The organism is Streptomyces thermoalcalitolerans, from assembly GCF_039525155.1.
Taxonomy (GTDB): Bacteria; Actinomycetota; Actinomycetes; order Streptomycetales; family Streptomycetaceae; genus Streptomyces; species Streptomyces thermovulgaris.
On the sequence record NZ_BAAAHG010000037.1, the window covers coordinates 1 to 57,671 of the forward strand.

The following is a 57,671-nucleotide window of genomic DNA, read 5'->3' on the forward strand; positions in this document are numbered from 1 at the left end:
CCGAAGCCCGGTGGTGCCCGGCCCGCGCCGGGCGGTACCGCCGGGGCCGCCGGGATCGGCGGGGGCGGCGCGACGGGCGGGGATGAGACCGGGGGACCCGGCCGGGAGGCCCGCCGCCCGTCGCGTCCGCGTTCGCCTCTGCGCCGGGAGCTGGCCGTCGGGGTGCTCTGCGGCCTGGGTGCCGTCGCCGTCGCGCTCCCCCTCGCGATCACCGGTGCCTTTGGAGCCCGCCACCGGCAGGCGGCCGACCCGCCCACGGTGTCCGCCGCGGTGGCCCCGGCGTCGCCGGGCTGCCAGGGCGACGGCTGCACGGGCAAGGACCCCGAGAGCTACGGATGCGGCGCCGTGCCCCCGCCGACCACACTGGACCGCCGGACCTTCCCCGGACGGACCGTGATCAAGATCAGGTACGGGGCCGCGTGCCGCGCGGTGTGGGCCCGTATCGACCTGGGGCGGATCGGGGACCGGGTCGAGATCCACGCACCGCACCACGCTCCGCTGAGGGCCGAGGTCAAGGACGAGTACGACGCGGAGGGCTCCCTGTCCACGCCCATGGTCGCCGTCGGCCGTTCCGGCACCGACGAGGTCCGGGCCTGTCTGGTGCGGCAGGAGGAACGCCACTGTTTCGGCCCGGACGGTGACGGCACCGGCGAGCGCTGATCAAGAAGGCGCGCGGAGCGGTTCCGCCGAACGGCCGCCGCCCGCTGTGCGCATTGTTACAGCGGGATGAAAACCGCTGCTGTCCGTGTTGGTGCCTTGCGGAAGATCAGGCCGTCGAGAACGGGTCGTCGAGACCGGGTCGTCAGGGAGGCACCGACGTGGCAGCGCAGCCGGGATGGGCGCGGAGACTGGCCGGGTACGCCTGGCGTCATCCGAAGGACGTGGTTCTCGCCCTCGGCGCGTCCCTGGCCGGTATGGCGGTCATGGCCTTCGTCCCGCTGATCACCAAGGTGATCATCGACGATGTGATCGGCGACCGGAGCCGCGGCATGGCCCCCTGGGCCGGCGCCCTGGTCGGTGCCGCACTCGTCGTCTACGCCCTCACCTACATCCGCCGCTACTACGGCGGCCGGCTCGCCCTCGACGTCCAGCACGACCTGCGGACGGAGATGTACGAGGCGATCACCCGGCTCGACGGCCGCCGGCAGGACGAGCTGTCCACCGGCCAGGTGGTCGGCCGCGCCACCAGCGACCTGCAACTGATCCAGGGCCTGCTCTTCATGCTGCCGATGACCATCGGCAACATCCTGCTCTTCGTGATCTCCCTGGCGGTCATGGCCTGGCTGTCGCTGCCGCTGACCCTGGTGGCCCTGGCCGTCGCCCCGGCCCTCGGCTGGATCGCCCGGCGCAGCCGGACGAGACTGCACCCCGCCACCTGGTACGCCCAGGCCCAGGCCGCGGCCGTCGCGGGCGTGGTCGACGGCGCGGTGAGCGGCGTGCGCGTGGTGAAGGGCTTCGGACAGGAGGAACAGGAGACCGCCAGGCTGCGGGAGGTCGGCCGGCGGCTGTTCGCCGGGCGGCTGCGCACGATCCGGCTGAACTCCGTGTACACCCCGGCCCTCCAGGCGGTGCCGGCGCTCGGCCAGGTCGCCATGCTGGCCCTCGGCGGCTGGCTGGCGGTGCGCGGACACATCACGCTCGGTACGTTCGTCGCCTTCTCCACCTATCTCGCCCAGCTCGTCGGCCCGGTCCGGATGCTCGCCATGGTCCTCACGGTCGGGCAGCAGGCCCGGGCGGGCACCGAGCGCGTCCTGGAGCTGATCGACACCAGGCCCACGATCGCCGACGGCACCAAGGAGCTGCCCGCCGACGCCCTCCCGGTGTCTCCCCCTCGCGTGCGCGAGGGCGACGGACACGCCGGCGACAAGGGCGCCGTCAAGGCCGCCGTGGAGTTCGACGACGTGTGGTTCGGGTACACCGAGGACCGGCCCGTCCTGAAGGGCCTGTCCTTCGAGATCCGCCCCGGCGAGACACTGGCCGTCGTCGGCTCCTCCGGCTCCGGGAAGTCCACGATCTCCCTGCTGCTGCCGCGCTTCTACGACGTCACCCGCGGCGCCGTCCTGGTCGGCGGCCACGATGTGCGCGAGCTGACCCTGGACTCGCTCAGGGCCGCGATCGGGCTGGTGCCCGAGGACCCCTTCCTGTTCTCCGACACGGTCCGCAACAACATCGCCTACGGCCGCCCCGACGCCACCCAGGAGCAGATCGAGGCAGCCGCCCGCGCCGCCCGGGCCGACCGCTTCATCGCCGAGCTGCCCGAGGGGTACGACACCAAGGTCGGCGAGCACGGCCTGACGCTCTCCGGGGGCCAGCGCCAGCGCATCGCGCTCGCCCGCGCGATCCTCACCGACCCGCGTCTGCTCGTGCTGGACGACGCCACCTCCGCCGTGGACGCCCGCGTCGAACACGAGATCCACGAGGCTCTGCGGCAGGTCATGGAGGGCCGCACCACCCTGCTGATCGCCCATCGCCGCTCCACCCTGAACCTCGCCGACCGCATCGCCGTCCTCGACCACGGCCGCCTCGTCGACATCGGCACCCACGACGAGCTCCAGCAGCGCTGCGCCCTGTACCGGCGTCTGCTCACCGACCCCGGCGAACTCGGCGGGGTCTCCCCGGGCCACGTCCAGCCCGCCGCCCCTCAGGAAGACGACTCGGTACGGGAAGGACTGCGGGAGGAATGGGACGCCGAGTTCGACGCGGAGCGCGGGGTGACCCCGCGGCTGTGGACCGGCGACCGGGAGCCGAAGGACACCGCCCTGTCGGGCAGCCCGGCCACCCCCGAGCTCCTCGCCCAGGTGGAGGCCCTGCCGCCCGCGACCGACACCCCCGACATCGACGAGCAGCAGGCGGTCCGTCCGGAGGACTCCTACGGTCTGCGCCGCCTTCTGCGCGGCTTCGGCCCGCCGCTTCTGCTCAGTCTGGTCCTCGTCGCCGTGGACGCCGGCATGGGCCTGCTGCTGCCCGTCCTGATCCGGCACGGCATCGACCAGGGCGTCACCCGGCTGGCTCTCGGCGCGGTCTGGGCGGCCTCCCTGCTCGCCCTGCTCACCGTCCTGCTGCAGTGGGCGGCGCAGGCCGGCGAGATCCGGATGACCGGCCGCACCGGTGAGCGCGTGCTGTACGCGCTGCGTCTGAAGATCTTCGCCCATCTCCAGCGGCTCGGCCTGGACTACTACGAGCGCGAGCTGACCGGGCGGATCATGACCCGGATGACGACCGACGTGGACGCGTTGTCGACATTCCTGCAGACCGGCCTGGTCACGGCGTTCGTCTCGGTGGTCACCTTCCTCGGCATCATGGTCGCCCTGCTGGTGATCGACGTACAGCTGGCGCTGGTCGTCTTCGCGACCCTGCCGCCGCTGATCGTCGCCACCTACTTCTTCCGCCGGGCGAGCGTGAAGGCGTACGAACTGGCCCGTGAACGGGTGTCGGTGGTCAACGCCGATCTGCAGGAGTCGGTGGCCGGGCTGCGGATCGTGCAGGCGTTCCGGCGCGAGCGGGACGGCCGGCGGCGGTTCACCGAGCGCAGCGACGGCTACCGCGGGGCCCGTGTCCGGGGGCAGTGGCTGATCTCGGTCTACTTCCCGTTCGTGCAGTTCCTGTCCTCCATCGCGGCGGCCTCGGTGCTGATCGTGGGGGCGGGCCGGGTGGAGGCGGCGACGCTGACCACGGGCGCCCTGGTGGCGTACCTGCTCTACATCGACCTGTTCTTCGCGCCCGTCCAGCAGCTCTCCCAGGTCTTCGACGGCTATCAGCAGGCGACCGTCTCCCTCGGCCGCATCCAGGAGCTGCTGCGGGAGCCCACGTCCACGAAGCCCGCCGCCGAACCCCTCGAGGTGTCCGCCCTGCGCGGGGAGATCGCCTTCGAGAACGTGCACTTTGCGTACGGCGACGGCGAGGAGGCGCTGCGGGGCATCGATCTGCGCATCCCCGCCGGACAGACCGTCGCGTTCGTGGGCGAGACCGGCGCGGGCAAGTCGACCCTGGTCAAGCTGGTGGCCCGGTTCTACGACCCGACCAGCGGCCGGGTGACGGTGGACGGCAAGGACCTCAGGGAGCTGGACCTCACGGCCTACCGGCGCCGGCTCGGGGTCGTCCCGCAGGAGGCGTACCTCTTTCCGGGCACCATCCGCGACGCCATCGCCTACGGCCGCCCCGACGCCACCGACGCCGAGGTCGAGGCCGCCGCGCGGGCCGTCGGCGCACACGAGATGATCGCCACGCTGGAGGGCGGCTATCTGCACGAGGTCGCCGAGCGCGGACGCAATCTGTCGGCCGGCCAGCGCCAGCTCATCGCACTGGCCCGCGCCGAGCTCGTCGACCCCGACATCCTGCTGCTCGACGAGGCGACCGCCGCACTCGACCTGGCCACCGAGGCCCAGGTCAACCAGGCCACCGACCGGCTCGCGGGCCGTCGTACGACCCTGGTGGTCGCCCATCGGCTGACGACGGCCGCCCGTGCGGACCGGGTGGTGGTGATGGACCACGGCCGGATCGCCGAGGACGGCACGCACGACGAACTCCTGGCCCGCGGCGGGCGGTACGCCGAGCTGTGGCGGACCTTCATCGGCGCACCCGAGCCGGAGGAGCCGGTCGGCGCCTCCCGCTGACCGCGGCACCGTAACCGAGCGGCACCTGCGCCGCGCCCGTACGTCCGCATGCATGACGGCGTGTCACATATCTGAGTGGGCGTCATGTCATGTGCCTGAGTGGACATCACCTGAGTGCATGTCACCCTGAGTCACTGTCATGAACGGCCGGACGCAGCGGCGATGCGTGTGTACCACGAATCGGTGAAGCCCGCCGGCCACAGTGGCCGAATCCTGTGCTGAACGCGTGACACATCCCGGACAACGTACGGGGTTTTCCCCTCCTTCCCTGGTGTGTGCCGGAGTTGCTCCGCTACCTTCCGGCGCACATCTGTCTGAGAGGGAGGGTGCATGCGCACAGCGCTCAGATGGCTGCTCGCGCTCACGGTGCTCATCGGCACACTGAGCACGGCGGGAGCGGCCACCGCGGCCCAGCCGGAAGCCACGGGCAGCACCACGAGCAGCACAGACACCGACATCAAGGAACGGCTCCTGGCCATACCGGGCATGAGCCTGATCGAGGAGAAGCCCTATCCCGGCTACCGCTTCTTCGTCCTCGGCTACACCCAGCCGGTCGACCACCGGTACCCGTCGAAGGGCACCTTCGAGCAGCGGATCACCGTGCTGCACAGGGGAGTCGACCGGCCGACGGTCTTCTACACCAGCGGCTACCACGTCTCCACGACACCGGGCCGCAGCGAGCCGACCCGGATCGTGGACGGCAACCAGGTCTCCATGGAGTACCGGTTCTTCACCCCGTCCCGGCCCGCCCCGGCCGACTGGTCCAAGCTGGACATCTGGCAGGCCGCCAGCGACCAGCACCGCATCTTCCAGGCCCTGAAGCCGGTCTACCCCCGCAACTGGATCGCCACCGGCGGCTCCAAGGGCGGTATGACGGCCACCTACTACAAGCGCTTCTACCCCGGCGACATGGACGGTGTGGTCGCCTACGTCGCCCCCAACGACGTGGTCGACAAGGAGGACTCCGCCTACGACCGCTTCCTCGCCACCGTCGGCACCAAGGAGTGCCGCGACCGGCTGAACGCCGTGCAGCGGGAGGCGCTGGTGCGCCGGGACGCGCTGGAGAAGAAGTACGCCCGGTACGCCGCCGGCAACGGCTACACCTTCACCACCATCGGCAGCCTCGACAAGGCGTACGAATCCGTCGTCCTCGACTATGTGTGGGCCTTCTGGCAGTACAGCGAACTGAAGGACTGCGACAGGATCCCGGACGCCAAGAACGCCACCGACGAGCAGATCTGGGAGTCCCTCGACTCCATCTCCGGGTTCTCCTTCTACACCGACCAGGGTCTGGAGCCCTACACGCCGTACTTCTACCAGGCGGGCACGCAGCTGGGCTCGCCGACCATCCGCCTGCCGCACATCGAGAAGAAGCTGCTGCACTACGGCTATCTGCCGCCGCGGCACTTCGTACCGCGTTCCATCCCGATGACGTTCCAGCCGTGGGTGATGCGGGACATCGACACCTGGGTACGTCACCACGCCCACCGGATGCTCTTCGTCTACGGACAGAACGACCCGTGGAGGGCGGAACCGTTCCGTCTCGGCCGCGGGGCACGCGACTCCTACGTCCTCACCGCGCCGGGCATGAACCACGGCGCGAACATCGCCGGTCTCGTCCCCGAGGAGAAGGAGTTCGCCACGGCCAGGGTCCTCGAGTGGGCCGGAGTCGCCACCCCGGCGGTCCGGAAGGACCCGTCGGCGGCCGAGCCGCTGGCTCGCTACGACGCCGGGCTGGACGTGCGCGACCTGGAGCGCGAGCCGGTGCTCAGGCCCTGACACACCGCGGCTGCGCCCGGGCGCACGGCGTCACAGCCGCCGGGCGCAGCCCACCGGATCCTCCCCGTCCAGCTGCACGTACAGGGCGGTCGACGCCGGGCACTGAGCACGGCTGCGCACCGCCCGCGTCACCTGGTACTCCGGTTTCCTCCTCCCCGAGCCGTCGCACGCGGTCTCCCGCACCTGGCCGCGGCCCGCGCTGTGGACGCAGTCGCCGACGATGGTGCGCGGCCCGCCCCCGCCGCCCGGGTCGCCCGGATGCGGCGGCTGCAGATTGCGCATGCAGGCGTAGCCCTGCGGGATCGTGCCCTTCCCGTCGGCCGCGGGCTGGGTGCCGATGTGCAGGACGAAGTCGGTGGTCGGCGGACACGGCGGCCCGTCGTCCGGCCGGCCGTCGTGACGGGCGATCACCCGGGCCGCCGCCCGTTCACTGGAGCAGGGCGCCTCGGTGAAGCTCGTCGTACCGAAGGAACTGCACTCGTTCACCGCGAGGAACACCGTGTCCTGCCCGGAGGGCTGCGTCGGGGCTCCGCCGGACAGCGTCCCGTGCCCGGCGGAGCCGGACGTCTGCTGGCACCCCGTCACCAGAACGGTGAGCAGCGCCGCCAGGGCGCATCCCACCCCCGCCGGCCGTTTCCTGCGCATTGCCTCCCCCGGTCCCTCCCCGACCAGCGTGGCCCGTGGCGGCGAGAACACGCCAGACGTGCGGAGGTGCTTTGGGGCCAGTCGGGGGGTGGTGCGCCGGGCGCACGGCGTAGGTGCCGTACGACCGATGCGCAAGCCGGCTGGTACCCGGCTGGTACGACAAGCCCTGTCCGGCTGGTACGACAGGCCGTACCCGGCTAGTACGACAGACCGTGTCCGATCGGGTACAGGACCTTCGCCGGATCGTCGGCCCGCTGCACCGGGACCGGCAGCCGTCCGCGCGGCTTCACCCGGCCGGCGATCACCCGTGCGGCGGCGCGCAGTTCCACGTCGGTCCAGGAGTAGGTCGCCAGGCAGGCCGGTACGGAGGGAAGCCAGGCGATGTCGTAGGGGTTGCGGAGGGCGACCGCGATCACCGGGCGGCCGGTGGCGAGGAGCCGTTCCACCAGGGTCCTCTGGGGGCTGTCGGCCGTGACGTTGTACGTCCCGACCACCACCGCGTCCGCCGTCCGTGCCGCGGCGACCGCCTGGTCGACGACCGCTGCCGAGGGGGCGGTGCCGGTCGACAGGGCCGTGGCCGAGAAGCCCAGGCCGGTGAAGGCGGCGGCGAGAACGCCGGTGGGCGGGCCTGTGGTGCCCGACGGGGAGGCGGGGTCGGCGCCGACGACGAGAAGCTTGCGGTGGGTGCGGCGGGACAGCGGCAGCAGGCGGCCCTCGTTGACCAGCAGGGTCGTGGTCCGTTCGGCGATGCGGTCGGCCGTCTCCAGGTGGGCGCGGACGCCCACGGTGCGGTCGACGCCTGCCCGGGTGACATACGGGTCGTCGAACAGGCCCAGCTTCGCCTTCAGCCGCAGAATGCGCAGCAGCGAGGCGTCGAGCCGGGCCTCGGTGAGCTCGCCGTCGCGCACGGCCTTCAGCACCGCGTTCCAGGCGACCTCCAGGGAGGGCGGGTTGAGCAGCTGGTCCACGCCCGCCTTGAGCGCCAGCACCGGAACCCGGTCGTCGCCGTACTTGGTGCGCACGCCCTCCATGCCGAGCGAGTCGGTCACCACGACCCCGTCGTAGCCGAGCTCGCCGCGCAGGATGCCGGTGAGGACCGGGTGGGAGAGGGTGGCCGGGTCGCCGGAGTCGTCCAGGGCCGGGAACTGGAGATGGGCGGTCATGATCGAGTCGATGCCGGCCCTGATCGCGGCCCGGAAGGGCACCGCGTCCAGCGTCTCCCACAGCTCGCGGCTGTGGGTGATGACCGGGAAGCCGTAGTGGCTGTCGACATCGGTGTCGCCGTGCCCGGGGAAGTGCTTGGCGGTCGCCGCCACCCGGGACTCCTGATAGCCCTTCACCTCCGCGGCCACCAGTCTCGCCACGGCGTCCGGGTCGGCACCGAAGGAGCGTACGCCGATGACCGGGTTGGCCGGGTTGACGTTCACGTCGGCGACGGGGGAGTAGTTCTGGTTGATGCCGAGGGCGCGCAGTTCGGCGCCCGCGATACGGCCCAGGGTGCGGGCGTCGGCGGTCGAGTCGCCCGCCCGTCCTTTCCCGCCCTTCCGGGGAAGCGCCGCCTGCCCCTTTTCTCCCGCGCCGATCGCCATGGCGCCGGGGAAGAGGGTCGCGGGCCTGCCCACGCGGCAGACGGCGCCGTGCTCCTGGTCGGTGGCGATGAGCAGGGGCAGGCCGCGCGGCTGCGCGAGGGACGCCCTCTGGAGGCCGTTGGACAGGTCGGCGACCTGATGGGGGTCGCGGATGTTGTGGGCCCAGGAGAAGTAGATGATCCCGCCGACGCGGTACCGGGCGATCAGCTCGGCGGCCGTGCGGACGCCGATCTCCTTGAGGTTGGCGTCGATGTCGGCCTGGTCGGGGGCGGTGGCGGAGTGGCCGTAGACCCGCATCACGAAGAGCTGGCCGACCTTCTCCTCGAGCGTCATCCGGGAGATGAGGGCGCGCAGCTCCCTGTCGTCGGGGACGACGGTGCGGGCGGAGGCCCGGGAGACGGCGGAGGCGGCGCCGGGGGAGTCGGTGGGGGAGCCGGTGCGGGCGGCACTGGAGCCCTGGACCGTCAGGGCGGCGGTGAGCCCGGCGCCGGCGGTCAGGACGGCGCGTCTGGAGGGACGGGGGAGGCGGTGGGGGAAGGGACGGGGGAGGTCGGGCACAGGCGCTCCTTCCGGAGGCGTTCCATGAAGGAAACTTCCGAGAAGTCACCCATTATCCGGGAAGTTTCCGTCGGTCAAGGGAGCGCGCAGCGACCGCCGAGGGGCCGTCACCGGCGCTGTCGGAGGGGACGCGCCGATGACGGCGGGCCGCCGCCCGCGGTGCGCAGGGGGGGTGGTCGGCGTTCGCACCCGGCGGCGAGGGCCGACACCGCACCGCGGGGACTCACGCGGCGGCTTGCCGGTTGGACGAGGGGAACCGGGACCGGGTTCCCCGACGGGCGCGGGCCGCCGGAGTTCCCGGACGGACGCGGGGGCGGGGCCGGAGGACGGCCGTTTCTCCCCTTGCCGCCGGGGCACCGCTCATCGCCGGGGCACCGCCGTGGAGCCCCGGACCATCAGCTCTCCTCGCAGGGTCGTGATTCCTCCGGGAGGCGGCTCCTCGCGGCCCGTCGCGATACGGCCCGCCCGGGCGCCCGCCTCGGCGAGCGGAAGCCGTACGGTCGTCAACGGCGGCACCGCGTCGATGCCGAAGGGCAGGTCGTCGAAGCCCGCCACCGAGACGTCCTCCGGTATGCGCAGCCCGGACTCGCGCAGGGCCGCGCAGGCGCCCAGGGCGACGGTGTCGTTCGCGGCGACGATCGCCGTCAGGTCCGGGGCGCGGCGCAGCAGTTCCACAGTGGCCTCGTAGCCGGACCGGCGGTCGTAGTGGCCGTGCACCGTCAGATGCGGGTCGTCCTCGAGGCCCGCCGCCGCCAGGGCCTCCCGGTGTCCTTCCAGACGGTGGCGGGTGGTCGTCCGCTCCCGGGGGCCGGCGATGCAGCCGAGCCGCCGGTGGCCGAGGGCGATCAGATGACCGGTCAGCTGCCGTGCGCCCCCGCGGTTGTCGAAGTCCAGCGCGATCGCCCCGGTGCCGGGTGCCGGCGGGCGTCCGCACAGCACCACGCGCGTTCCCGCGTCCGTCAGCTTGCGCAGCTTCGTGGAGACCGCCGCCGCGTGCGGCGCGTCCTCCACGGCCCCGCCGGTCAGCACCACCGCGGCCGCCCGCTGCCGTTGCAGCAGGGTCAGATGGGTCAGCTCGCGCTCCGGCGAGCCGCCCGTGTTGCAGACCACCGCCAGCCGTTCCCCGCCCGCCCGGCCGCCCGAGCCGCCGATCTCCGACTGGATCGCGCTCGCCAGGATCCCGAAGAAGGGGTCGGCGATGTCGTGGACCAGGATGCCGACCAGGTCGGAGGTGGCGGCGGCGAGCGCGCTCGCGGGGCCGTTGAGGACGTAGTCCAGCTCGTCGACCGCCTTCAGCACTCGCTCCCGGGTGGAGGCGGCGACCGGGTATTTCCCGTTCAGCACGCGCGACACCGTCGCGGGCGAGACCTGTGCACGGGCCGCCACGTCCGCCAGGGTCACCGTCATCTCGTCGTCCTCCGGTCACGCATGTCGTCGTCGTACGTGCCGTACGCCTTGCCGTCCTCGTGCGCCTCTGTCCGCAGCCCGCGGGACCGCCGCCGGGCAGGACGTGTCGTGCCGACCCTACGACCCCTCGGCCCCTCTTGTTCGTCCCCTCGAACAAGACGTCCGAGGACGCGCTCTTGCCCGGCCCATTGCCCGGAGACCGGCTTCTCTCCCCGTGGAAACCGCTCGCCGCACGGCTCACCAGCACCACTGCCGAGGTGCATATGACGCGTGAAAGCGCATGCTCCCGCGATGAAGGGGGACCGGTGTGACACGCAGGACGGTGCGGATCGCCGTGAACGGCGTGATCGGGCGCATGGGATGCCGCCGGCACCTCGTCCGCTCGGTCCACGCCCTGCGCGAGCAGGGCGGACTCGACCTCGGCGACGGCACCGTGCTGTGGCCGGAACCCGCCCTGGACGGCCGCGGTCGGGGCGGCGACGGCGCGATCGGTCTGCGGCAGCGGAGGAGCCGCGTGGAGGCGGCCGGATACCGCGGGGCGATCGAGGTGGAGCCGTTCAACGAGGAGCTGTGGGCGAGGGACGGGCGGGGGTGCCGGCCGAGACCGCCGCCAGGTCCATGGAGCACGTGATCCGGTGAGCGCAGGACACCGAAAAAATCTTGCGGAGCCCTGCAACCTTTTCCGCACCCCGGGTGTCATAGCTCACGTCAGAACTCTTCGAGGGGGGATCTGGGGGGATCACGGGGGTTCTGATGCGTGAAGGGGGGAAGCCGAGGGGGCCGGTCCGTCGATCCGGCCCCCTCGAAGCGTTCACCGAGCCGTCACCCGGCGGAGGGCGAAGACGCGGGCCGCCGAAGTGGATTTCCTGGTCACCTGGTTGTGGCAGGGCTGTGACGCAGGGCGGTTGCGGGTGCGATTGCCTGTTGTGAACATGGTGGTGCGGAAACGTTCGAAGCGAGAAGAAGCAACTCACTTCAGGGGGAGGCGAGTTCGGCGTGAAGTTCGACATGGGCGCGCAGACGCTGTCGACGCTGATGCGCGAGTCGCGGGGGTCGAGTGACGACCTGGGGGCGCTGATCCGGCAGTTGGTGCGGGCCGCGGAGCCGTTGGAGGGGAAGTTCAACGGTGCGGGCCGGCAGATGTTCGATCAGTTCAAGGCGCGGGCCGATGCGATCACGGCGGACCTGAACGCGTCGCTGTCGGCGATTCTGGGCGGTCAGGCGGGGATGGAGTCGGCGTTCTCCTCGGGTGACCAGGAGCAGGGGGAGAACGCGCGGCGGCAGATGGGCGCGGCGAACTTCGACGCGGCGCGCTTCCGCTGAGCTGCTTTCGCTGAAGGGCGCACTTTCGCCGAGTGGTGCGCTTTCGCCGGCCGGTGGGGCCGGAAGCCGCGGCTCAAGAGCCGTGGAGTCCGGTCGGCCGCGGGACGGCATGACGGCTCGTTCGTCCTTTTCGGTGTTCTCAGTGTTTTCGGTGTTCTCGGGGAGTGGTGTGTGATGGCGGCTTCGGCGGATCGTCGGTCGTACGACACGGGTGCGTCGGCGGACGCGCAGGCGAGTCTGCAGGCGGTGGTGGCCCGGCTGGAGGAAGTGATCGGGCAGCGGGACCGTCAGGTGAAGGCCGCGATGGCGGACTTCATGGCCGACGGGGTGGCCGATGAGTACCACGGCAAGGAGCAGCGGTGGAACCGTGCCTCGCAGGAGGTGCGGAACATCATCCAGCTGGTGAAGTCGACGCTGGAGATGAACGACGCGACGGCGCAGACGACGCTGGCGCGGGCGAAGGCGGCGGTGGACGGCATCGGCTGAGCCCGACCGGCCCCGGTGCCGGGGCGGATGCCGGTGCCGACATGTGCGCCGGCATCAATGCTTTTCGGTTCCGGTGTGATGATGTTGGTGTGTTGGTGCGTGCCTGTACTGACGGGGGTGTGGTGACGGGGTGTCCGGTTGGGATCTGCGGCCGCAGGGCATTTCGCAGGTGTTGAAGTCGACGGGTGAGTCGGCGTCGAAGCTGGAGAAGTACGCCAAGGCGTATGGGGAGCATTTGACGTCGGCGGCGTCGAGTGCGGGGACGATCTCCGCCGAGGGCGGCTCGGGTGGCTCGGGTGAGCAGGTGGGCGGTCTGGTGGCGTTGGCGTTGTCGCAGTATGCCGAGCGGGCGGCGAAGGATCTGCAGTTCATCGCGGCGCGGGCGGGCAAGTCGTTGCAGGGTGCGGTGGATGCGACGAAGGCCTATCTGGAGGGCGATGAGCAGATGGCGGCCGAGGCGCAGCGCAAGGCGCTGGCCGCGCCGAAGGTGGATCTGCCGGGGGTGGGCAAGGCGTGATCAAGCCGGAGCAGATTCCGCAGTTCACCGGGGATCTGGAGCAGCTGGAGCGGGACTGCGCGGCGCTGCGCAAGGACGCCGGGCAGGTGCGGGGTGCCGGTCAGGCGGTGCACACCAGGTTCCAGGGGCTTTCCGCCTACTATCGGGCGCCGGAGGCGGAGCAGCTGTTTGCCACCACCGAGCCGGTCAAGCGGCGGGCGGACGATTTCGCCGGGGATCTGGAGAAGGTGGCCGCCGCCCTGTCCTCCTATGCCAGTGAGGTCCGGCCGTTGGTGAAGAAGCTCAAGGAGCTCAAGGCGCGGGCGGTGACCTTCGTCGAGTCGGTCAGGGGCGACGACGAGTGGCAGTACGACGGGGACAAGGTCGAGGAGCACAACGCGCTGCGTGATGAGATCACGCGGACGGTGGCGGCGTTCTGGGCGGCGGAGCGGACCTGTCACAACAAGATCACTGCGTTGTGGGGCGGGACGCAGATGGTGGCCGGGGACGGTTCGGGCAAGTCGAACCATTACGGGTTCACCGCTGCGGACATGGCGCAGGCCAAGTTGCCCTGGGGCGACCCGGTGGAGGAGAAGCACCACTGGTACGAGGTGGGCCACTGGGTGAAGTCGTTCGTGTGGGACGGCCTGATCGTCGATGGGGTGTGGGGCACCATCCGGGGTCTGGGCACCTTGATCGGGGTGGACGGCTGGGAGGCGGCCGGGCAGGCGTGGAAGGGGCTGGCCCAGCTGGCCACCGGCCTGGTTTTGACGGCGGTGCCGGTGGTGGGGGCGGCGTTCTGGACCCTGCCGGACGACAAGCTGCCGTCGTGGATCCGGGATTCGCGTACGGCGATGAAGGAGACCGGCAAGGCGCTGGTGGCCTGGGACGAGTGGGGCAAGAACCCCGCCCGGGCCGCCGGGGCGGTCACCTTCAACGTGCTCACCACCGTCTTCACCGGTGGCGCCGGCGGTGCGGCCGCGGGTGCGGGCAAGGCCGGCGCGGTGGCCAAGGCGCTGTCGGTGGCGGGCAAGGCGGGCCGGGCCATCGACCCGATGACCTACATCGCCAAGGGCGCCGGCGCGGGCCTGTCGAAGATCGGCGACATCGCCAAAGGCCTCAAGAACATCGGCAACATCACCATCCCCAAGCTGCCGGACACCGCCTTCGCCCTGCCCGAAGGGGCGCTCGCTCTTCCCAACGGCACCATCCGCCTGCCCGAGGGCGCCACCCTTCCCGCGGGGGCGGCGAAACTGCCCGACGGCACCGTCAAACTGCCCGACACCACCACGGTGCTGCCAGCGGGCACCGTCAAGCTCCCAACCGCGGAGGGTGCCCCGGCCCGGTACTTCGACCCGGACGGCAACATCCTCGACGAGCACGGCAAGGTCGTCAGCGACGTCCTGGACGGCCCCGGCGACATCGTCGACCAGCCCAAGCTGGACACTCCGTCCGCCGGCGCGGACGTGCCGCGGGTGGAGTCCCCGGTGAAGGAACCGGCCCTGGCCGGCGCCGGTACCCACACCGCCGAGCAGGCCGGCCGGCACATCCGCCTGGGCGACGGCCTGGACGCCGACCTCGGCGACACCGGCCGCCTCGGCAACGACCTGAACAACCCCGTCAGCCACGTCGAGAACCCGAGCGGCATCGCCGACAACACCGTGGGCGGCATGGCCGACAACCTGCCGACCAACAGCGTGGACAACGCCACCCCCGTCACCAGCACGGGCGACAACCTGCCGGGCAACTCGGGCAACCAGGTCCCGTCCAACAACACGAACAACGTGAGCAACGTGGACAACGCGGTCTCCAACACCTCGGACACCGTGTTGCGCTCCGACGGCCTCAACCGTGGCCCGACAGGCGGCCACGACCTGCCCAGCACCAGCACCGACACACTGTCCCGTACCGACGGCCCGACCGGCAGCGGACTGGACGACCTCGGGCGTACCGGCGACGAGGCTGCCGGGGCCGGTGACGAGGTCATCCAGACCGGGGACGAGGTCGTCAAGACCGGGGACGAGGTCGTCAAGACCGGGGACGAGGTCGTCAAGGCCGAGGACAAAACCCCGCCGAAGTCCCCGGAGGACGATGAGCCTCTGCTGATTCGGCAGGACGACGACTTCAGTGCTACGCACAACAAGTTCGGGCTGCGCAAATCGCACTTCGATCCGGACGTCGGCATCATTCCCGCGAATCCTGAAGGGAAGATTACGCCGCTTGAACACGTGCTCGGGGGAGCGAACCCCGCAGCCAAGGAGTCGAGTCAATTCACCTCTTTCGCACCGAAGGACGGGACCGGGAAGGTCTATGGTGCGCAGGAGATCAGCATCGATTACAAGCGGCTGCAGGCAGACATCGAATCCGGCAAGGTCCAGGGCGTGGAAATCCTGCGTCCGGAACAGATTCAGCGGAGCATCTCGGAAGAGATCAACAAGGTCGCGGGCAAGGAAGTGGAGGTGCCGGCGAGCCTCAAGGCGTCGGACACCGATGCTGTGACCCAGTTCGTGAAAAGTCTCGAACTGAGCAAGAGCAAGACGAACAAGGTGCACCGCAGGGTCATGGCACTGCTCAACACCCGGCGTGACGGAGAATGGTTGATCAGTGGGATCGTCCCGAAGGAGTACGTGACGGGACCGTACCCGACGACCAAGAAGCCGTAACGCACCGGACAGCACGTTCGGACGTGCAGACCCGTAGGACAGGAGAGCCGATTGTCGTCCGACAGCAAGGGTCCGTGGAAGCCCAGTGACCGGGTCGCCGGCCTGCTCTTTGTGGACTTCGACGGAATGGCCGCCGACCCCGACGACGTCATCAGCGACGGCCTCGACGGAGGCTACCGGGACCGTACCGAGGCGCTGCGAGAGGTACTGCGGGATCCGCACGAGGATCCGGCAGGCCGTTTCCTGGCCTGTGTCGCGCTCACGCGCTGGGGAGACAAGAGCGGTTACGACGCCGTGGTCCGAGCGGCAGGAGATCCGGAGTCCGTTCCCTGGCGAGGTGCCTCGTACGATCGCCTGCACGGCCAGGACGACACCTTCGGCGTACTGGCCGACGCGGTGGGGGACAGCGTCGACATGGTGGAGGAGCGCGGCACGGCCGCGGACCGCCTGCGGGCCGTCGAGGCCCTGCTGAGCACTGCCGATCGTGTTCAGTTCGACCGGCACATCGGCTCACTGCTCCGGCGGGACGACGTCGCTGCCTGTCTGCCCGCCCTGCAGGCGGCCGTGACACGCGGCGTGACGCGGTTGACCGAGCAGCCCCCGTCCTACGACCTCGGTCTTCAACTGGCCCTGATGGTCAGTGCTGCCCATCGCGTCGATCCGGCCTGGGCCCAGGGCATGGCCCGCGACCTCATGGCTGCACAACCGGGCGAGCGCGCCCTGAGGGAGCTCGGCGAAGGCATGGGGGACGCCTGAACCTCGGCTTGTCCATCCTCGACGATGCGGTGAAGGCTGCCGTCAGCAGCTGCGGCAGAAGGGGATGGATCTTGCAGTGAACGGCGAGCCGCCGCGGGCCGTGCCGGGGCGCCGTGCGCTGGGTGGCTCCGTGCCCGGCGCTCGCGGACGGCCGCCTGCCGGAGCTCCCGGACCCGTACGAGCCCCTGCCGCTGATGTTCGAGCGGGGCGGCGGCTGCTCGATCGAGGAGTTCATCGACCTGTACGGGGTGATGATTCCTCGCGGCAGCTTCGAGTCCAGCCTTGCTGCCGAACCCTTCCTCACGCCGGTCTCCATCACGCTCGACGCCCTCGATCAGGATGCGGAGGGGCGCATCACCTGCTACGCGAGAATCAGCGATGATCACTCCCGCAGCAGCCCGCGCGGCATCGTGAGGCGGCGTGTCGTCGGCAGGGACGGTGGGACGCACGACGAGGCCTTCGCCCGGAACCTGCGCTGGAAGCCCACGGAACACCTGCGCCTTCGCTCAGAGGGACACAACGACGTGGACCATGTGAGGATCTCCGGACGGGAAGCGGCCGCATTCATCGAGTCCGTGACCGAACGGCTCGCGGGTACACCCTGATCGATGCCTGAGAAGCTCTGAGGAATCCGGTGACGTTCCCCGACTGAACCGGCGGGAGGCCGGGGCAGCCGTCTCGCCCATGGCTCCACCCGCCCTTGAGAGAAACATGTCCGTTCTTATGCGTGCGCCACAGGAGTGCGCGTCCTGGTTCTGGGACCTGGAGGACTGTGCACCGCCGGGTCTGCGGTCGGCGCTCAGCACCGCTGCTCGGATGTCCGACGTCCTGAAGAAGCACGAGTTGTTGACGCCGGACGCGCTGGAATGGTTCTGGATGGTCCCCGAGGCGGGAGGCGCGGTCGCCAAGACGCGTCTACGGCTCACGGCGCCTCTCGATGACGAGAGGACGGCGCGAAGGGTCGAGGAGTCGCGCCCCGTCGGCTTCCCGAATGCCGAGTTCAGCAGCTTCCTTGTGGCGGGGGCTGGGATGTGGTTCGACGAGCACGGCGTTCGGCGCCATGAGGACCGCCTGGTCGAGCTGACTGTTTCCTCCGAACCCCTGGGGCTTTCCGCCGACGTCTCCGTCCACCACGACATCTGGGGCCCGTTCGACTTCCGCGGCACGCCGCACCCCGACGTCCAGCGGCAGAACGCCCCACGTCTCGCGGCGGCCTTGAAGGAGCTCGACGAGCTGCTGGGCGTCGCCGCGGAGCCGGGGGGAGCCGACGTACTTCGGAAGGGCGGAAGGACACGGCGTCGCGGAGCCGGAGGTGACCGACGGACGCGGTCCCGACCTGACCGATCGGCTATGACCAACGAAGGGACGAAGGGCGGAACGCCTGCATGGCTTCGGAGCAGCCGGCACAGGAAGTGCGCGACTGGTTGATCGAGAACGGCTGGTCACCCGGCCGCGACATCGGCGAGAAAGCCGAGAAGATGGTCAGGGCCCGGATGGAGGACTCTGCACGGCAGGGCTTTGCACTGGTGCCGGTGCCGCCTGCCCTTCAGGTCATTCACGCCTACGGCGGGTTGAGGCTGCCGCATCCGAAGGCGCCGGATGTCGCGTGGGTCATGGAGCCGACCGTGGGGTACGACGGCGATGCCGCCGCCATTGCCGAGCTGGCCACGGGCCTCGGAGTGGGTCTGTTCCCCGTCGGGTACGAGGCCTCGGAGCATGGAATCCTCCTGGTGGACGAAAAAGGGCGTTTCTTCCACTTGCATCACACCGGGGGGTACTACCTGGGAAACGATGAATTCGACGCGTTCTCCCGGTTCTTGACGCTGTCGTCGGATCCCGACGCGGAGGACTATTTTGTCTGACCCGCTCACTGCGGTTCGCCGGGCTTCGCAAGGAACGCTGTGATCGCTTCTACGCCTGTCGCCCGATGGAGCTGGGCCCGTGACGACGAGACGTCCGACCCGTTGACCTGCTGTCTGCGCGATGTGCTGGCCGCGTACGCCGTACTGGCGGAACACCGGTTTGCGACGGTGAACCGGTGGTGCGTGTGTCCGTCACCGAGGCGGGCAGGGCGAACAGTTTTCTGTTCCAAGGACGGCTCACGGCGGGTTCGCCGGGGCCGAAGGCCGCTGTGCCGATGGCCGGCCGGGTCAGGGCGGCGCTGCGGGCAGGCGAGATCGGGGCCGTGGACGGGTTCGTGGAGTGCCCGGGCACGGTGGTGGTGAACGCCGAGGGTGAAGAGGCGCGGCTGGAAGGCCTCTTCCAGCTGAGCGCCTCGTCGTTCGCCGGTTTTGCCGGTGTCGAGTTGGCGACGCACACCGACGTGTGGCTGGCCCACGACCTGATGGGGCGTCCCCAGCCGGAGATCCATGCCGCGAACGCGCCTCGTCTGTCGGCGCTGCTGCGGGAGCTCTCGGAGGTGCTCGGTTCGGAGACGGATCCGGATGACCCGACCTGCTTCGCGAGGCCGACCGGGACCGGGGCCGAGAACTTCTTCGACGAGGACGGCAGGGCCGCGGATGTGTGGGGGAGTTTCGAGGTGCCCACCCGGTACGACGTGTTCGTGCACGCTCCGGGGTTCGGGCGGATCGGGTATCGGCGCACGGTCCGGGGCGAGGTGCGGTGTGTGCCGGTCCGGGACGGCCGGGGCGGGCTGCTCGGCCATCTGTGGGCCTCGGATGCGGAGGGGGCGGCGAGTTTCGAGCCGCGGGATGTCGGTGACGATGCCGTGTACCGTGCCGGGCTGGTGTGGCTGGAGCGGTTGAGGGCCGCACACGACCGGGGTCTGTCCCCCTCGGCTGCCCTGGCCGAGCTCGCCGCGCTGCCGGACGAGGACGGCGCGGGCCGTGCCGGTCCTTCCGCCGAAGCGCGGACGATCCCTCTGGCCGTCCTCCGCGAGCAGGCGAAGGCGACGCAGCGGTGACCGCGCCCGCCCGACGGGGCCTTCACCGTCCTCGTGGGAGCCCTGGTGGGGCTTCTGAAGGCGCACTCCGCCCCCTCCGGCATCGGTAGCCCCGCCTCCCGCACCGGCATCCCCACCCCCTGGATCCCCTGGGCTTCTCCACTTCTGTCACACCCCGGCGGTACCGTCGCAGCATGAGCACGGAGGTGAATCGGGTGGGGCAGGCCGGGGAGCGGCGGCTGGTCGTACTCGAGGGCGTCCTGGAGCGGATCACGTATGCCAACGAGGAGAACGGCTACACGGTCGCCCGGGTCGACACCGGCCGGGGCTCGGGCGAGCTGCTCACGGTGGTGGGCGCACTGCTCGGGGCCCAGGTGGGGGAGTCGCTGCGGATGGAGGGGCGCTGGGGCTCCCATCCGCAGTACGGCAGGCAGTTCCACGTCGAGAACTACACGACCGTCCTGCCGGCCACCGTCCAGGGCATCCGCCGGTACCTCGGCTCCGGGCTCGTCAAGGGCATCGGGCCGGTCTTCGCCGACCGCATCACCCAGCACTTCGGGCTGGACACCCTGAGGATCATCGAGGAGGAGCCCGAGCGGCTCATCGAGGTCCCCGGTCTCGGGCCCAAGCGGACCAGGAGGATCGCCGAGGCCTGGGAGGAGCAGAAGGCGATCAAGGAGGTGATGCTGTTCCTCCAGACCGTCGAGGTGTCCACCTCCATCGCGGTCCGCATCTACAAGCAGTACGGCGACGCCTCCATCTCCGTGGTGAAGAACCAGCCCTACCGGCTCGCCGCCGACGTCTGGGGCATCGGCTTCCTGACCGCCGACAAGATCGCCCGGTCCGTCGGCATCCCGCACGACAGCCCGGAGCGCGTCAAGGCGGGACTGCAGTACGCGCTGTCGCAGTCCGCCGACCAGGGCCACTGCTTCCTGCCCGAGGAGCGGCTGATCGCGGACACGGTCAAGCTCCTCCAGGTCGACACCGGGCTCGTCATCGAGTGTCTCGCCGAGCTCGCCCAGCCGCCGGAGGACGGCGGTGACCCCGGGGTCATACGGGAGAAGGTGCCGGGGCACGACGGAGGCGACCCGGTCACCGCCATCTATCTCGTGCCCTTCCACCGCGCCGAGATCTCCCTGTCCTCCCGGCTGCTGCGCCTGCTGCGCACCGAGGCCGACCGGCTGCCGTCCTTCCGGAACGTGGACTGGGACAAGGCGCTGGGCTGGCTCAAGAGCCGTACGGGGGCCGAGCTCGCCCCCGAGCAGGAGGCGGCCGTGAAGCTGGCGCTGACCGAGAAGGTGGCCGTGCTGACCGGTGGACCCGGGTGCGGCAAGTCCTTCACCGTGCGCTCGATCGTGGAGCTCGCCCGGGCGAAGAAGGCGAAGGTCGTGCTGGCCGCGCCCACCGGCCGCGCCGCCAAGCGGCTGTCCGAGCTCACCGGTGCGGAGGCCTCCACCGTCCACCGTCTGCTGGAGCTCAAGCCCGGCGGGGACGCCGCGTACGACAGGGACCGGCCGCTCGACGCCGACCTCGTGGTCGTCGACGAGGCGTCCATGCTGGACCTGCTGCTGGCGAACAAGCTGGTCAAGGCCGTGCCCCCGGGCGCCCACCTGCTGTTCGTCGGGGACGTCGACCAACTGCCCAGCGTCGGTGCCGGGGAGGTCCTCCGGGACCTGCTGTCCGACTCCAGTCCCATCCCCGCCGTCCGCCTCACCCGTGTGTTCCGCCAGGCCCAGCAGTCCGGCGTGGTGACCAACGCGCACCGGATCAACGCCGGAAAGCATCCGATCACCGACGGCATGAAGGACTTCTTCCTCTTCGTCGAGGAGGACACGGAGGAGGCCGGACGGCTCACCGTGGACGTGGCCGCGCGCCGCATCCCGGCCCGGTTCGGGCTCGACCCGCGCCGGGACGTGCAGGTGCTCGCGCCCATGCACCGCGGCCCGGCGGGCGCCGGCACACTGAACGGCCTGCTGCAGCAGGCCATCACCCCGGGGCGGCCGGATCTGCCGGAAAAGCGGTTCGGCGGACGGGTTTTCCGGGTCGGGGACAAGGTCACTCAGATTCGCAACAACTACGAGAAGGGGAGCAACGGCGTCTTCAACGGCACCGTGGGCGTGGTCACCTCGCTCGACCCGGTCGAGCAGCGTCTGACGGTGCTGACGGACGAGGACGAGGAGGTTCCGTACGAATTCGACGAACTGGACGAGCTGGCGCACGCGTACGCGGTGACCATCCACCGTTCCCAGGGCAGTGAGTATCCCGCCGTGGTGATCCCCGTCACCACCGGTGCATGGATGATGCTCCAGCGCAATCTGCTCTACACGGCGGTCACCCGGGCCAAGAAGCTGGTCGTCCTCGTCGGTTCGCGCAAGGCGATCGGTCAGGCGGTGCGCACGGTGTCGGCGGGGCGGCGCTGCACGGCGCTGGACTTCCGGCTCGCCGGCCGGCTGGCCGGCCCGGGGGCTCCCGGCCGGCTCCTCGACGGCCGGGAGCCGCTGCTCATGGAGTCGGAAGCCGCTTTCTGACGCCGCGTCACAAAAAATGATCGATCAAATGCGTCGCAAAGGTCACACAGGGCTTCCCGTGGCCGGAGCGAGCGGGCAAGATGAGCGGATTGGCGGCACTGAGTGCCGCCAACAAGCCCAATGGTCGACCCCGAGTGCACTCTCCTGAGCCAAATGGGGGATGGTAGAGACAGTCAGGGCACCTCAAAGATGAGGCACAACGTCGGTGAGGGAAGACGTGAGCGACAACTCTGTAGTACTGCGGTACGACGGTAACGAGTACACCTACCCGGTGGTCGACAGTACCGTCGGCGACAAGGGCTTCGACATCGGGAAGCTGCGCGCCCAGACGGGTCTGGTGACCCTGGACAGCGGATACGGCAACACGGCCGCCTACAAATCCGCCATCACCTACCTCGACGGTGAGAAGGGCATCCTCCGGTACCGCGGTTACCCGATCGAGCAGCTGGCCGAGCGCTCCACCTTCCTGGAGGTGGCTTACCTGCTGATCAACGGTGAGCTGCCGACCGCCGACGAGCTCGCCGCCTTCAAGTACAACATCACGCAGCACACCCTCCTGCACGAGGACGTCAAGAACTTCTACAAGGGCTTCCCTCGCGACGCCCACCCGATGGCGATGCTGTCGTCGGTGGTCTCGGCGCTGTCGACGTTCTACCAGGACAGCCACAACCCGTTCGACGAGACGCAGCGCAACCTCTCCACCATCCGCCTGCTCGCCAAGCTCCCGACGATCGCGGCGTACGCGTACAAGAAGTCGATCGGCCACCCCTTCGTCTACCCGCGCAACGACCTCGGTTACGTCGAGAACTTCCTGCGCATGACCTTCTCGGTCCCCGCCCAGGAGTACGAGCTGGACCCGGTCGTCGTCTCCGCGCTGGACAAGCTGCTGATTCTGCACGCGGACCACGAGCAGAACTGTTCGACCTCCACGGTCCGTCTGGTCGGCTCCTCGCAGGCCAACATGTTCGCCTCGATCTCGGCCGGCATCAACGCGCTGTGGGGCCCTCTGCACGGCGGCGCCAACCAGTCGGTGCTGGAGATGCTCGAGGGCATCCGTGACTCCGGCATCAGCGTCGACTCCTTCATCCGCAAGGTGAAGAACAAGGAGGACGGCGTCCGTCTGATGGGCTTCGGCCACCGGGTCTACAAGAACTTCGACCCGCGCGCCAAGATCATCAAGGCTGCCGCGCACGAAGTGCTCTCCGCGCTGGGCAAGAAGGACGAGCTTCTCGACATCGCCCTGAAGCTGGAGGAGCACGCGCTGTCCGACGACTACTTCGTCGAGCGCAAGCTCTACCCGAACGTCGACTTCTACACCGGTCTGATCTACCGGGCCATGGGCTTCCCGACCGAGATGTTCACGGTGCTGTTCGCCATCGGCCGGCTGCCGGGCTGGATCGCCCAGTGGCAGGAGATGATCAAGGAGCCGGGCTCCCGCATCGGCCGCCCGCGCCAGATCTACACGGGTGTGGTCCAGCGCGACTTCGTCCCCGTCGAGGAGCGCTGAGACGGACATCCGGTCTCATCGGGCCCCGTGTCCACGCGGTCGGCGGGCGCGGGGCCTCGCATCGGGCCCATCGAGCCCCTCATGGGCTGTGCCGAGCCCGAAGAGGCTGTGAGGAAAGCGGAAGGCGCCCCGGTACGCCGGTCCCCCCACGGGCCGACGACCAGGGCGCCTTCCCATGTCCCGGTACGGATTCCCCCCACGGGATCCGGCCGGGCGTCTGTGAGGTCCAGCGCCTGAATCGCTGCGAGCACGGCGAGCGAACTCGCCGTACCCCGCACCGCAGCCGTACTGCCGGTGCGGTCTGCCGGGACAGCGCACGCACGGGAGGGCCGCTCAAAGCTTCCCGCTGTACCTGCCCCGGCAACGCATCTCCGAGGAAGTCCCCCAAGACATCCCCGGTTGCCGGTCAGCGCCCCCCAAGACGCTGCCCGACAATGACAATCGCCAACTTAGACCTTCGAACCCCTTCGATGGTTACATTCACATCACTGTGATCTGTGTCTCTCGCGCATCTCCGCTCCGTACACAGGAGCCCACGTACGGTGAACGGGACTCCAGCGTAAGGATGATGCGTGAGCCTTGTGAAGAGCTTATGTGAGGCGCGCGTTGGACTTCTAGAGGGTCTCTGACTTCCGTCAGAAGTCGTGATCTCAACGGAATGTTCGCAGCCGCAGACTGTTGGTGACCACGAACACCGAGGAGAACGCCATCGCCGCCCCCGCGATCATCGGGTTGAGCAGCCCGGCGGCGGCCAGGGGCAGCGCGGCCACGTTGTAGCCGAAGGCCCACACCAGGTTGCCCTTGATGGTGGCCAGGGTCCGCCGGGACAGCCGGATGGCGTCCGCGACCACCCGCAGATCGCCGCGCACCAGGGTCAGATCGCCGGCCTCGATGGCGGCGTCCGTGCCGGTGCCCATCGCCAGACCCAGATCGGCGGTGGCGAGCGCGGCCGCGTCGTTGACGCCGTCGCCGACCATGGCCACGCTCCGCCCCTCGGCCTGGAGCCGCCGGACGACGTCGACCTTGTCCTGCGGCAGCACCTCGGCGATCACGTCCTGGGGGTCGATCCCGACCGCCCGTGCCACGGTCTCGGCGACCGTGCGGTTGTCCCCGGTCAGCAGCATGGGGCGCAGTCCCAGCGCGCGCAGCTCCCGTACGGCCTCGGCGCTGGTCTCCTTGACCGCGTCGGCCACGGTGACGACACCCCGGGGCACCCCGTCCCAGCCGACGACGACCGCCGTACGGCCCTCGCTCTCGGCCTCGTGGCGGGCGCGGGCCACCTCCTGCGGCAGCCGGGCGGCGAGGTCCGCGAACCGGCCCACGGTCACCTCGTGGCCCTCCACGCGCCCGCGTACGCCCTGCCCGGGGACGTTCTCGAAGTGCTCGACCGGGGGCAGCGGTCCCACCCGCTCCTCGGCGCCGGCGGCGACGGCCCGGGCGACCGGGTGCTCGGAGGCGTGCTCCAGGGCGCCCGCGAGGCGCAGCAGCTGCTTCTCGTCGGTGCTCTCGGCGGCGTACACCTCCTGGAGGGTCATACGGCCCGTGGTGACCGTTCCGGTCTTGTCCAGGACGACGGTGTCGACACGGCGGGTGGACTCCAGCACCTCGGGACCCTTGATCAGGATGCCGAGCTGCGCGCCCCGGCCGGTGCCGACCATCAGCGCGGTCGGTGTGGCCAGACCCAGGGCGCACGGGCAGGCGATGATCAGCACCGCGACGGCCGCGGTGAAGGCCGCGGTCGCGTCACCGGTGACGAACAGCCAGGTGAGCAGAGTGCCCAGGGCGATGACCAGGACGACCGGCACGAAGACCGCCGAGATCCGGTCGGCCAGCCGCTGCACCTCGGCCTTGCCGTTCTGCGCGTCCTCGACCAGCTGCGCCATGCGCGCGAGCTGGGTGTCCGCGCCGACCCGGGTGGCCTCGACCACCAGACGGCCGCCCGCGTTGACCGTGGCACCCGTGACGGTGTCGCCGACACCGACGTCCACCGGCACCGACTCGCCGGTCAGCATGGAGGCGTCGATCGCCGAGGTGCCCTCGACGACCGTGCCGTCGGTGGCGACCTTCTCCCCGGGCCGTACGACGAACCGGTCGCCGACGGCCAGCGCGGACACCGGGATCCGTACCTCCGTGCCGTTGCGCAGGACCGCGACGTCCTTCGCGCCCAGCTCCATCAGCGCCCGCAGCGCCGCCCCCGCCCGCCGCTTGGAGCGGGCCTCCAGGAAACGGCCGAGCAGGATGAACGCCACGACTCCGGCGGCGACCTCCAGATAGATCGTGGAGGACGCGTCCGTCCGGGAGACGGCGAGGCTGAACTCGTGGCGCATGCCGGGCATGCCCGCATGGCCGAGGAACAGGGCCCACAGCGACCAGCCGAACGCGGCCAGGGTGCCGATCGAGACCAGCGTGTCCATGGTGGCGGCGCCGTGCCGGGCGTTGGTCAGGGCCGCCCGGTGGAACGGCAGACCGCCCCAGACGACGACCGGCGCGGCGAGGGTCAGCGAGAGCCACTGCCAGTGGTCGAACTGCAGGGCCGGGACCATGGCGAGCAGGACGACGGGGGCGGCGAGGACCGCGGAAACGATCAGGCGCCGGCGCAGGGAGGCCGGCTCGGGATCCTGGGGTGCCTGCCGCTCGGCCGGCTCCGCTCCGGCCTCCGGTTCCGGCTCCGGCCGCGGGGGCTCCTCGGCCGTGTAACCCGTCTTCACCACGGTGGCGATCAGGTCGTCGACGGACACCTCGGGAGGGTGGGCGATCCTGGCCTTTCCCGTGGCGAAGTTGACCGTCGCGGTGACGCCGTCCATGCGGTTGAGCTTCTTCTCGACGCGGGCCGCACAGGAAGCGCAGGTCATCCCACCGATGAGCAGCTCGACCTCGGGGAGGTCCGGCCGGTGGGCCGGGGATGTCTGCGGGGCGGTGGAGGTATTCATCCGGAACTCCAGACGGCGGACGGGAGGGAGGGGGAGCGGCGTTGCGGGCTCCGTCAGGCCGTGCCGACGAGCTCGAAGCCGGCCTCGTCCACGGCGGCGCGCACCGCCTCCTCGTCGAGCGGGGCCGCGGAGACGACGGTGACCTCGCCGGTGGAGGCGACGGCCTTCACCGAGCTGACACCGGGCAGCTCGGAGATCTCGGCGGAGACGGCGCCCTCGCAGTGCCCGCAGCTCATCCCGCTCACCTTGTAGACGGTGGTGACGGCGGCGGTGTCCGGGGTGTCGGTCCGGTCGGTCATGGCGTACTCCTCGGTCGTGCTGTGTCGTGTGTCGTGAGGGATGGGATGCGCGAGGCCCACGGGCCGCGCTTGCACACAACACTATACCCCTAGGGGGTATTCCCCAAAGGGTGGCGGTTCCGGCGCGCCGCCTCCGCGTCCGCCGCGGGCCGGGCAGAGGGGAAGGGAGTCCGCCGGCAGTGGCGGCCGGCGGGGAGGCCGGGGATTTCTTCCGGGTGCCGGGCGGGGGAGGGCGGGGACGGGAGCGGGGGCAGGGACAGGCTTGGGCGCGTCTCGAGGCCGTGAGAGCCCCGTACTACCGTTCCGCCGGAAGCGGTGGGCCGCGGGGAAGACCCGGACGGAAGGCGAGGCGGCGGATGCGGGCTGTGGTGTTCGAGCGGTACGGGGAGCCGGCCGAGGTGCGGGAGGTGGCCGATCCGCGGCCCGCGGAGCACGGGGTCGTGGTGCGGGTCGAGGCGACCGGCCTGTGCCGCAGCGACTGGCACGGCTGGCAGGGCCACGACCCCGGCATCGCACTGCCGCACGTGCCGGGGCACGAACTCGCCGGGACCGTGGAGGAGGTGGGTCCGCGGGTGACCCGCTGGCGGCCCGGCGACCGGGTCACCGTGCCCTTCGTCTGCGCCTGCGGCACCTGCCCCGCCTGTGCGGCCGGCGACCAGCAGGTGTGCGAGCGGCAGACCCAGCCGGGCTTCACGCACTGGGGCTCCTTCGCCCAGTACACGGCGCTCGACCACGCCGATGTGAACCTGGTCGCCGTACCCGACGGGATGTCCTTCGCGACGGCGGCCTCGCTCGGCTGCCGGTTCGCCACGGCGTTCCGCGCCGTGGTCCAGCAGGGCCGGGTCGCCGCCGGCGAGTGGGTCGCCGTGCACGGCTGCGGCGGTGTGGGGCTGTCGGCGGTGATGATCGCGGCGGCGTCGGGGGCCAGGGTGGTGGCGGTGGACGTGTCCGCCCAGGCCCTGGAGCTGGCCCGGGCGTTCGGTGCCGAGCACTGCGTGGACGCGACCGGCGTACGGGACACGGCGGAGCGGGTGCGCGAGGTGACCGGCGGTGGCGCCCACCTCTCGCTCGACGCGCTCGGCTCGCCCGCCACCTGCGCGGCCTCGGTGAACGGGCTGCGCCGCCGGGGCCGCCATGTCCAGGTCGGCCTGCTGCCCTCCCCGGAGGGCACCACCCCGGTGCCCATGGCGCGTGCGATCGCCCTGGAGCTGGAGCTCCTGGGCAGCCACGGCATGGCCGCGCACGCCTATCCGCAGATGCTTCGGCTGGTGGAGGCCGGTGTGCTGCGGCCGGACCTGCTGGTGACCTCGACCATCCCCCTGGAGGCCGCCCCGGAGGCGCTCGCGGCGATGGGGACGGCACCGGGCGCCGGGGTCACGGTCATCGAGCCGTGGAGCTGACCTGACCCGAAGGCCGAGGCGCCGAAGGACAAGAAGTCAAAAGGCAAGAAGTCAAAAGGCAAGGGGGACAAGGGCTTCGGCCGGCCCCGCGGCCGCGGTTGCCGGGCCGTGCGGCCGGTCGGACGCGTACCTCCCCTGTGCGCCCCGGCGGCTGAGGGGGCCGCCGGGGGAGCCGGGTGCTGCCGGTGCCCGTCAAGCCTGTGCCCGGTCGATCGGCCGGCGGCGTTCCGTACGCACCGGCAAGCGCCTGTCGCCGGATGCGGCCGACCGCGGACCCGCACGCGTGCGGCACGCGCGACACGGCGGAGGTCCTTGCGGCGCGTCCAAGACGTCCCCTCACTCTCGTCCGAATGTCCGGACAAACCATTGACAGGGCTGCGTGCCGGCATTACAACCGGTAGAGGCCGCCGATGGACGGTGTGGACATACGGCGCCACGACGGACGAAGAGTTCATATCCCTGGTGGTGAGGGCACTTTGGGTGAGGACCCCACGTGCCCTCGCGGCACCCGGGCACCGATCGCCTCCGGCGCGGAAGGCCGCTTCGCCCTGGCAGGAGCGAAGGCGAGCGCAGACTCCCCGCCCGCTACGGCCCCGCGCCGGAGGTCCCCGGCAGATCCCGGTATCCGCGCCGGAAGCGGTGTGCGGCGGACGGCCGTATGCCGCCTGCCCGTGACCTTTGCGCCACTTCCTCGGCGCGGCGCGCACGGCGGCACGTCCACATGTGTCTACGTGGGGACGGAAACCGCAGACACAGTGTCGGGGGCGCCCGACGCGCAACGCTGCTGGGATGGACGTGCGACCCAGGCCGCGACCCGACCGTCGGCGGCCGGAGCACATGAGCTGTACGAACGGCAGGTCTCGACCCGACGCCGCCATCTGCGAAGGAGTAACCGGGCATGACGAAGATCGTCAACCACTGGATCGGCGGAAAGACCGTCGAAGGCGCCTCGGGGACGTACGGGCCGGTCACGGACCCGGCGACCGGCGCGGTCACCACGAAGGTGGCGTTCGCATCCGTCGAGGAGGTGGACGCCGCGGTCGCCGCCGCCAAGGACGCCTTCGCCACCTGGGGGCAGTCCTCCCTGGCCCAGCGGACCTCGATCCTGTTCAAGTTCCGCGCGCTGGTGGACGCCCACCGCGACGAGCTCGCCAGGCTGATCACCGCCGAGCACGGCAAGGTGCACTCCGACGCGCTCGGCGAGGTCGCACGCGGACTGGAGATCGTCGATCTGGCCTGCGGCATCAATGTGCAGCTCAAGGGCGAGCTGTCCACCCAGGTCGCCACCCGTGTGGACGTGGCCGCGATCCGGCAGCCGCTGGGCGTGGTCGCCGGCATCACCCCGTTCAACTTCCCGGCGATGGTCCCGATGTGGATGTTCCCCATCGCCATCGCCTGCGGCAACACCTTCGTGCTCAAGCCCAGCGAGAAGGACCCGTCGGCGTCGATCCGCCTCGCCGAGCTGCTGGCCGAGGCCGGGCTGCCCGACGGCGTGTTCAACGTCGTGCAGGGTGACAAGGTGGCCGTCGACCGGCTCCTGGAGCACCCGGACGTCCAGGCGGTCTCCTTCGTCGGCTCCACCCCGATCGCCCGTCACATCCACGCCACCGCCTCCGCCCACGGCAAGCGCGTCCAGGCCCTGGGCGGCGCCAAGAACCACATGCTGGTGCTGCCGGACGCCGACCTGGACGCCGCCGCCGACGCCGCCGTCTCGGCCGCGTACGGCTCGGCGGGCGAGCGCTGCATGGCGATCTCGGCCGTCGTGGCGGTCGGCTCGATCGGCGACGAGCTGGTGGAGAAGATCCGCGAGCGCGCCGAGAAGATCAAGATCGGCCCCGGCAACGACCCGGCCTCCGAGATGGGCCCGCTGATCACCAAGGAGCACCGCGACAGGGTGGCCTCCTACGTGACCAATGCCGCGAGCGAGGGCGCCGAGGTGGTCCTCGACGGCACCGGCTACACCGTGGAGGGCTACGAGAACGGCCACTGGATCGGCATCTCGCTGCTCGACAAGGTGCCGACCACCTCGAAGGCGTACCAGGACGAGATCTTCGGCCCGGTGCTGTGCGTGCTGCGCGTGGACACCTACGAGGAGGGCGTGGCCCTCATCAACGCCTCGCCGTTCGGCAACGGCACCGCGATCTTCACCCGGGACGGCGGCGCGGCCCGCCGCTTCCAGCTGGAGGTCGAGGCCGGCATGGTCGGCGTCAACGTGCCGATCCCGGTCCCGGTGGGCTACCACTCCTTCGGCGGCTGGAAGGACTCGCTCTTCGGTGACCACCACATCTACGGCAACGACGGCACCCACTTCTACACCCGCGGCAAGGTGATCACCAGCCGCTGGCCGGACCCGTCCGAGTCCCCGGCGGGCGTGGACCTCGGCTTCCCCCGCAACCACTGACCGTCCGCGCGGACGGCGGACCGTCCGGCCTCCGTCCGGCCCCGCCGTCCGCGGCGGTGCCGTGCGGGCGGGGCGTGTACCACGGACGCGGTACGCCGCGGCCGTTCCGTCCTCCCCGAGGAGGGGACGGGAGTCGGCCTCACGGGGGCACCGGCCGCCGCCGGCGGCCCGTACGGTGGAGGCATGGATCTTCGACTGCCCGCACTGCGCGGGCTGCGGCGAAGGCCCCGGCGGCTGCTGGCCGCCGGGGCCGCTGTCGTCGTCCTCGCCGGTGCCGGGACCTGGACGGCGGTCGCCTCCGGCGACCCGCCTCCGGTGCACCGCGCCGACCGGGTCATGACCATGGGCGACGGGGTGCGGATCGACACCTCGTACTTCACCCCGGCCGGCCCCGGCCGGCACCCCGCGGTCCTGCTCGGGCACGGCTTCGGCGGCAGCAAGGACGACGTACGGCAGCAGGCGGAGGACCTCGCCAGGGCCGGGTACGCGGTGCTGACCTGGTCGGCGCGCGGCTTCGGCAGGTCCACCGGGAAGATCGGGCTGAACGACCCCAAGGCCGAGGTCGCCGACGTCTCGAGGCTGATCGACTGGCTGGCTAAGCGGCCCGAGGTCGAGCTGGACAGGGCCGGCGACCCCCGCCTGGGCATGGCCGGCGCCTCCTACGGCGGCGCGGTCTCCCTGCTCGCCGCCGGACACGACGACCGGGTGGACGCCATCGCCCCGTCGATCACGTACTGGAACCTCGCGGACGCCCTGTTCCCGGGCGGCGTGTTCAAGAAACTGTGGGCGGGCTGGTTCATCAGCGCCGGCGGCGGCTGCGGGAAGCTCGAACCCACCCTGTGCCGGATGTACGAGCGGGTCGCCGAGTCGGGACGGCCGGACGCCGAGGCACGCAGGCTGCTCGAGGCGCGGTCGCCGTCCGCCGTCGGTGACCGGATCAGGGTGCCGACGCTGCTGGTGCAGGGCCAGTCCGACTCGCTCTTCCCGCTCGACCAGGCCGATGCCGCCGCGAGGACGATCCGGGCGAACGGCGCACCGGTCGGCGTCGACTGGATCGCCGGCGGCCACGACGGCGGCGACCCGGAGACCGGCCGGGTCCGGGCACGGGTGAGGAGCTGGTTCGACCGCCACCTCAAGAACGACAGGAGCGCCGCCACCGGGCCCGCCTTCCGCGTCACCCGCACCGGAGGCGTCGACTCCACCGACGGCCGGGCCATCCTGCGCGGCGCGAGCGCCGACGCCTATCCGGGGCTGCGGAACGGACAGCGGTCCATCGCCCTGAGCGGAGGCGAGCAGCGCTTCGAGAACCCCGCGGGGGCCGGCCCGCCCGCCGTGTCCTCCCTGCCCGGCCTCGGCGGCTCCGGCTCCCTGGCCCAACTGTCCTCGCTCGGCGCCGGTGTGTCGCTGGACCTCCCCGGCCAGCACGCGCGGTTCGACTCCGCGCCCCTCGAGAGCGACCTGCGCATCACCGGGTCGCCCACGGTGACCGTCCGCATCACGTCCACCAGTGACGACGCGGTGCTCTTCGCCAAGGTGTACGACGTCGGGCCGGGCGCGGCGCGTCCGGTGCTGCCCGCCCAGCTGGTGCAGCCCGTGCGGGTCGAGGGCGCCAAGGCCGGCAGGGACGTCACCCTCACCCTCCCGGCGATCGACCACGAGGTGCGCAAGGGCCACCGGCTCCGTCTGGTCCTGGCCTCCACCGACCTCGGCTACGCCTCCCCGGCCGCCCCGGCCCACTACACCGTCGCGCTCGCGGGCGACCTGAAGGTGCCGACCGCACCCCGGGTGACCACCGCGGCGGGGCCGCTGCCCGCGTGGGTGTGGTGGCTGCCGCTCGCCGGCGCGGCGGTCGCGCTCGCCCTGCCGGCGACCGCCCGCCGGCGCACCGCCGCGCCCGCCCCGGATCCGGAACTGGCCGGCGTCCCGCTGCAGATCACCGGCCTGAGCAAGCGGTACGCCGGATCGGCGGACAGATACGCGGTGCGGGACCTGTCCTTCCGGGTGGAGAGGGGCCAGGTGCTCGGCCTGCTCGGGCCGAACGGCGCCGGCAAGACCACCACCCTGCGCATGCTGATGGGACTGATCCGGCCGGACGACGGCGAGATCCGCGTGTTCGGCCACGCCGTCCGGCCCGGCGCGCCCGTGCTGTCGCGGGTCGGCGCCTTCGTCGAGGGCGCGGGCTTCCTGCCCCATCTGTCCGGCCGGGAGAACCTGGAGCTGTACTGGCGGGCCACCGGCCGCCCGCCCGAGGACGCCCGCCTGGACGAGGCCCTGGAGATCGCCGGACTCGGCGACGCCCTGGACCGCGCGGTGCGCACCTACTCGCAGGGCATGCGCCAGCGCCTGGCGATCGCCCAGGCCATGCTGGGCCTGCCGGACCTGCTGATCCTGGACGAGCCGGCCAACGGCCTCGACCCGCCCCAGATCCGCGAGATGCGCGAGGTGATGATCCGCTACGCGGCCGGCGGCCGCACGGTGATCGTCTCCAGCCATCTGCTCGCCGAGGTCGAGCAGTCCTGCACGCACCTGGTGGTGATGGACCGCGGGCGGCTGGTGCGGGCCGGTCCGGTCGGCGAGATCACCGGCTCCGGGGACACCCTGCTGGTCGGCACCGCCACGCCCGTGGAGGAGCCGGTCGTGGAGAAGGTCGCCGCCCTGCCCGGCGTGGCCTCGGCGGTGCGGACCGAGGAGGGCCTGCTGGTCCGGCTGGAGCCCGGCGGCACGGCCCAGAGCCTGGTCGTGGACCTGGTGCGCCTGGAGGTGCCCGTCTCCTCGGTCGGCCCGCACCGCCGGCTGGAGGACGCCTTCCTCACCCTGATCGGAGGTTCCGCATGAGCACGCCCGCCCAGAGCGCCGAGGCCGCCTCCGGCTACCGGGCGGGCCGCACCCTGCCCCTGCGGGTCGAGCTGGTGCGGCAGCTGAAACGGCGTCGCACGCTGGTCATGGGCGGCATCCTGGCCGCACTGCCCTTCGTGCTGGCCGTCGCCTTCGCGATCGGAGGCGAGCCGGGAGGACGCAACGACCGGGTGACGCTGATGGACGCGGCCACCGCGTCCGGCGCCAACTTCGCCGCGGTGAACCTGTTCGTGTCGGCGGGCTTCCTGCTGGTGATCCCGGTGGCGCTGTTCTGCGGGGACACGGTCGCCTCCGAGGCGAACTGGTCCTCCCTGCGCTATCTGCTCGCCGCGCCCGTGCCCCGGGCCCGGCTGCTGTGGTCGAAGCTGGTCGTCGGGCTCGGGCTGAGCCTGGCCGCGATGGTGCTGCTGCCGTCCGTGGCGCTCGCGGTCGGCACGGCCGCCTATGGCTGGGAGCCGCTGCGGATCCCCACCGGCGGCGCGCTGGACGCGGGCACCGCCGTGCGGCGGCTGGTGGTGGTCGTGGCGTACCTCTTTGTGTCGCAACTGGTCACCGCGGGCCTGGCGTTCTGGCTGTCGACCAGGACGGACGCGCCCCTGGGCGCCGTGGGCGGGGCGGTCGGGCTGACCGTCGTGGGCAATGTCCTGGACGCCGTCACGGCTCTGGGAGGCTGGCGCGACTTCCTGCCCGCGCACTGGCAGTTCGCCTGGGTCGACGCCCTGCAGCCGCGCCCGGAGTGGTCCGGGATGATCCAGGGCACGGCGGTCTCCGTCACCTGTGCGCTGGTGCTGTTCGCCCTGGCCTTCCGCGGGTTCGCCCAGAAGGACGTGGTGTCGTGACCCGGCTGCGGCCAACCGGGTGAACTCCCGACACCAATGCGCACGCATCGGGTTGAGGAAACAGGCAGGGCACGCGGCGCCACGGCCGGCGGACGCACCCGTGCCCGGCAGGTCTCGGTTTTCCCGATCCGTCAAGCAGGAAGACAAGCGCATTGCGACAGACACTGAGCAGGGGAGTGTGCGCGGCAGCCGCCGCCACGGGCATTCTGTCCCTGTACGGCGGCACCGCCCTCGCCGACACGTCCGCGACCGGAGCCGCCGAGGGCTCTCCCGGCATGCTGTCCGGGAACACCGTGCAGGTGCCGGCCGAGGTGCCGGTGAACGTGTGCGGCAACACCGTCGGTGTGCTCGCGGCGTTGAACGGGGCGTTCGGCAACTCCTGCGTCAACGCCGCGGACGAGGAGGACGAGGACGAGGAGGAGCAGCCGCCCCTGCCCTCCCCCGGCGGCTGCACGGACGACTGCGAGCCGGCCCCGCCGGTCGCCCCCGCCCCGCAGCCCCCGCGCACCACCCCTCCGCCCACACGGACCGACCGGACGCCGCCTCCGACCACGGTCGAGCAGCCCGGCAAGCCGCCGCAGCTGGCCGAGACCGGCGGCAAGGCCCTGCTGGCGGCCTCGGCGGCCGGCGCCGCACTGATCACGGGCGGCACGATGCTGTACCGCCGCGGCCGTGCTGCTTCCCACCGGTAGTCCCACCGGCAGCCGCCACCGGTGCCGGGCAGAGGTCCTGCGCCGGCCGTGCACCGGCGGCAGCCGGCCCGGCACCACCAGTCGGGTGCCCGCGCCCTTCGGGGACCGGGCGCGGACGGACCGGACCGGCGGGGCCACCGCCACAGGGCGGCCCCGGCCGGTCCGGGAACGAGTCACCTCACGGATGCCGCACGCGTCGTGCCGGCGGTGGAGCCGGACGGCCGGCCGAGCGGCTCCGCGTCAGCCGTGCACCGGGGACGGCGAGCCGCTGCGGCTGCCTCCCGGTACGGGGATCGTCCTGCCCGTCGGGGTCGATCTGAGACGGCGGCGCACCCCGCGGACGAGGGTCGCCGCCGTGAAGGGCGCGCCCTGGACGAAGCGCATGGCCGGACCGAAACCGGAGGCGGTCATCAGGCCCGCGAGGAACAGACCGGGATGCGAGGACTCGAAGTCGTACCCGACCTTCGGGGAGCCGTCGGGCAGGGCCGCCAGCGATCCGCGCAGATCGGCGGAGAGCATCGAGAGCCGGTCGCAGCGTGCCTTGAACCCCGTGGCGGCGATGACGTGTTCGGTCTCCAGGGTGCGCGTGGTGCCCTCGCGGGTCACCGTGTCCAGCCGCAGGCCGCCCGGCACCGCACTGGCCGCGGCGACCTCGTGGCCCGTCAGCACGTCCACCACGCCCTCCACCCGGCTCCGCACCCACCAGGCGCCCGCCGGCCCCAGGGCGGTGGTCGCGATGCACGACCGGGTCCGCTCCGGCAGACGCCGGAAGAGATGGGGACGCTCGGCGTAGAACCAGTTCCGCCAGCCGACCCCGAGGCCGCTGTGCGGGCAGCGGACCGACTGCCACCAGGGCCGCTCCAGGGGCGGCGGCACATCGTTCCACACCAGCCGGTCCGCCCGCGCCAGCACCCGCACACGCGTGCCCTGTTCGGTGAGCAGGGCCGCGGTCTCCAGCGCCGCCTGGCCACCGCCGATCACCGTGACGTCCTTGCCGCGGAACCGGCCGAGGTCGCTGTGGTCGCAGCTGTGCGACACCAGCGAGGCGGGCAGGCCGCGCAGCGTCCGCGGTACCTCGACGAACGGCATCACACCGACCGCCAGCGCCACCGTGCGCGCGTGCACCGCCTCCCCGTCCTCGGTGACCGCCGTGAAGCCGCCCGGACCGGGCGTCACCCGGATCACCCGGCGCTCGTCCACCTCCGGCACGGCGTGGCGTGCGAACCACAGGCCGTACGCGGCGAAGTGCTCCACCGCGATCGGCTCCGCGTGACGCGCCGTCAGGCCGTGCTCGGCGCAGTACACGTCCAGACGCCAGCGTCCCTGCGGATCGGACAGGTTCGACGCCCACGGCTCGGACTTCAGCAGCATGCCGCGGGGCATGTGGTCCCGCCAGGACGCCATGGGGCGGCCGAACACCCGCAGGTTCAGCCCCGCGGACGCGGCATGGGACGCGATCGACAGACCGTACGGTCCCGCGCCCACCACTACAAGGTCGTACAACATCAACGGTTCGCTTTCTCGTTGTCGGTCATGGGGGGAAGGGGACCGGTGGCCGCCCGGGGGACCGGGCGGGGCGCCGGCAGCACCGTCGTGGGGCTCAGCTTCTGCCGCAGCCGACGGGACACATGGCGGCACCACAGGCCCCACATGGCCCGCCCGGGAGCGCGGTCGTCCCGGGCGTACCAGGCCAGTTCGCGGCCGCCCGGTGCCGTACGCAGCACGGCGAGCGGTGCGTAGTTCTCCACCACGAACGCCCGCCCGGCCCTCGGGGCCCCGTACGGCAGGGCACGGCCCGTCAGGTCCAGGTGCAGGGCGCGTACGACGTCCAGTTCCGCGCTGTCCGTGAAGAGCCGGAACTGGGCGCCGGGGCGTGGGTTGAAGTCGAGCAGGTGACAGCGGCCCGTCGTCCCGCAGCGGCGGAAGTCGAGGTCGAGGATGCCGCGGTAGCCCAGTGCGCCGACGAGCCGCTCGGCCGATGCCCGCACCTCGGGGTTGGCCGTCCAGTGGCCCACCGCGGTCAGCCCCGCGCTGCGCGGCCAGGACAGCTGTTTGCGGCCGGTGCCGCCCGCGCGCACGCTGCCCGAGCGGTCGACGTAGCCGTGGAAGAACCAGTCGCGGTCCGGTCCCGGCGGCAGATACGCCTGCAGCAGCAGCCGGCTGCCCGCCTCCTCGGTGCGCCGGTACAGCTCCCGGGCCTGCTGCTCGGAGTGCACCAGCACCGTGCTGCGCAGATCGCTGCCGGCGGGCAGCAGCCAGGGCCGGCTCCACTTCGCCACCAGCGGCAGCCCGAGGCGGCGCGCGTCCGCCGCGGCCCGCGCCGGACTGTCCGGGATCAGCGTCATCGGGTGCGGGACGCCCGCCGAGGCGCACACGGCGGCCAACTCCGCCTTGTCGGCCACGCGTTCGGGCAGCGCGCCCGGTGTCTCGGGCAGCAGGTAGGAGGGAGCGAGCACATCCCGCATCCGGCCCGCGGCGATGGCGCTCGCGTCGTCCAGCGGGACCAGCACGGCGGGACGCGCGACCCGGTCGGCCACCCGGCGCAGCACCTCGACGACGGCGTCGTCGGACGCCCCCGGAAGGGGCGGGGCATGGACCTCGCGCACATAACGCGACGCGTGGACGGGGCTTTCCGCCGTATCGGCGACGAGATGCACCTCCACTCCCGCCCTGCCGAGCGAGCGCACGGCGCCCAGCGTTCCGTGGTGAAAGGGATTCCGGTCGATCCGCAGCAGAACCGCGGGAACACGGGTGTCGAGCAACGGCATGAATTCTCTCTTCTTTCGAAGCTATTTCGAAGCGGCTCACCCATATGGGCGAGGGAGGCACTCGAAAGCCGCGATGGCGGTGGCGCCATGGGTTTTCCTGTGCCTGACTTGATATGACGGTCCGTCAATACCGGGAAACCGAAAGGCAGAACGGACCGGAGCGAGGAAAGGAACAGGCATGACCCCAGAGCGCAGACGTGCCCGGGTCCGCTGGCCGGCCGTGGGCGCGGTGCTGGCCGCCGCGTCGGTCACCCTGGCGGCCGGCTCCGCGCCGAGCGTGGGGGTGGTGCGCACCGCCGGTGCCCACGCTCCGGTGCCGGCCCCGGCGGCATCCGGGGCGGCAGCCCCGGTCCCTCCAGTTCCTCCGGCCACCCCGGCAGCCCCGGCCTCTCCGGTCGCTCCGGCCACTCCGACTGCTCCGGCCGAAGCGGCCGGCACCTCGCAGCCCCCTCCGTCCGTGATCGTCCCCGGCCCGCCGGTACCGCTCCCGGCGCACATCCTGATGCCCCTCCGGGACACCCCGGCCTTCGGGGCCTTCCTCGGCTCCGACATCCGGGGCGTGATCCGCATGCCCGGGCTCAGCCACTGGCTGGGCGGCGCCGACCTGCGGGTCGGCCACACCTACCTGCCCGGCGGGACCTGGGCCGACATCGAGGGTGACGTCGACTTCCTCGAGACCTGGGCGTACTGGCGCAACCAGCGGCCCGACCGGATGCTCGTCCTCAACGTCCCCCTGCAGGAGCGCAACGAGGAGAACCTCTCCGACGCCGAGGTCGGGAAACTGGTGCGGCAGGGCGCCGAGGGGAGGTTCGACCACCACTTCCGGGTCCTCGCCGAGCGGCTGGTGCGGCTGAAGGTGCCGGACACGATCCTGGTGCTCGGCTGGGAGATGAACGGCACCACATACACCCACCGCTGCGGACCGGACCCGGAGGCGTGGAAGCAGTACTGGAGAAGGATCGTCACCACCATGCGGTCGGTGCCGGGGCAGAAGTTCCGGTTCGATTTCACACCGAGCCGCGGCCTGGACGCCGTTCCCTGGACGCGGTGCTACCCGGGGGACGACGTGGTCGACATCATCGGCATGGATTCCTACGACCAGCCGGCCGGGCTTTCCTTCGACGAACAGGTGAAAGAGCCCTACGGGCTTCAGGCGCACGTGGATTTCGCGAAGGCTCACGGAAAACCGATCTCCTATCCCGAATGGGGACTCTTCCGCAACGGCGACAATCCCGAATGGATGCGGCGCATGCTCGCGTGGATGGACGAGCACAAACCGCTCTACAACACGCTGAGCGACTACTGTCCGCACGGCGTGTGGCGGTGCACGGACAATCCCCGGTCGTCCGAGGTCTACCGGTCCGTCCTGTACGGACGCATCGGTGTGCCGGCTCCGGCGCCCGCACCCACGGCCACGCCCGTGCCGAAGTCCGCCGCCCCGCCGTCCCCGCAGGGCTGCACACCGACGGACCCGGGCGACTGGGTGGAGTACTGGACCGGCGGAAAGCCCTGCGTCCGCCACGACCGGCGATCGGACGGCTAGCGGATCACCGGCTGGTCCGCCGGCGGCCGGCCGGCCCCGCGGGCCGCGGCCGGCGCATGCCGTCCGGGCCCGGCCGTCACCGCTGCGCGGCATCGACGGCGACGGCCGGGACGGTCACCGAGGCGGCGGGGGCGCGGATGACGCCCTGCTCCTGGTCCTTGCGCCGGGGGCGCACCAGCAGGGCCAGACCGGACAGCAGTCCGCCCGCGCTCGCCCCCACCGCGGAGGTCACCCAGGTGGGCGCGGACGTCGGCTCGGTCGGTCTGACCGCCCGCGAGAACTGCACGAGCTGCACCCGGGTGCTGTCCTTGGCGGCGCCCGCCTGCCGGATCAGCGCCTGGGAGACGGCGTTGGCCATGTCCGCGGCCAGCACCGGACGCGAGGAGGTGGCCGACACCGCGACCATGGGGGCGTCCGGCGAGGTCGCCGCCCGCACGTTCCGCTGCAGGGTGCGCAGCGGCACGCCCGCCCGGTCCTGCGCCTCGATCAGCACCGCGAGCTGGGTGGCGACCCGGCCGTAGGCCTGCGCGAAGCCGAGGGCGGCGCCCGAGTCGGACTGCTCGGCCGGGACCGCGACGACATAGCTGGTGGCCGTGTACGTCGGAGGGGTCAGCAGGCCGTACGCGCCGCCGCACAGACCGCCGAGGACGGTGCCCGCCGCGAGCACGGACCAGGACGGCAGGCGCAGCCTCTTGAGACGGGCCGGGGACAGGCGGGACTGACGGGTCGGGGTGTCGGTCATGAGGGGCTTGCTCCCAGAGGTGAGACCAGAGTCGGGAAGGATGAGGACGAACGGGAGGCCGCGGCCGCGTACACGTCCATGAGCCGGGCCGCGCTGCGGGCGATGCTGTAGCGGTGCGCGGCCTCGGGGGCCGTCCGCGGCCGGGGGCCCGCCGCGCGGACCTCGGCGATCGCACGGGCGTATGCCTCGGGGCCGCCGTGCACGCGACGGCCGGCGGCCGGGGGCGGCAGGGCCTCGAGGGCCGGACAGGAGGCGTAGAGCACGGGCAGGCCGCAGGCCAGCGCCTCCACGGCCGCCAGGCCGAACGCCTCCTCCGTGGACGGCGACGCGAACAGGTCCATCGCGCAGATGAGCGAGGGCAGGTCGGGGCCGGGGGAGCCGTCGGAGAGGTAGGGGCGTTCACCGGTGAACAGGACGCGTTCGGCCACACCGGCCTCACGGGCCGTGCGGCGCAGCGCCCGCTCCTCGGGGCCGCCGCCCACCAGCAGCAGCCGGCAGTCGTCCGGAAGCCGGGTGAGCGCGTGCACGAGGACGTCGAACCGCTTGCCCCGGGTGAGCCGGCCGACCCCGCCGACGACGTACGCGTCCTCGGGCAGGCCGAGGTGTCCGCGGGTGCGCTCGCGCCGCTCCCGGTCGAAGCGGAAACGGTCCAGGTCGATGCCGTTGGGGATGACCTCGATACGGGGCGCGGGCACCCCCCAGCGCTTGAGACGGTCGGCCACCGCCGGGGAGACGGCGACCGTGGTCGAGCCCAGGCGCTCGGTGGCGAGGTACAGCGCGCGCACCCCCGCCGTCAGCCTGCGGCCCTCCATCTGCGACGCGCCCAGGGAGTGCTCGGTGGCGACGACGGCGCGGACCCCGGCGAGGCGGGCGGCGAGCCGGCCGTAGACGCAGGCCCGGTACAGGTGCGTGTGCACCAGGTCGTAGCCGCCGGCGCGGATCAGCCGGACCAGCCGCGGAAGCGCGCCCAGGTCGCGGTTGCCCCGCATGCCCAGGTGCGTCACACGGACACCGTCGGCGGCCAGGCCCTCGGCGACCGCGCCGGGGTTGGTCAGCGTCACCACGTCGCAGTCGACGGGCAGATGACGCAGCAGCAGACGCAGCTGCTGCTCGGCCCCGCCGACCCCGAGGCCGGTGATGATGTGCAGGGCCCTCATGTCACAGGCCCTCCACCGGACGCCGGCGCAGCCGGTGCAGCCGGTACTTGAGATGCAGACGCCAAAAGGTGTCGTTCTGGCCGACGTGCACCCGCGGCAGGGCGTGCACACCGGTGAGCGGGCCGGGGTCGATGGCGCAGGCGTAGGCGTACCCCGCGTCCCTCACGGCCGCGACGACACGGGCGTCGATGGTGCCGTAGGGGTAGCAGAAGCCGTCGACGCGGACGCCGGTCAGCTCCTCGAGCCGCGCGCGGCTCTCGACGAGCTCGGCCTTCAGGGTGAGGTCGTCCGCCCGGGTCAGGTCGAGGTGGGTGAGGCCGTGCGAACCGATCTCCATGCCCTCGGCGGTCACGCGCCGGATGCCGTCCGCGGTCAGCAGCGGCTTGCGCGGGCCGAGCGGGTCCCAGGCGTTGTCGCCGCCGAGCCGTCCGGGCAGGACGAACACCGTGGCGCGGCAGCCCCAGCGGCGCAGCAGGGGCAGGGCATGGGTGATGAAGTCGGCGTACCCGTCGTCGAAGGTGAGCCCGACCAGGTCCCGTCCCTCGCCCCGGGCGCGGGCGGCCAGCAGCTCGGCCACGGGCACGCCCCGCAGCCCGCGCCGGCGCAGCCAGGCCAGCTGCCGGCCGAGCCGCTCGGGCGTGACCGTGATGCGGTACGGGTCGTCGGAGCAGTCGCCCACCGAGTGGTACATCGCCACCCAGGGCGGAGGACCGGGGCGTGGAGCGGAGAGTGCGCCGGTGACGGGGCGGTCACCGGTGTCCGGGCAGTCAACGGAAGCGGCCATGTGTGAGCCTTCGTGTGAGGGTGCGTACGGAGCGGAGCGCGGATGCGCAGCCCTGGGCGCCCAGGGCCCAGGTGAGGGGGATGAAGACGGCGAGCACGGTCAGGCAGCCGGCCGCGAGGCCCGCCACCGGGGAGCCCGGCAGATCCGCGACGAACGCCCCGGCGACGGTGGCGACGATCGCGGCGCGCACGGGCCTGCTCAGCTCGGCCAGGATCCGCCGGACGCGGATCGACAGGCTGGGGGAGTCGCTCTGCCGGCCCGTGCGCAGACCGGCGAGCAGCAGAACGGCCGTGACGGTGATGCCCAGGGCGTTGGCGGCGGCGATGCCCACCACGCCCCAGGGGGCCACGGCCGCGGCGCCGACCCAGGACGTCACGGCGATGCCGGCGGTCATCGCACCGACCGGGTACCAGCTGGGCCGGCCCGCCGAGAAGTAGCCGCGCACCAGGGCGCCCACCAGGGTGTGGCCCAGCAGCCCGAGGGCGTACACCCGCATGACCTCCGCGGTGGCGGCGGTGTCGCTCGCGGTGAACGCGCCGCGCTGGAAGAGCAGTTCGATGATCTGCGGGGCACAGGCGATCACCGCGCACATGCCCAGCAGGACCATGCAGGAGGTCAGGGCCAGATCCCGCTCCACACGGCTGCGGGCCCGTTCGGTGTCGCCCTCCGCCAGCGCCCGGGAGACCACCGGGAAGGTGACGGTGGTCAGCATCAGGGACAGCGTCATCGGGATCTGGGCGACCTTCTGCGCGTAGTTCAGGTACGAGATGGCCCCGGAGGGCAGGGTGGAGGCCAGGAAGCGTTCGACGAGAACCTGCGACTGACGGCACAGCGCGAACAGGAGCACGGCGGCGACCAGGGCGATCTGCACCGGCCGCGGCTCGATCTCCTCACCGGCCGAGCGGGGCGCCCGCCTGCGCGACGTCAGCTGCCGCCACAGCGAGGGGACCTGCACCGCCACCATCAGAAAGCCGCCCACGGCGACCCCGGCCGCAGCGGCACGCACGCCCCAGTGCGCGCCGAGCAGGAACATCACGGCGATGATGCCGGTGTTGTAGGCGACGTAGATCGCCGCGGGGGCGAAGAAGCGGCGGTGCGCGCGCAGGGCGGCGCTGCAGTACCCGGCGAGCCCGAAGGCCAGCACACAGGTCGCGGTGAGCCGGGTGCAGTCGGCGGCGAGGCGGGGGTCGGGCAGGCCGGGCGCCAGGATCCGCACCAGGAAGGGGGCGAGGCCGGCGATCAGCGCGGCCACCGCGGCCAGGGCCAGGCACATCCGGGGCAGGGTCGAGGCCACCAGGGCGCGGACCGGATCGTCGGCCGTGCCCCGGGCGCGGCGGGCCAGCGCCAGGCTGAACGCCGGGATCAGCACCAGCGCCAGCCCGTCCTCGATGAGCAGCGTGGCGGCGAACTCCGGCACGATCCACGCCACCAGAAAGGCATCCGTGTCGCTGCCCGCGCCGAACAGCCGCGCCAGCGACTGGTCGCGCACCAGACCGAGCAGGGAGCCGGCGATCGACAGCGACGCCGTCAGGAGCGTGGCCCGGGCGAGGAACTTCCGGGACGCCGAGGTCGCCTCGGCGCCCTCCACCGCCTTGGCGGCGGTGCGCGCCGGGGGGACGGTCGGAGCACCGCCGGCCGTGGGCCTGGGGGTGTGCGAGGGTTTCACCGTCATCGCGCCACGGCCTCCTCGGTCCGCTGCGGCGTTCCGCCCGGCGCCACGGCCCTGCCGTGCTCCCCGCACGCCCCGCGCTCCTGGCCGGCCAGTGCCCACCAGGCCGCCAGGCCCAGGGCCACGCCGGTCAGCACGGTCGAGGGACCGCCGATGTCCCCGTAGGCGAAGTCGGTCAGCAGCCACAGCAGCAGGCCGCAGGCGACGAGCGCGCAGTCGAGCACCGGTCCGCGTGCGCGCGGGCGCCACAGCCCGCGCAGCGCGTGCACCAGCAGGGCCAGCCAGCTGCCGGCGAGCCCGAGCAGCCCGATCAGGCCCTGCTCGCTCAGCACCAGCAGATACATGTTGTGCGGCGACAGCAGCGGCTGCCGCTGGTACGCCGCTCCGGCGCCCGCGACCTCGGAGCCCGAGGACAGTGCCAGGGTGGCGTGCCCGTCGCGGTACTGGGGAAAGCCCTTGAGCCCGACCCCGGTCAGCGGGTGTTCGCGCCAGATGCCGGCGGCGGACGCCCACAGGGCGTACCGGTCGGTCACGGACTGGTCGGGAGCGTCGGTGACGCGTGCGATGGAGCCGATCCGCTCCTGCAGCGCCGCCGTACCGACGCCGAATCCGCCCACCAGGACCACCCCCGCCGCGGTGAGCGCCGCGATCACCTTCAGGGCGCGTCGCATCCCGGCCAGCACCAGCTGCACCGAGCACGTCAGGGCGGTCGCGATCCAGGCGCCCCGGCTGAAGGACAGGGCGAGCGGCAGCAGCAGGACCAGTGCGCAGCCGGCGGCGAGCGCCCGCTGCCGCACCGGCGCCCGGCCCAGCGCGATCCCGGCCGCGCACACCAGGCCGAGCGCCACCGCCGTCGCCATGCCCATCACGTCGTGCGCCCCGAAGGTGCCGACCGCCCGGATGTTCTCGCCCTGGTAGGAGGCGCCGGTCCTGGTGATGTACTGGTGCACGCCGAGCGCCCCCTGCCACAGTGCGAGCCCCACGAACGACCAGGCCAGCAACCGGAAGTCGGCCCGGCCGCGGATCAGCAGCAGTACCGCGGCCGGGACCAGTACGAAGATCTGAAGGTAGCGGCCGAGGCCGTTGAACCCGGCCGCCGTCGAGGGCGCCCCCATGGCGGCGAGCGCGAGCCCCACCACCGGCAGGCCCAGCACCACGGCCGCCGCGGGGGACAGCGGTCGTCGCCGGTCGCGCACCAGACGGACCAGGCAGTACACCACCAGCAGCCCGGAGGCCACGTCGGCGGGGCCTGCGGAGGCCGGCGTCAGCGGCAGGGCCAGCAGGGCGACCACGGCCACCGCGGGCAGGACCGGCGCCAGTGCGGCAGCCCGGTGCCAGGGCACGGTCAGGGCGAGGCTCACGTCGCTCAACTCCCCGTGGGACGTACCAGCGCGGCCGCCGTGCGCAGCAGGATGCAGACGTCCTGCCACAGCGACCAGTCGTCGATGTAGGCGTTGTCGAACCGGCTGCGGTCCTCGATCGAGGTGTCGCCGCGCAGCCCGTGGATCTGGGCGAGACCGGTGAGTCCGACCCGCATCCGGTGCCGGGAGGCGTAGCCGGGATAGGTCTTGCTGAACTGCGCGACGAAGTAGGGCCGTTCGGGTCGCGGCCCGACCAGGCTCATGTCGCCCCGCAGCACGTTCCACAGCTGGAGCAGCTCGTCCAGCGAGGTGCGCCGCAGCATCCGGCAGAACCGGCGCATCTCGTGCTCGTTCGCCACGCTCCACCGGGTCGCCGACTCGTGCTCGTCGGCCGGGCGGTAGGTACGGAACTTCAGCAGCGTGAACGGTTTTCCGTTCTTGCCGACGCGCTCCTGACGGAACACCACTCCCGGGCCGTCACTGATCCGCAGCACCACCGCGCACACCAGCAGCAGCGGGCTGACCAGCAGCAGCAGCGTTCCCGACACCAGGATGTCGAGCACCCGTCTGCCCACGCCCTCGTGGCGTGCCGCCGACATGTCCAGGCGACGGCAGGGGAACCCGGCCAGCCGCTGTCTCGCCGCGTACGACGGGCTGTGCGGGTCGATCTCCCACACCACGCAGCCCGACTCGGCCAGCGACCGCAGCAGCGACTCCTGTTCGACGCGCGCGAAGGGGTGGACGGCCAGCACCGCCCGTACCCCGTTCTGGATGACGGCGCGCCTGACCTCCTCGGCGGTCGTCAGCACCGGCAGGCCCTCGCAGCCGTCCGCCCGGTCGGCGACGATCCCCACCGGACGGATGCCGCACCGCGGATGACGCAGCACGGCGGCGGCCACACGCTGCGCGGTCGCCGCCGGGCCGACCAGCAGCGCGGGGTGCGGGCGGCGCACCAGGACCGCGCGCCGCCGCATGTGCACGACGCCGCGCAGCACACAGCCCGCCGTGGCCTGCAGGGCCAGGCCCGTCAGCACGGTGCGCAGGGACAGGGGGTGGTCCGGCCGGTACGCCGCCACGAGCGCCGCGAGCGCCAGCCAGACCACCGCGACACGGCCCCACACGGCGGGCACTTCCTCCAGCAGTGTCGGCACCGGTGGTCTGCTGTCGCGCGGACGCAGCAGCAGCGACGCCACGAGAAGCAGGACGACGACCAGCGGAGGGCGCTCGGGCCCGGACAGCGCCAGAAGGCCCGGCAGGGCGGCGGCACCGTCCGCGACGAGCAGCGGCACCGGCGAGGGCGGGTGCACCGGGGGCCGCACCGGGGGGAACGGGACACCGGCGGCGGTGCCGCGCGGCGGCATGACCGAGACCGATGAGGACGAGGTGGCGCGTGGGGGTGCGCCGGGTGAGGAAACGGTGGGTTCCGCGGTCACGAGTGCTTCGACTCCCTGTGCTCGGTGGGCTGGACGCGCTGTGCCGCCTGGTTCGCCCCGGCGCCACAGCCTGGGTCGGGTGGCCGGCCGTGCTCGGCGCCGCGTGTCCTCGCGCGCCCGGCCGCGGTGGACGGAGCCGCTTTGTCGGCGGCGGGCCAGGGGCCGAGCAGGTCGCGGTAGACGTCCGCGATCTGCTCGGCGGTGTGCCGTACGTCGTGGACGTCCAGCACGTGCCGGCGGGCCCGGGTGCCGAGCGACGCGCGCAGCGGCGGGTCGAGCAGCACCCCGATGAGGGCCTCGGCCAGTACCGCCGGGTTCTCCGGCGGGACCAGGCACCGGTCGGTGAAGGAGGGCGGCAGACTCTCGCGGGCACCGTCGACGTCCGTGACCACCACGGGCCGCCCGCAGGCCATGGCCTCCAGCGGGGCCAGCGCCATGCCCTCCCAGCGGGAGGGCAGGACCACCAGGTCGGCGGCCTGGTACCAGGGGCGGGTGTCGGCGACGGCTCCCGCGAACAGCACGGACGGCGGGGCCTGGGCGCGCAGCCGGCCGGCGTCCGGTCCGTCGCCGACCAGGGCGAGACGGGCACCGGGCACCTCACGCACGACGGCGTCCCAGGCCCGCAGCAGCACGTCCTGCCCCTTCTGCCGGCACAGCCGCCCCACGCACACCACGAGCGGGGCGGCCGGGTCGAGACCGGCGAGCGGCGCGAGCCCGGCCCGCGCCGCCTTGGCGGGGGCCGGGTGGAAACGCTCGGGGTCGATGCCGTTGGGCACGACGGTGAACCGCGCGTCGATCCCGGCGCGCACGCCGGTGGCGCGCTCCGCCTCGCTGACGCACACCACCCGCGCGGCCCACCGTGCCCCCCACCGCTCCCACCGGAGCGCGAGGGCGGCGGTGGCCCCGCCGACCGCCTCGAACGACCAGGCGTGCGGCTGGAAGACCGTCGGAATCCGCCCGCGCACCGCGAGCCGCCCGGCGAGCCCGGCCTTCGCACTGTGCGCATGCACCAGATCGGGGCGCACCTCGTCGATCAGCCGTGCGACATGCCGCACCTCCCGCGCCAGCGACGGACCGGGCGACCGTGTCGCCCGCCAGGGCCGTACGTCCGCGCCGAGCGCCCGCAGTTGGGCGGTGAGCGCGCTGTCGGGGCAGGCCGCGGTCACCTCCAGGCCGGCCGCCGACTGGGCGCGGACCAGGTCCGCCACCACGCGGGCGACTCCGCCGTCCACGGGCTGGGTGAGGTGCAGGACCCGCGGCCGGGAACCGGCGAAGGGACGGGGCACCCGCGCGGTTTCCCTGCTCGCGAAGGCCCTCGGGGCAGTGGAAGAGGCGCTCATCGCTGGGTGTCGACCGCGGCGAAGAGCACGCCCGTCCACGCCGTGTCCCGCTGGGAGTGGAGCCGGAAGGTCATCTGGTCACCGGTGCGCGGCAACTGGTCCGTCAGGTCGAACACATCGGAGTCGTAGCCGAGGGTGTGGGCGTACGACGGCACACGCGCCGGGGGAGCCGCGGGGTCGCTGATGGTGGAGTTCAGGACATCGTTCGCGGGGTTGGCGGGGTTCGAGAGGGTGACGGACTTGTCCTGACCATCCGTCATGGTGAAGGAGTCACCGGTGGTGCCGCGGTCGCCGTTGTACGCCACGAATCCGGCGATGCCCTTGGCGTTCGCCGGGAAGCGCAGATTGCGCAGCCGCATCTCCTGTGCCCCGCGGGACTTCAGCGGGGCGAAGCCGTCCCAGAGCGCGATGTCGCGCAGCGGCTCCGCCGGGTTCTCGTAGGCCACCACCAGCGTCCAGCCGCCCCACGCCCCGGCCGCCGACTTACCGGCCGCCACATTGACCTGCGCCACGGTGTACAGGCCCGGACCGCTCTCCCGCACCAGCTTCGTCACGTCGGCCGACGCCTGGAAGGCATCGGCGCCGTCCGCCACGCGGTGTCCGATCACCGTGTCGGCGAGAAGTTCCTTGTACGCCCCGCCGGGTTCGGCGATCAGCACGCGGTTGTTGTCCTCCGGCGGCTTCTGCTCGCCCACGCGCAGGTTGCCGCCCCAGTACAGGCGCGCGTACGTCACCCGGGAGCCGGCGGGCAGACGGACCTCCGCCTGGGAGGAGTTGTAGGTGTTCGGGTCGTCGTCGACGTCGACGTAGAACATGTCGAAGTCGCCGTTCTTCCCGCGTCCGCCGGTCTGCGCGGCCGAGCACGAGGGCGCCCCCGGGGTCGTACGGCAGGTGATGGAGACGTTGGCCGCGCGCACGATGCCGCCGTGCTGGATCGCGTGGTACCGCTGGCCGAACGTGATGCCGGGGGCTTCCGGAGCGGGCAGCGCGGCAGCAGCGGGTGAGCCGGCGGGGGCCCACAGCGCGGCAAGGGCGACGGTGCCCACCGTCGCACGAAGCAGCGGAGCCAGGGAGTGGCGCATGACTGTCGTCGACCTTTCGAAGGCAGGTGGGGTGACAGGCGGCGTACCGATGAGGCGCGTCCGCCTGCACAGGGGTGTTGGAAGGTGCGCCGCAACATTAGCCACTAACTGGACAATTGCGATGAAATCCTATGAAACCTGAAAAGTGTGTCGGAGTCGTGAAGGAGGGGCCTCTTCCTGGGATCACCCGAATGGCGGCACAACTTGGGGGTGGGCCTCGCGTTGACAGAGAGCCGGGCATCTTGCCTCGGGTCTTTGAGAAGTCAACTCCAAGGAGTGCATTCCATGTCGCGCATCACCAAGGGCCTGCTCCTCACCTCGGTCGCGGCCTCGGCCATCGTCGCTGGTTCCGGCGTCGCCTCCGCCGAGAGCGAAGCCACGGGTGGCGCCCTCAATTCCTCGGGGCTGCTGTCGGGCAATGTCGTTCAGGTTCCGGCCCACGTTCCGGTCAACGCCTGCGGCAACACCGTCCACGTGGTCGGTGCGCTGAGCCCGGCCACCAACAACACCTGCGCCATCGACTGACGCCCCTCCTGTTCCCCCGATCCGGCCGCTCTTTCGGCAAGGAGAGCGGCCGGTGCCGTTTTCCATGCCGGGGACAGGGAGCGGCCGGCCTGTCCGTCCAACTCGTCCTCGAATTCGGCCGGGTCGCTTTCGAAATCCCCGGACGGCAAGGACGGAGAATCGCCGGACCCGCCGTCCTGCCGGCCGGTCCGGCCCGTGAACGCGGTCGCGCGGGGGAGCCACCCGGTGCGCCGTGCCGCCGACGTCACGCGCTGGGGCCGAGACGGACGCTGTCCCCGGTGCAGCCGATCACCGCCGGTACCGCCGCCGAGGCGTGAACGCTGTCGCTCCTTCGGAAATCTCATATGAGGAGTCGGAAACTTCGGTGCCCCAGGTTTCCGCCCAGGCCAGGGCTCGTTGTACACGGCGACACAACTCCTCCGGCGACCTACGTTGCCGAAGAAAGGAATACGGATGAAGTCCCTGAAGGCTGCCGCCGTCGTTGCCGGGTCCTTGATCGTCGCCGGTGCCGCTACGCCGGCGGTGGCACAGAGTTCCACCCCCGTGGCGTCCTACAACCTTGACGGCGCCGTGAACACGACCACCGAAGGCACCCGTGACGCCAAGGGTCCCTTGGGGACGATGTCCCTGAAGGTCGATTCCGACAAGGTGCTCGACACCGAGAGCAAGGGGTCGGTGCTCCACACGGTGAAGGACACCACGAACACACTGAACGACCGCAAGCCGTTGCTCGGCGGTCTGCCCTTGCAGGACTGAGACCAGGTCGTCTCAGCCGTACGGAGCCGGCCCTCGATGGCGTCGAGGGCCGACTCCGTTTTTCCCGCCCGCGCCGCCCCGTTTTCCCGCCCGCGCTGTCCCAGCCCCACCAGCCCGGCTGCGACACAAGACCCGCTGCGCGGATCCCGGGCCGAGAAAAATCGAGTGCGCCCCTCAGTACGCCCCACCAAGGGAGTGACGGGGTCTCACGTCCCTTGCCGCCTGCATCGGTGTCCTGAGTCACTGGAGACATCCAACCGGTGGGCAGCCCATCCCGCTCGGGGGCGTGACTCCGGTGTGTCCTCCAGCCCCTCTACGGACAGGGGGCTCGGGCTCCGCCGGAGCCGCGATGGGCACCCTCGAGGGGGATTTGGATCCCCAGTCGGTGCCACGTCCGCGGCACCGACTGGTCGGTTGTCGGGCGACAATGCCGAGTTGGTTCCCATGGATGACCCCTTGGCTGACACCCTTGTCGGACACGCGGTGTTGTGGGCCACTCGTGGTATAGAACCGGCTGCCCGCTCGCGGGCGGCACCACCATGACCATCCCGGGCACGGGCCTGTCCACGGCGAGCAGCGTCTCCTGAGGCGAAGGCCGTTTCGTCGAGTGTGAGGGCAGCGACCCGGGCGAGAGGGTGGCCGCGTGTGTCTGCCACCGATGACGGCACTGGCCCATCGAACCTTTGTTTACGTACGCGGAGGCAGCCTCGGAGGCACACAGCGGAAAAGCGGGACACGGATCAGCCGTCCTCTTCCGCCGGCACGCCGCTCCGGGCCGACCGCGCAGGCGTCGACCAGCCTGGAAGAAATGAGCACCGCGGGGATGACGGCGAGTTCGACGCCCCATGCCACGAGAAGGTACGAGCGTGAGCCGACTGCGCTTGTGGAGCGTCGTCGCGGCCGTCATTGCTGCACTTTCCTGATGACCTCGGACAACACCGTGGTGAAGGTCGCCCTTGCCTCTGTCGGGTCGCGGACTGGATCTGCCCTGGAAGGATCTGCTGGGGGCTCTTGTCGGCGGAAACGGGTGCGGAGGCGGTCCGGAAACGCACTGCGCGGGCACGTTCCGCGCAGCCATCGCGGTGGCCGACGCGAGTGCGGTCGTACGTCCCTGCCTGCGTTGTGTATGCCCATATCCCACGGGACATCCCTCAGGCACCGGTTCGCGGTCGTGCCGGGCGAGAGAGCTGCGGAAAGCCCGGCCGGGGAACTTCTTGGGACAACCGTGTGACGGCCCGCGACCCCCACGGCCCTCGGGCGTCGATATCACGCGAGGCGCGGGCGCGGCGGGTTCCTCGGGAAAATCACCTGCCACAGAGTGAACAACGCTTTCGCCGATCGTCTCGGGGACCGGTGTCGGGAGAGGCCGGATGCCCGCTGAGAAAAGCGAATCGACGGCCCTGGAGCTTTCCGTGGCTCGTACCTGGTTCGTCTGAGCAGCCGCAGACCAACGTTGTGAATTTATCTGGTAAATGCTCCGTCTGCGGCAACTTCTGGCTGTATGGGTGACGGCGCGGGTCTTCATGCTGGAGTGATCGTTGGGCTGGGTGTTCAATTCTGCTCACGGGGCTCCGCAACGGCTGGGCTCCATCGCAGAAGACCGAAGGGAAGAAATTCCGTGTCGAAGATCAGCTTCGAAGAGCTTGACGGCCTGACCGGCGAGATGCTGCCGGAGCGCGCGGTGCTGTCGGCCTTCTACGGCGGCGGCCACGACGGCAGCAACATTGTGAGCAACCCCGTTTGCGCGACCCAGCAGCTCCAGCCGTCGGGTGTCCTCGGATACCTCCTGGGGACCCAGTCCCAGAACCAGGTCTGCCACGCCTCCGTGGCCAGCTCCAACTAGTTGGCGGGGCAGCGGCCGGGGCGTTCTGTCCCGGCCGCCGGCCTCGTATGCGTATGTACTCGAAAAAATGTGCCATCGGGTGTTCGAGACGGTGCCGGGTACCTCGTCGAGGTGGCGCGACACCGTTTTCAGTGTTTTGAGTGTCCCGGCTCTGGAGTTGCCCAGGAGGAACCCAGTGTTCCTTCCGGGGCGTTGTTTCTCATAGAAACATTGCTCCTCACTGCGCTTTCGGCAGCAGCACATACTCATTATGGCTGGTTATGGCTTCTCGAAGGCGGTGGCAGCAGATGGTGGGGGCAGCAGAGCGGCGCGCGCTTTCGCCGAGATGCCCGGTTCCCTGCGGAGTCGGCCGCGTCCATCGGTTCGAGCTTCACCGGGTCGCATCAGACGCATCCATGTACCCGCTGAAGAAGGCGAGTTGACGGCCGCATAATCTTCCGCGCGCTCATGCCGAGTTCACCGAACAGCCGCGGATCTGCACGGTGCATTTATCTGCCGGTTGCTCCGTCTGTGGCAACTTCTGGCTGTATGGGTGACGGCGCGGGTCTTCACGCTGGAGTGATCGTTGGGCTGGGTGTTCAATTCTGCTCACGGGGCTCCGCAACGGCTGGGCTCCATCGCAGAAGACCGAAGGGAAGAAATTCCGTGTCGAAGATCAGCTTCGAAGAGCTTGACGGCCTGACCGGCGAGATGCTGCCGGAGCGCGCGGTGCTGTCGGCCTTCTACGGCGGCGGCCACGACGGCAGCAACATTGTGAGCAACCCCGTTTGCGCGACCCAGCAGCTCCAGCCGTCGGGTGTCCTCGGATACCTCCTGGGGACCCAGTCCCAGAACCAGGTCTGCCACGCCTCCGTGGCCAGCTCCAACTAGTTGGCGGGGCAGCGGCCGGGGCGTTCTGTCCCGGCCGCCGGCCTCGTATGCGCATGCGCTCGAAAAGATGTGCCATCGGGCGTCCGAAGCGGTGCCGAGTGCCTCGTCGAGGCGCCATGGCGCCGCTTTTTGTGTGATGAGCGACTCTTGGCTCCGGAATCCCCCCGGAGGAGCTCGGTGCTTTTTTCGGGGCGCTGTTTCCTGTAGACACATTGCTTGTCGTTGCGCTCTCCGACAGCGGCACATATCACTTGTGACGTGCCGAAGGCGGTGACGGAAGACGGTAAGGACAGCGGAGCGGCGTGCGCCTCCGTAAAGGAGCGCGACCCCCTGCAGGCCCGGCCGCCACAAGGCCCGGCGGGAGAACTATCCCTTTGGGAGACCACCATCAGTACACACACATCCACGCCGGTTCAGGCAGAGCCGCCTGCCCCTGCCGGGGCCATGCCCATGCTCACCGAAGGAACCGAATTGGTGGGCGAGTTCGCCGGCTCCGGATACCGTCGTCCACCACGCCTGGTGTACCGCTTCGACGGGCAGGTCATCCAACTGCCCGATCTGCTCTACGAGACCGCCAGGGCGCTGGAGCGGCACCAGGGCGAGGCGGTGAAGTCCGGGGACAGCCGTCAGCTGCTCGACAGCGTGGCGCAGGAAGTCACCCGGGCCACGGGACGTACGTTCGCCGCCGAGCATGTGGCCTTCGTGCTCGACAACAAACTCGCACCGCTCGGGATCACCACGCGGAGCGACGGCACCCTTGCCGAGTTCACCAAGGCCGCGCATCCGTTCCTCGGTCTTCGGCATCGCACCGCGGTGGTGTCCGAGAAGGGTTCCTGGTTCCTCGCGGGACTGTTCGCCTGGCTGTTCCAGCCCGTTCTCGTGCTGTTGTTCGTCTCCGCGTTCCTGGCCGCCGAGATCTGGCTGTTCAGCACCCACAACGCGAGCTACGCCATGATCGCGGTGATGTCCGACCCCAGCGGTGTTCTGATCATGCTGGGGCTGGCTCTGGCGTCCGCGGCCTTCCATGAGATCGGCCATGCCGCGGCCTGCCGTTACGGGGGAGTGCGCCCCGGGGTCATGGGGTGCGGGCTCTATTTGGTGTGGCCGGCCTTCTACACGGACGTCACCAACTCCTACCGGCTCGACCGGACCGGACGGCTGCGCACCGTTCTGGGCGGCGTCTACTTCAACAGCCTGTTCATTCTCGGCCTGATCGCGCTGTACCTCGCCGACCCGTCCCCGGTGGTGCTGGCGGCGATCATGCTCGTCAATCTGGAGATGCTCCAGCAGCTTCTGCCGACCCTCCGTTTCGACGGGTACTACATCATCTCGGACCTGGTCGGCATCCCGGATCTGTTCAAGTACATCGGGCCCATCCTGCGACGCAACATCCTGCGACGGCCGCCGGAGGAGCGGCTCAAGGCCCTCAAGCGGTGGCCCCAGGCCGTCGTCACGGTCTGGGTTCTCGCGGTCCTGCCCGCCCTCGCCCTGCAACTCGGCCTCATCGCCTTCCGCATCCCCCAGATGGCGATGGCGGCGTGGAACACGTCCCGCGAGCTCTTCACCAACGCCACCGCCAGCAGCACCCCCGTGCTGAGCACCGCGGCGGCCTGCGTGCAGATCCTTTTCCTGCTGCTGTCGCTGGCCGGCATCCTGCTCATGCTCTGGTACCTGGGAAGTGCGGTGGTCCAGCTCATCCGCAAGCGCTTCAGCAAGAAGGCGGACCTCGCCGAGGTGCACCAGCACGGGAGGCCGTGACCGCCGCGGCGGGGAGCCGCGGCCACCGGAGCCGCCCGGCCACGCCGCGCGGGTGCGCCTTTACGGCCCCGGCGATCAGTCCCGTCCCAGAACGGTCTGCCGACCAAGAAGTCGGCAGACCGTTCTGCTTTCTCCGCCGACCCGTCCGGCGCCGTACGCCCGCGCACGCCGACCGGACAGCAGGGCGCAAAACGGAAAACGGAAAAGTGTTCACGCGCATTCGCCGGCCCTCGGGCTGGCGGCCCCAGGAGTGCGGCGGGGAGAAGGCCGTACCGGCGCTGCCCGTGGGTCCGCTGCGATTCCTGGCCGGGTGCGCCGTGTCGCCGGGCAGGTGTTCCTGCTCCAGGTCATGGTCGTCGTCCTGGTCGTCGCCGCCGCTCCGGCGGCCCTTGTGCTCCAGGCCCGCGAGGACGGCATGGCCGATGCCCGGCAGCGGTCCCGGGACATCGCCGGGACGCCGGTGTACGCCCCGGACACGCCGGGATCCATGACCGGCCCCGATCCTTCCGGGCAGTTGCAGCCTCTCGCCGAGAAGGTCACGAAAGAGACCGGTGCCGACCTCGTCGTCGTGTACTCCAGGGACGGGGTCCGCTGCGCCGGACCCACGGCCTCGGGCCGGCGGAGATGACACGGATGTACGACCACCACGACGCCATCCTGCACGCGGTGCGGGAAGGCGTTCTGATCGTCGGCGAGGACGGGCGGCTGCTGCCGGCCAACAGCGAGGCCCGGCGGCTGCCGGACCTGCCCCCGGACGCGGAGGGGCGCAGGACCGACGCCCTTCCCCCGGCCGCGCGAGCGACGGCATCGCCCTGCTGGTGGTACGCACCCATGTGCTCGGCCCCGAGCAGGTCGCCGACTGGGACGTGCCCTGCGACCGCGGCCGTGCCGCGGGTCCGCGCCGAGGCCGTGGCGCGACGGGAGGCATGGGGGCCGGCGGAGGCCGGCTTCGCCACCGAACTCATCCTCGGCGAACCGGTCACCAACGCCGTCCGCCACAGCAGCGCCCCCCCGTCCACGTCCGCCTGCTGCGAACCGCAAACTGATCTGCGAGGTCTCCGACGGCAGCAGCACCTCGCCCCATCCGCGTCACGCGGCCACCACTGACGAGGGCGGACGCGGCCTGTTCCCGGCCGCCCGGTACGCCGAGCGCTGGGGTACCCGGTGCACCGCCACCGAAAAGATCATCTGGACCGGGCAGCCCCTGCACGACGGCGAGGCGGAATCCGGCGGAGACGGGGACGACCCGCTCGACCAGCGGGCCGATGTGACGCTGTGACACCGGCACCGGGCTCGGGCCGGACGTTGGCCTGAACGGGGGATTTTTGGAGATTCGTGCGGCCCTCCGGCGGAGCGGCGGAGCGCTGATGCCGGCCGCGCCCAGGACATGCCGCTCGAGGCGTTCCGTACCGTTCCCGGCCGTGTGCCGACGTACTCCGCCGGTGGGAACGGTTGGATGGGGGAGGGGTTCGGCTTGTGACCTGCGGCACACCTGTGCGGTGCAGCTCGGCCCCGGCGTCCCACCGCCCGCCGCCCGCGCCGTCGTGGGGCACGGCGCGCTCAATGTGACCAGGACCATACGCGCCCGCGCCGAGCCGAGGGAGCAGCGGGCTGCCCTGAGCCGGCCGGGGCCGCCGGCCGGCAGTGGCGGGAGCGTTGCCGTCGGCGGTGCCGTCACGGACACGAAACGCCCTGGAGGGAGGATTCCCTCCGGGGCATTTGTGCTGGTGACAGGTGGCGCCCCCGGTAGGACTCGAACCTACGGCCAAGCGCTTAGAAGGCGCCTGCTCTATCCGCTGAGCTACGGGGGCCTGTGTGGCGCGGCCTCTGTCCTGGTGCCCGAGTGAGGGCTGATCCCTGACAGCGCCGGGGACAAGGATAGGGCTCCCGGATCCCTGTCCCTGTTGCTTCGCCTCCGTGGCTCGATGTGGAGGTCCGGTGAAGCGGTCCTGATAATCGCAGGCAGGTGCGAATCTCGCATCGCTTTTGGCGTTCGGCGCACCTGGTGTTGTGCACTCGTTATGCCGGGGCTCTACCCGCGTCCCAGTCGCCCTTTCCGCCCCTTGTGTTCCGTCGGCGCGCGAACACGCTCATATGCTTCAGAATTCCCCTAAAATTGGGCATTCTTCGCATGTGGTGACCTTGGACGTACGGCCTCAACTGCTCGACGCACTCTCCGCCCTGCGCGACCGTGTCGCCGCCGTGCGCTTTCCGCTGCCCTTGGAGGGGGCTCCTCGCGCGCGTGCCAACCGCGACGAGTTGCTCGCCCAGCTCGACGACTATCTGGTGCCCCGGCTCAAGGAGCCCCAGGCGCCGCTGCTGGCGGTCGTCGGGGGGTCCACGGGCGCCGGAAAGTCCACCCTGGTCAACTCCCTCGTCGGACGGCGGGTCAGCGAGGCGGGCGTACTGCGGCCGACCACCCGCACCCCGGTGCTGGTCTGCCACCCGGAGGACCACCACTGGTTCAGCGGCATGCGCGTCCTGCCCCATCTCACGCGCGTGTGGACGCCCCGGGACGAGCCCGACCCCACGGACGGCGTGCTGACACCCGGGCAGGACCCCTCGCGGATCCTGCGCGTGGAGACCGTCGAGACCCTGCCGCCCGGCCTCGCCCTGCTCGACGCGCCCGACATCGACTCCCTGGTCGCCGACAACCGCTTCCTCGCCGCCGAGCTGATCTGCGCCGCGGACATCTGGGTCATGGTCACCACCGCCGCCCGGTACGCCGACGCCATCCCCTGGCATCTGCTGCGCACCGCCAAGGAGTACGACGCCACGCTCGTGACCGTGCTGGACCGGGTGCCGCACCAGGTCGTCTCCGAGGTCTCCCGCCAGTACGGGGCACTGCTCACCAAGGCCGGGCTCGGTCATGTGCCGCGGTTCACCGTGCCGGAGCTGCCCGAGTCCGCCTGGGGCGGAGGGCTGCTGCCCGCCACCGCCGTCGCCCAGCTGCGCGCCTGGCTGATCCACCAGGCCCAGGACCCCGCCGCCCGGCAGTACGCCATGGCCCGTACGGCCCACGGCCTGCTCGACTCGCTGAAGTCCCGGATGCCCGAGCTGGCCAGCGCCGCCGCCGCCCAGTACGCGGCCGCGCTGCGGCTCACCTCCGCCGTCGACAGCGCCTACGACAGCGAGTACGCGCGCGTGCGGAGCCGGCTGCAGGCCGGCGCCGTGCTCGCCGGGGACGCCCTGAAACGGTGGCGTGCCTTCCCTCTGGACTGCTCCGCCGGCGAGCTGCTCGACGCGCTCACGGAGAGCCTCGGCGCCCTGCTGCTGTGCGCGGTCACCGCCGCCGACGAGCGCATCGACGAGGCCTGGCGGCGCGAGCCGGCCGCCCGTGCCCCCGAACTCGCCGTCCGCGATCCGGAGCC

42 protein-coding genes, 1 tRNA gene and 3 pseudogenes (1 of these 46 running past the window's edge) are annotated in these 57,671 nt (G+C 71.5%); 30 read left to right on the forward strand and 16 right to left on the reverse strand.

The window, feature by feature from the left end; all coding sequences use genetic code 11:
* The 3 genes from ABD224_RS20045 to ABD224_RS20055 form a co-directional block, all read left to right on the forward strand.
* Positions 1 to 660 (forward strand): DUF2690 domain-containing protein (locus ABD224_RS20045; RefSeq protein WP_344051809.1); only part of this gene is annotated, 660 nt, incomplete at its 5' end.
* A gap of 158 nt (positions 661 to 818) precedes the next feature.
* Positions 819 to 4,613, forward strand: coding sequence for an ABC transporter ATP-binding protein (locus ABD224_RS20050; protein WP_344051811.1), 3,795 nt, complete (start codon positions 819 to 821; stop codon positions 4,611 to 4,613).
* A gap of 330 nt (positions 4,614 to 4,943) precedes the next feature.
* Positions 4,944 to 6,392, forward strand: a complete 1,449-nt coding sequence (locus ABD224_RS20055; RefSeq protein ID WP_344051813.1) for a S28 family serine protease — start codon at positions 4,944 to 4,946, stop codon at positions 6,390 to 6,392.
* A 30-nt stretch (positions 6,393 to 6,422) separates the two neighbouring features.
* Here the strand turns inward: ABD224_RS20055 and ABD224_RS20060 are convergent, their stop codons facing one another.
* From ABD224_RS20060 to ABD224_RS20070, 3 genes are all read right to left on the reverse strand, one after another.
* Complete coding sequence (locus tag ABD224_RS20060) at positions 6,423 to 7,037, reverse strand: hypothetical protein (protein WP_344051815.1); 615 nt, start codon at positions 7,035 to 7,037, stop codon at positions 6,423 to 6,425.
* 197 nt (positions 7,038 to 7,234) lie between these two features.
* Positions 7,235 to 9,184, reverse strand: a complete 1,950-nt coding sequence (locus ABD224_RS20065; RefSeq protein ID WP_344051818.1) for a glycoside hydrolase family 3 protein — start codon at positions 9,182 to 9,184, stop codon at positions 7,235 to 7,237.
* Positions 9,185 to 9,544: 360 nt separating this feature from the next.
* Positions 9,545 to 10,591, reverse strand: coding sequence for a LacI family DNA-binding transcriptional regulator (locus ABD224_RS20070; protein ID WP_344051819.1), 1,047 nt, complete (start codon positions 10,589 to 10,591; stop codon positions 9,545 to 9,547).
* A gap of 307 nt (positions 10,592 to 10,898) precedes the next feature.
* On the opposite strand from ABD224_RS20070, the pseudogene ABD224_RS20075 reads away from it, so the two are divergent.
* The 12 genes and pseudogenes from ABD224_RS20075 to ABD224_RS20135 all read left to right on the forward strand — a co-directional run.
* A pseudogene (locus tag ABD224_RS20075) lies at positions 10,899 to 11,057 on the forward strand (Gfo/Idh/MocA family protein); the annotation flags it as partial.
* Positions 11,058 to 11,587: 530 nt separating this feature from the next.
* Positions 11,588 to 11,914, forward strand: coding sequence for a hypothetical protein (locus tag ABD224_RS20085; protein WP_067388419.1), 327 nt, complete (start codon positions 11,588 to 11,590; stop codon positions 11,912 to 11,914).
* Between the two features lie 174 nt (positions 11,915 to 12,088).
* The gene (locus ABD224_RS20090) at positions 12,089 to 12,400 is read left to right on the forward strand and encodes a pore-forming ESAT-6 family protein (RefSeq protein WP_086792805.1); all 312 of its coding nucleotides are present in this window, start codon (positions 12,089 to 12,091) and stop codon (positions 12,398 to 12,400) included.
* Positions 12,401 to 12,530: 130 nt separating this feature from the next.
* Positions 12,531 to 12,917, forward strand: coding sequence for a DUF6507 family protein (locus ABD224_RS20095; protein WP_067400835.1), 387 nt, complete (start codon positions 12,531 to 12,533; stop codon positions 12,915 to 12,917).
* Complete coding sequence (locus ABD224_RS20100; RefSeq protein ID WP_344051826.1) at positions 12,914 to 15,559, forward strand: hypothetical protein; 2,646 nt, start codon at positions 12,914 to 12,916, stop codon at positions 15,557 to 15,559. The genes ABD224_RS20095 and ABD224_RS20100 overlap by 4 nt, the downstream gene beginning before the upstream one ends.
* A 51-nt stretch (positions 15,560 to 15,610) precedes the next feature.
* Positions 15,611 to 16,315 carry a hypothetical protein gene (locus ABD224_RS20105; protein WP_344051828.1) on the forward strand — a complete coding sequence of 235 codons (705 nt, stop codon included), beginning with the start codon at positions 15,611 to 15,613 and terminating at the stop codon, positions 16,313 to 16,315.
* Positions 16,316 to 16,437: 122 nt separating this feature from the next.
* Positions 16,438 to 16,920, forward strand: a complete 483-nt coding sequence (locus tag ABD224_RS20110) for a hypothetical protein (RefSeq protein WP_344051830.1) — start codon at positions 16,438 to 16,440, stop codon at positions 16,918 to 16,920.
* A gap of 211 nt (positions 16,921 to 17,131) precedes the next feature.
* Positions 17,132 to 17,743 carry a hypothetical protein gene (locus ABD224_RS20115; protein ID WP_344051832.1) on the forward strand — a complete coding sequence of 204 codons (612 nt, stop codon included), beginning with the start codon at positions 17,132 to 17,134 and terminating at the stop codon, positions 17,741 to 17,743.
* Positions 17,701 to 18,177: an SUKH-3 domain-containing protein gene (locus tag ABD224_RS20120; protein WP_344051834.1), complete on the forward strand. Its 477-nt coding sequence runs from the start codon at positions 17,701 to 17,703 to the stop codon at positions 18,175 to 18,177. The genes ABD224_RS20115 and ABD224_RS20120 overlap by 43 nt, the downstream gene beginning before the upstream one ends.
* A gap of 176 nt (positions 18,178 to 18,353) precedes the next feature.
* Complete coding sequence (locus tag ABD224_RS20125) at positions 18,354 to 19,238, forward strand: hypothetical protein (RefSeq protein ID WP_344051836.1); 885 nt, start codon at positions 18,354 to 18,356, stop codon at positions 19,236 to 19,238.
* Positions 19,239 to 19,411: 173 nt separating this feature from the next.
* Positions 19,412 to 21,745: an SF1B family DNA helicase RecD2 gene (gene recD2, locus ABD224_RS20130; RefSeq protein ID WP_344051838.1), complete on the forward strand. Its 2,334-nt coding sequence runs from the start codon at positions 19,412 to 19,414 to the stop codon at positions 21,743 to 21,745.
* Positions 21,746 to 21,962: 217 nt separating this feature from the next.
* Positions 21,963 to 23,252, forward strand: coding sequence for a citrate synthase (locus ABD224_RS20135; protein ID WP_344051840.1), 1,290 nt, complete (start codon positions 21,963 to 21,965; stop codon positions 23,250 to 23,252).
* 650 nt (positions 23,253 to 23,902) lie between these two features.
* On the opposite strand, the gene ABD224_RS20140 is transcribed toward ABD224_RS20135, so the two are convergent.
* Together ABD224_RS20140 and ABD224_RS20145 are read right to left on the reverse strand one after the other, a co-directional pair.
* A complete protein-coding gene (locus ABD224_RS20140) occupies positions 23,903 to 26,182 on the reverse strand; it encodes a heavy metal translocating P-type ATPase (RefSeq protein WP_344051842.1) in 2,280 nt (759 codons plus the stop codon).
* 53 nt (positions 26,183 to 26,235) lie between these two features.
* A complete protein-coding gene (locus ABD224_RS20145; protein ID WP_344051844.1) occupies positions 26,236 to 26,481 on the reverse strand; it encodes a heavy-metal-associated domain-containing protein in 246 nt (81 codons plus the stop codon).
* 356 nt (positions 26,482 to 26,837) lie between these two features.
* Here ABD224_RS20145 and ABD224_RS20150 point away from each other — a divergent pair, with 356 nt between their 5' ends.
* The 6 genes and pseudogenes from ABD224_RS20150 to ABD224_RS20175 all read left to right on the forward strand — a co-directional run bounded on the left by ABD224_RS20150 (position 26,838) and on the right by ABD224_RS20175 (position 34,669).
* A complete protein-coding gene (locus tag ABD224_RS20150) occupies positions 26,838 to 27,881 on the forward strand; it encodes a zinc-dependent alcohol dehydrogenase family protein (RefSeq protein ID WP_344051846.1) in 1,044 nt (347 codons plus the stop codon).
* Between the two features lie 713 nt (positions 27,882 to 28,594).
* A pseudogene (locus ABD224_RS20155) lies at positions 28,595 to 28,783 on the forward strand (hypothetical protein); the annotation flags it as partial.
* Positions 28,780 to 30,282 carry a CoA-acylating methylmalonate-semialdehyde dehydrogenase gene (gene mmsA, locus ABD224_RS20160; RefSeq protein ID WP_344051848.1) on the forward strand — a complete coding sequence of 501 codons (1,503 nt, stop codon included), beginning with the start codon at positions 28,780 to 28,782 and terminating at the stop codon, positions 30,280 to 30,282. The pseudogene ABD224_RS20155 and the gene mmsA, both read left to right, overlap by 4 nt.
* Positions 30,283 to 30,465: 183 nt before the next feature.
* Positions 30,466 to 33,117, forward strand: a complete 2,652-nt coding sequence (locus tag ABD224_RS20165; protein WP_344051851.1) for a CocE/NonD family hydrolase — start codon at positions 30,466 to 30,468, stop codon at positions 33,115 to 33,117.
* Positions 33,114 to 33,977 (forward strand): ABC transporter permease, encoded by an 864-nt coding sequence (locus ABD224_RS20170; RefSeq protein WP_344051853.1) that lies wholly within the window; start codon positions 33,114 to 33,116, stop codon positions 33,975 to 33,977. The genes ABD224_RS20165 and ABD224_RS20170 overlap by 4 nt, the downstream gene beginning before the upstream one ends.
* Before the next feature lie 152 nt (positions 33,978 to 34,129).
* Positions 34,130 to 34,669, forward strand: coding sequence for a chaplin (locus ABD224_RS20175; RefSeq protein ID WP_344051855.1), 540 nt, complete (start codon positions 34,130 to 34,132; stop codon positions 34,667 to 34,669).
* Positions 34,670 to 34,909: 240 nt separating this feature from the next.
* Here ABD224_RS20175 and ABD224_RS20180 read toward each other — a convergent pair whose 3' ends face one another.
* Both ABD224_RS20180 and ABD224_RS20185 read right to left on the reverse strand, forming a co-directional pair.
* The gene (locus ABD224_RS20180; protein ID WP_344051857.1) at positions 34,910 to 36,175 is read right to left on the reverse strand and encodes an NAD(P)/FAD-dependent oxidoreductase; all 1,266 of its coding nucleotides are present in this window, start codon (positions 36,173 to 36,175) and stop codon (positions 34,910 to 34,912) included.
* The gene (locus tag ABD224_RS20185; protein WP_344051859.1) at positions 36,175 to 37,437 is read right to left on the reverse strand and encodes a carboxylate--amine ligase; all 1,263 of its coding nucleotides are present in this window, start codon (positions 37,435 to 37,437) and stop codon (positions 36,175 to 36,177) included. The genes ABD224_RS20180 and ABD224_RS20185 overlap by 1 nt, the downstream gene beginning before the upstream one ends.
* Before the next feature lie 178 nt (positions 37,438 to 37,615).
* Between ABD224_RS20185 and ABD224_RS20190 the strand changes: the two genes are divergently transcribed.
* Positions 37,616 to 38,980, forward strand: coding sequence for a glycoside hydrolase family 26 protein (locus ABD224_RS20190; protein ID WP_344051861.1), 1,365 nt, complete (start codon positions 37,616 to 37,618; stop codon positions 38,978 to 38,980).
* A gap of 76 nt (positions 38,981 to 39,056) precedes the next feature.
* Here ABD224_RS20190 and ABD224_RS20195 read toward each other — a convergent pair whose 3' ends face one another.
* From ABD224_RS20195 to ABD224_RS20230, 8 genes are read right to left on the reverse strand one after another with little or no spacing between them, the layout of a single operon-like run.
* A complete protein-coding gene (locus ABD224_RS20195) occupies positions 39,057 to 39,722 on the reverse strand; it encodes a YveK family protein (RefSeq protein ID WP_344051863.1) in 666 nt (221 codons plus the stop codon).
* The gene (locus ABD224_RS20200) at positions 39,719 to 40,879 is read right to left on the reverse strand and encodes a glycosyltransferase (protein WP_344051865.1); all 1,161 of its coding nucleotides are present in this window, start codon (positions 40,877 to 40,879) and stop codon (positions 39,719 to 39,721) included. Before ABD224_RS20200 ends, ABD224_RS20195 begins: the two co-directional genes overlap by 4 nt.
* Position 40,880: 1 nt before the next feature.
* Positions 40,881 to 41,663, reverse strand: a complete 783-nt coding sequence (locus tag ABD224_RS20205; RefSeq protein ID WP_344051867.1) for a polysaccharide deacetylase family protein — start codon at positions 41,661 to 41,663, stop codon at positions 40,881 to 40,883.
* Positions 41,647 to 43,335 (reverse strand): murein biosynthesis integral membrane protein MurJ, encoded by a 1,689-nt coding sequence (gene murJ / locus ABD224_RS20210; protein ID WP_344051869.1) that lies wholly within the window; start codon positions 43,333 to 43,335, stop codon positions 41,647 to 41,649. Before murJ ends, ABD224_RS20205 begins: the two co-directional genes overlap by 17 nt.
* Complete coding sequence (locus ABD224_RS20215) at positions 43,332 to 44,693, reverse strand: O-antigen ligase family protein (RefSeq protein WP_344051871.1); 1,362 nt, start codon at positions 44,691 to 44,693, stop codon at positions 43,332 to 43,334. Before ABD224_RS20215 ends, murJ begins: the two co-directional genes overlap by 4 nt.
* Positions 44,694 to 44,698: 5 nt before the next feature.
* Complete coding sequence (locus tag ABD224_RS20220) at positions 44,699 to 46,126, reverse strand: exopolysaccharide biosynthesis polyprenyl glycosylphosphotransferase (RefSeq protein ID WP_344051873.1); 1,428 nt, start codon at positions 46,124 to 46,126, stop codon at positions 44,699 to 44,701.
* Entirely contained in the window at positions 46,123 to 47,412 is a 1,290-nt protein-coding gene (locus ABD224_RS20225) for a glycosyltransferase (RefSeq protein WP_344051875.1), read from the reverse strand. The genes ABD224_RS20220 and ABD224_RS20225 overlap by 4 nt, the downstream gene beginning before the upstream one ends.
* Positions 47,413 to 47,462: 50 nt before the next feature.
* Complete coding sequence (locus ABD224_RS20230) at positions 47,463 to 48,548, reverse strand: DUF3344 domain-containing protein (RefSeq protein ID WP_344051877.1); 1,086 nt, start codon at positions 48,546 to 48,548, stop codon at positions 47,463 to 47,465.
* A gap of 285 nt (positions 48,549 to 48,833) precedes the next feature.
* Here ABD224_RS20230 and ABD224_RS20235 point away from each other — a divergent pair, with 285 nt between their 5' ends.
* The 7 genes and pseudogenes from ABD224_RS20235 to ABD224_RS20265 all read left to right on the forward strand — a co-directional run.
* The gene (locus tag ABD224_RS20235) at positions 48,834 to 49,073 is read left to right on the forward strand and encodes a chaplin (RefSeq protein ID WP_344051879.1); all 240 of its coding nucleotides are present in this window, start codon (positions 48,834 to 48,836) and stop codon (positions 49,071 to 49,073) included.
* Between the two features lie 453 nt (positions 49,074 to 49,526).
* Positions 49,527 to 49,829 carry a hypothetical protein gene (locus ABD224_RS20240; RefSeq protein WP_344051882.1) on the forward strand — a complete coding sequence of 101 codons (303 nt, stop codon included), beginning with the start codon at positions 49,527 to 49,529 and terminating at the stop codon, positions 49,827 to 49,829.
* A 1,618-nt stretch (positions 49,830 to 51,447) separates the two neighbouring features.
* Positions 51,448 to 51,672: a hypothetical protein gene (locus ABD224_RS20245; RefSeq protein ID WP_344051884.1), complete on the forward strand. Its 225-nt coding sequence runs from the start codon at positions 51,448 to 51,450 to the stop codon at positions 51,670 to 51,672.
* A gap of 645 nt (positions 51,673 to 52,317) precedes the next feature.
* Positions 52,318 to 52,542: a hypothetical protein gene (locus ABD224_RS20250; protein WP_344051884.1), complete on the forward strand. Its 225-nt coding sequence runs from the start codon at positions 52,318 to 52,320 to the stop codon at positions 52,540 to 52,542.
* A gap of 474 nt (positions 52,543 to 53,016) precedes the next feature.
* Complete coding sequence (locus ABD224_RS20255; protein WP_344051887.1) at positions 53,017 to 54,300, forward strand: hypothetical protein; 1,284 nt, start codon at positions 53,017 to 53,019, stop codon at positions 54,298 to 54,300.
* Between the two features lie 310 nt (positions 54,301 to 54,610).
* The gene (locus ABD224_RS20260; protein WP_344051889.1) at positions 54,611 to 54,928 is read left to right on the forward strand and encodes a hypothetical protein; all 318 of its coding nucleotides are present in this window, start codon (positions 54,611 to 54,613) and stop codon (positions 54,926 to 54,928) included.
* A 157-nt stretch (positions 54,929 to 55,085) separates the two neighbouring features.
* Positions 55,086 to 55,579 (forward strand): annotated as a pseudogene (locus ABD224_RS20265) (ATP-binding protein); the annotation flags it as partial.
* Between the two features lie 456 nt (positions 55,580 to 56,035).
* Here ABD224_RS20265 and ABD224_RS20270 read toward each other — a convergent pair.
* Positions 56,036 to 56,111, reverse strand: a tRNA-Arg gene (locus ABD224_RS20270).
* Positions 56,112 to 56,433: 322 nt separating this feature from the next.
* On the opposite strand from ABD224_RS20270, the gene ABD224_RS20275 reads away from it, so the two are divergent.
* On the forward strand, positions 56,434 to 57,671 hold the 5' portion of the coding sequence (locus tag ABD224_RS20275) for a dynamin family protein (protein ID WP_344051891.1). It continues 376 nt past the right edge of the window; the window shows 1,238 of its 1,614 coding nt (coding positions 1-1,238); its start codon is at positions 56,434 to 56,436; its stop codon lies beyond the right edge, outside the window.

Coding starts and splice junctions, on each gene's coding strand:
- murJ (WP_344051869.1), bottom strand. CDS start 43,335: ATGACGGTGAAACCCTCGCACACCCCCAGGCCCACGGCCGGCGGTGCT.
- ABD224_RS20180 (WP_344051857.1), bottom strand. CDS start 36,175: ATGTTGTACGACCTTGTAGTGGTGGGCGCGGGACCGTACGGTCTGTCG.
- ABD224_RS20200 (WP_344051865.1), bottom strand. CDS start 40,879: ATGAGGGCCCTGCACATCATCACCGGCCTCGGGGTCGGCGGGGCCGAG.
- ABD224_RS20230 (WP_344051877.1), bottom strand. CDS start 48,548: ATGCGCCACTCCCTGGCTCCGCTGCTTCGTGCGACGGTGGGCACCGTC.
- ABD224_RS20055 (WP_344051813.1), top strand. CDS start 4,944: ATGCGCACAGCGCTCAGATGGCTGCTCGCGCTCACGGTGCTCATCGGC.
- mmsA (WP_344051848.1), top strand. CDS start 28,780: ATGACGAAGATCGTCAACCACTGGATCGGCGGAAAGACCGTCGAAGGC.
- ABD224_RS20150 (WP_344051846.1), top strand. CDS start 26,838: ATGCGGGCTGTGGTGTTCGAGCGGTACGGGGAGCCGGCCGAGGTGCGG.
- ABD224_RS20120 (WP_344051834.1), top strand. CDS start 17,701: ATGGCTTCGGAGCAGCCGGCACAGGAAGTGCGCGACTGGTTGATCGAG.
- ABD224_RS20140 (WP_344051842.1), bottom strand. CDS start 26,182: ATGAATACCTCCACCGCCCCGCAGACATCCCCGGCCCACCGGCCGGAC.
- ABD224_RS20170 (WP_344051853.1), top strand. CDS start 33,114: ATGAGCACGCCCGCCCAGAGCGCCGAGGCCGCCTCCGGCTACCGGGCG.
- ABD224_RS20145 (WP_344051844.1), bottom strand. CDS start 26,481: ATGACCGACCGGACCGACACCCCGGACACCGCCGCCGTCACCACCGTC.
- ABD224_RS20060 (WP_344051815.1), bottom strand. CDS start 7,037: ATGCGCAGGAAACGGCCGGCGGGGGTGGGATGCGCCCTGGCGGCGCTG.
- ABD224_RS20165 (WP_344051851.1), top strand. CDS start 30,466: ATGGATCTTCGACTGCCCGCACTGCGCGGGCTGCGGCGAAGGCCCCGG.
- ABD224_RS20205 (WP_344051867.1), bottom strand. CDS start 41,663: ATGGCCGCTTCCGTTGACTGCCCGGACACCGGTGACCGCCCCGTCACC.
- ABD224_RS20070 (WP_344051819.1), bottom strand. CDS start 10,591: ATGACGGTGACCCTGGCGGACGTGGCGGCCCGTGCACAGGTCTCGCCC.
- ABD224_RS20235 (WP_344051879.1), top strand. CDS start 48,834: ATGTCGCGCATCACCAAGGGCCTGCTCCTCACCTCGGTCGCGGCCTCG.
- ABD224_RS20190 (WP_344051861.1), top strand. CDS start 37,616: ATGACCCCAGAGCGCAGACGTGCCCGGGTCCGCTGGCCGGCCGTGGGC.
- recD2 (WP_344051838.1), top strand. CDS start 19,412: ATGAGCACGGAGGTGAATCGGGTGGGGCAGGCCGGGGAGCGGCGGCTG.
- ABD224_RS20185 (WP_344051859.1), bottom strand. CDS start 37,437: ATGCCGTTGCTCGACACCCGTGTTCCCGCGGTTCTGCTGCGGATCGAC.
- ABD224_RS20240 (WP_344051882.1), top strand. CDS start 49,527: ATGAAGTCCCTGAAGGCTGCCGCCGTCGTTGCCGGGTCCTTGATCGTC.
- ABD224_RS20090 (WP_086792805.1), top strand. CDS start 12,089: ATGGCGGCTTCGGCGGATCGTCGGTCGTACGACACGGGTGCGTCGGCG.
- ABD224_RS20195 (WP_344051863.1), bottom strand. CDS start 39,722: ATGACCGACACCCCGACCCGTCAGTCCCGCCTGTCCCCGGCCCGTCTC.
- ABD224_RS20115 (WP_344051832.1), top strand. CDS start 17,132: ATGTCCGACGTCCTGAAGAAGCACGAGTTGTTGACGCCGGACGCGCTG.